The sequence below is a fragment of the Citrobacter sp. S39 genome, assembly GCF_009495675.1.
Lineage (GTDB): Bacteria > Pseudomonadota > Gammaproteobacteria > Enterobacterales > Enterobacteriaceae > Citrobacter > Citrobacter freundii.
This window is the reverse complement of sequence record NZ_CP045555.1, coordinates 4,131,648-4,188,583: the sequence shown is the minus strand read 5'-3', so window position 1 is coordinate 4,188,583 and position 56,936 is coordinate 4,131,648. Positions and strand designations below refer to the sequence as shown.

Below are 56,936 nucleotides of genomic sequence, written 5' to 3'. Positions count from 1 at the left end.
TTCCAGATCGTTGGCGGAGATGGTGCGGCTTTTCCACAATCCTACCTGCCGATTATAAAAGTTCTGCGCGTAATCATAGGCGGCCTGCGCCTGTTTGACAGCCGCTGCTGCCTGGGCAATCTCTTCTGTGCGATACCCGGCCAGCATCAAATCGTATTGCGCCTGGGCGGCGGCAACATTGGCTTTCGCCTGCATTAACGCGTTTTCATATGGGGCGTGATCCAGTTCACCCAGCACCTGACCGGCTGTAATAGCATCGCCTTCGTCAACCGCCAGTGAGGCCAGCCTGCCGCCAACGCGAAAACTCAGGTTGACGCTACGGATATCGACATTGCCGTACAACGTCAGGCCGTTATCTTGCCGACTTTGATACCACCACGTTCCACCGGCAATCACGGCAACGAGGGCCGCGATAACCAGCCCGAGCACGACAGGTTTTTTCATGACTCCAGACTCCTTTGCGTTAAACCTTGCAGAATAAGATCGATGTGACAGGTGATCGTTTGGTCAATCAGCGCGGTTTTATCCTCATCAAATTGTGACCAGCCCGTACGCAACAGAATGGTTTCTTTCCCCAGACGAAAAGCCAGTACCTCGCCGAGTATGGCGTGGGTATGCAGAATCATTTGGGTATCGTTGGCATCGCCGCCGGTATAGGCGGCAATCAGGCGCGTCAGGTGTGTATGCAGCGGATTGATAACCTGGTCGTGCACCAGTTGATAAGCCGCAGTGGGGGAAAGCTGTTCACGCGAGATAAATTTGCTCAGGTTAACGGTGTCGTCCTGGGTTAACAGCATGATCATATTTTTGCAGGCGCGCAGGATCAGTTCACGCATCGCGCCACGATCCGGTTCTGGCTGAGCGAATAAACGCTCGGCCTCTTCAGCGTGCGGACGAAACTGTGAGCCGATAAAATCTGCAATCCACTGGGCGCAGGCGAGATATAAATCCTCTTTTGAGCCAAAATAGTAGGTGATAGCCGCAATGTTTTGCCCGGCCTGTGCAGCGATATCGCGCGTCGTGGCGTGCAGACCATACTCGCCGAATTGTGCCAATGCGGCGGCAATGAGCTGGTTCTTCGCCTGTTCACCTTTGGTTGTCATGGTGGGTGTATTCATGGCACGACTCTGATCTTAATCAATCGATTGATTAAGATTATGACTGATGTGCAGCCTTGTCCAGTCCGGACGGTTATTTTCCAGTAAAGGGATAATTTATGCGGCACATCACAAAAACTGCTACACTCCGCCCCTTCATGACATTGTGGTTTTTGTCATCTCTATTGTATGTATCTCCCTGAAAACGACACCGGTAACGGTCAGGGCGGTTCGGAGTTGTTATGTCTTTTGATTCCCTTGGTTTAAACCCTGAAATTTTACGTGCCGTTGCCGAGCAGGGTTACCGTGAACCTACCCCTATTCAGCAGCAGGCTATTCCTGCCGTGCTGGAAGGCCGCGATCTGATGGCCAGCGCCCAGACCGGTACGGGGAAAACGGCAGGTTTTACCCTGCCGCTGTTGCAGCACCTGATCACCAATCAGCCGCATGGTAAAAGCCGTCGTCCGGTTCGTGCGCTGATCCTCACGCCAACCCGTGAACTGGCGGCCCAGATTGGCGAAAACGTACGTGATTACAGTAAGTATCTGAATATTCGCTCGCTGGTGGTCTTCGGCGGCGTCAGCATTAACCCGCAGATGATGAAGCTGCGTGGCGGTGTGGATGTACTGATTGCCACCCCGGGTCGTTTACTCGATCTGGAGCACCAGAATGCGGTAAAACTGGATCAGGTGGAGATCCTGGTACTGGATGAAGCTGACCGCATGCTGGATATGGGCTTTATTCACGATATTCGTCGCGTTCTGGCAAAACTGCCGGCAAAACGTCAGAACCTGCTGTTCTCGGCAACGTTCTCTGATGACATTAAGTCGCTGGCCGAAAAACTGCTGCATAACCCGCTGGAAATCGAAGTGGCACGTCGTAATACCGCGTCCGAGCAGGTAACTCAGCACGTTCATTTCGTCGATAAAAAACGTAAACGCGAACTGTTGTCACAGATGATTGGTCAGGGCAACTGGCAGCAGGTGCTGGTGTTTACCCGTACCAAACATGGCGCGAACCATCTGGCAGAACAGCTGAATAAAGACGGCATCCGCAGTGCGGCAATCCACGGCAATAAATCTCAGGGGGCGCGTACACGTGCGCTGGCTGATTTTAAATCCGGTGATATTCGCGTGCTGGTAGCGACCGATATTGCCGCGCGTGGTCTGGACATTGAAGAGTTACCGCACGTGGTGAACTACGAGCTGCCAAACGTCCCAGAAGATTATGTGCACCGTATTGGTCGTACCGGGCGTGCCGCTGCTACCGGCGAAGCGTTGTCTCTGGTGTGCGTCGATGAACACAAGTTGTTGCGTGACATCGAGAAGCTGCTGAAAAAAGAGATCCCGCGTATTGCAACGCCAGGCTATGAGCCAGATCCGTCCATTAAAGCTGAGCCGATCCAGAATGGTCGCCAGCAGCGTGGCGGCGGTGGTGGTCGCGGGCAGGGCGGAGCAGGGCGTGGCCAGCAGCCGCGTCGTCAGGATGGCGGTGCGCCAAAAGCGAAGCCGCGTAATGGCGAAGGCAAACCGGCAGGCGATAAGCCTCGTCCGCCGCGCCGTCCGCGCAAACCGTCCTCAGCGCAGTAATTGCGAGCCCGGCCGAAAGGTCGGGCTTTTCTTTTTGCGACACGGGATAGAAAGTGCCACAATAGTGGCTGTTTATACAGTATTTCAGGTTTTCTCATGGCACTTACGGCTGCGTTAAAAGCGCAAATCGCCGCCTGGTATAAGGCGCTTCAGGAACAGATCCCCGACTTTATCCCCCGTGCGCCGCAGCGGCAGATGATTGCTGACGTCGCGAAAACGCTGGCAGGTGAAGAAGGGCGGCATCTGGCGATTGAAGCGCCGACCGGGGTGGGGAAAACCCTGTCGTATCTGATTCCCGGTATTGCCATTGCGCGTGAAGAACAAAAAACGCTGGTAGTCAGTACCGCCAACGTTGCTTTGCAGGATCAGATCTACAGCAAAGATTTACCGCTGCTGCGCAAAATTATCCCTGACCTGCGTTTTACCGCCGCGTTTGGTCGCGGACGCTATGTCTGCCCGCGTAACTTAGCGGCGCTGGCCAGTACTGAACCCAATCAGCAGGATCTGCTGGCTTTTCTCGACGATGACCTGACGCCCAACAACCAGGAAGAACAAAAGCGCTGCGCCAGGTTAAAAGGCGATCTCGACAGCTACAAGTGGGACGGGCTGCGCGATCACACCGATATCGCCATTGACGACGGACTCTGGCAGCGTCTGAGCACCGATAAAGCTAGCTGTCTGAATCGCAACTGTCACTACTATCGTGAATGCCCTTTTTTTGTCGCCCGCCGGGAGATTCAGGAAGCTGAAGTGGTGGTGGCTAATCATGCGCTGGTGATGGCGGCGATGGAAAGCGAAGCCGTTTTGCCGGAGCCGAAAAACCTGTTGCTGGTACTTGATGAAGGCCACCATTTGCCGGATGTCGCGCGCGATGCGCTGGAGATGAGCGCGGAAATCAGCGCCCCCTGGTATCGGCTCCAGTTGGATCTGTTTTGCAAATTAGTGGCGACCTGTCTGGAACAGTTTCGCCCGAAAACCACGCCACCGCTGGCGAATGCCGAGCGTCTGAACGGTCACTGTGAAGAGCTGTATGAACTGATTTCATCACTCAATAACATTCTTAATCTGTATATGCCTGCTACTCAGGAGGCGGAACACCGCTTTGCGATGGGCGAACTGCCTGCAGAAGTGATGGAGATTTGTCAGCGTCTGGCAAAGCTTACGGAAATGCTGCGCGGGCTGGCGGAACTGTTCCTCAACGATCTCAGCGAAAAAACCGGCACTCACGATATTGTGCGTCTGCATCGGGTTATTTTGCAGATGAACCGGGCGCTGGGCATGTTTGAGGCGCAAAGCAAACTGTGGCGGCTGGCATCGCTCGCGCAGTCGTCAGGCGCGCCGGTGAGTAAATGGGCGACGCGCGAGGTGCGTGACGGGCAGATCCACGTCTGGTTCCACTGCGTGGGGATCCGTGTGAGCGATCAGCTCGAACGACTGCTGTGGCGTAGCGTCCCGCATATTATTGTCACTTCCGCAACGCTGCGCTCGCTCAACAGCTTCTCGCGTTTGCAGGAGATGAGTGGTCTGAAGGAAAAAGCAGGGGATCGGTTTGTTGCGCTGGATTCACCGTTTAATCACGTTGAACAGGGCAAAATCGTCATTCCGCAGATGCGCTACGAACCGTTAATTGATAACGAAGAGCAGCATATCGCGGAAATGGCCGCCTATTTTCGCGAACAACTGGAAAGCAAAAAGCATCAGGGGATGCTGGTACTCTTTGCCAGCGGTCGGGCGATGCAGCGTTTTCTTGAGCATGTTACCGATCTGCGCCTGCTGTTGTTGGTGCAGGGCGATCAGCCGCGCTATCGTCTGGTAGAGTTGCACCGCAAACGGGTGACCAACGGCGAGCGCAGCGTGCTGGTTGGGCTGCAATCTTTCGCTGAAGGTCTGGACTTGAAAGGCGACCTGCTGACCCAGGTGCATATTCACAAAATTGCTTTTCCACCGATCGACAGCCCGGTGGTGATCACCGAGGGCGAGTGGTTGAAAAGCCTGAACCGCTACCCCTTTGAGGTGCAGAGCCTGCCCGCGGCGTCGTTCAATTTGATCCAGCAGGTTGGGCGACTCATCCGTAGCCATGGCTGCTGGGGAGAAGTGGTTATTTATGACAAACGTTTATTGACCAAAAACTATGGCAAGCGTTTACTGAACGCGTTACCCATATTTCCGATAGAGCAACCTGCTGTGCCAGACGTTATAGTAAAACCAAAAGAAAAAGCGAAACCCACGCGCCGCCGTCGGCGTTAACGATGCGAGCAACAGGCAAGGAGTTATCGATGGATTACCGCAAAATCATTAAAGAGATTGGGCGAGGAAAAAATCACGCGCGTGACCTGGACAAGGATACTGCTCGCGGACTGTATACCCATATGATGAACGGCGACGTACCTGACCTTGAGATGGGCGGGGTGCTGATTGCGCTACGTATTAAAGGCGAAGGCGAAGCGGAGATGCTGGGCTTTTACGAAGCGATGCAAAACCACACCATTCGCCTGACTCCGCCGGTTGCCAAACCCATGCCGATTGTCATTCCCAGCTACAATGGTGCACGCAAGCAGGCGAATTTGACGCCGCTGCTGGCGATTTTACTGCATAAGCTCGGTTTCCCGGTAGTAGTGCACGGTGTCAGTGAGGATCCAACCCGCGTGCTGACAGAAACCATTTTTGAACTGATGGGGATTACGCCAACGCTGCATGCTGGGCAGGCGCAGGCAAAGCTGGATGGTCATCAGCCGGTGTTTATTCCGGTGAGCGCGTTGTGCCCTCCGCTGGAGAAACAGCTGGCGATGCGCTGGCGCATGGGCGTGCGTAACAGTGCGCACACACTGGCTAAATTAGCCACGCCGTTTGCTGAAGATGCGGCGCTGCGTCTTTCCAGCGTGTCCCACCCGGAATACGTCTCGCGTGTGGCGAAGTTCTTCGGCGATATCGGTGGGCGCGGCCTGTTGATGCATGGTACCGAGGGCGAAGTGTATGCCAACCCGCAGCGCTGCCCGCAGATAAGCCTGATAGATTCATCCGGCGTGCGAGTGTTACAGGACCGACAGAGCGAGATGCCTGACGAGCCAGTACCGCTGCCGGTGGCAAAAGATCCGGAAACCACCGCGCGCTGGATTGAGCGTTGTCTGGCTGGCAGTGAGCCGGTCCCGGCATCGTTGAAAATTCAGATGGCCTGCTGCCTGGTGGCAACCGGTGAATCCGCCTCGCTTGCCGAAGGACTTGCCCGCGTCGAGCAAAGTTTCTGATTCATTTGTTATCCCGACGGGCCTTTTACCTGGTCTGTCGGTTTTCTCTTTTCGGCAACGTGAAATTTCTGCACGTTTATTGACCTCCTGAGCGCCGTGGCGCAGCATAGTTTGTTGAAAAATAAGAAACACAACAAACACGCGACACAACAGGAGATAACAATGAACAGTGGACATCGCTTCCATGTGCCAACGCTGCACGCTTTTATCCAGGCCGTTTTTCATCAGATGGGAAGCAATGATCAGGAGGCGCGGCTGGTGGCCGATCATCTGATAGCCTCTAACCTCGCCGGTCACGACTCCCACGGCATCGGTATGATCCCAAGCTATATTCGTTCATTCTCGCTGGGGCATCTACAAATCAACCGTCATGCCAAAGTGGTAAAAGATGCAGGGGCGGTGATTACGCTTGATGGCGATTGTGCCTTTGGTCAGGTGGCGGCTCACGAAGCCATCACGCTGGGGATTGAAAAAGCTCGCCAGCACGGTATCGCCGCCGTGGCATTACATAATTCGCATCATATCGGACGTATTGGCTACTGGGCGGAGCAATGTGCGGCGGCAGGTTTTGTCTCAGTACATTTTGTGAGCGTGGTCGGGATCCCGATGGTTGCACCGTTTCATGGCCGCGATAGTCGTTTTGGCACTAACCCCTTCTGCGTTGTTTTTCCGCGTAAAAATACCTTCCCGCTATTGCTCGACTATGCAACCAGCGCCATCGCGTTTGGCAAAACCCGTGTGGCATGGCATAAGGGCGAGCCGGTAGCTCCTGGATGTCTGATTGATGTGGCGGGGGTGCCTACAACCGATCCTGCGGTAATGCAGGTTTCTCCGCTGGGATCGTTGCTCACCTTTGCCCAGCACAAAGGTTATGCGCTGGCGGCGATGTGCGAAATTATGGGTGGTGCGCTTTCAGGGGGTAAAACCACACATGAAGAGAGCCTGCAGACCAGCCCGGACGCCATCATCAACTGTATGACCACTATTATTATGAATCCGGAACTGTTCGGCGCGCCGGACTGCGACAACCAGGTCGCAGCATTTGCTGAGTGGGTGAAAGCGTCCCCGCATGCTGAAGATGCCCCGATCCTGTTGCCAGGTGAGTGGGAAGTGAATACTCGCGAGGAACGGCTGGAACACGGTATTCCGCTGGATGCCGGAAGCTGGCAGGCGATTTGCGAGGCGGCACTGCAAATAGGCATGCCGGACACCGTGTTGCAGGAATTCCGTCAACGACTGGAACACTAAGCAAAAAAAAGCCCGTCCAGTGGCGGACGGGCAAACAAAGGGTAACAAACAGGGTCAATGAGGGTTGGAGCATTGGGTCGTACAGGTAATCTTTCGGTTATTTATAGATAACCGCGGTGCCGCTCATTTTGTCTTTACCGACAGCGGAAGTGATGCTGTAACCAGTTGCGCCAGCAGCAGCCGCTTTCTCAGCCAGTTTGGCTTCCAGGCCATCCAGTGTGGTGGCGCCATCAGCAGAAACTACACCAATTTTATTCATGCTTTGTGCCTGAGTGGAGGAAACCGGCTCGGCAGCGAAAACGCCAAATGACAGGGTAGACAGGGCGATGGCAGCAACAGCAAATTTGATATTTTTCATGATTAATCTCTCGCAGGGTTGTTCTGTTAGTAGTCAGTGTTCTTTAAGAAGACGTTGTTCCGTCGATGTGATAAGTATCACGTTTTTTTTGGTGAGAGAAAATCGAATAGAATTGACGACATCAATCAAAAAAATTGAATGACAAATAACTTATTGAATATTAATAAATTCAGGCGAGGGATTTACAGTTCTTGTCATTGCGCTTTACAGAGAAACCAACAACGGCACATTTTGCCACACAGAGTGCGAAAAAGCGTGCTCGTAAAGGAAATCGTATGCGCTGAAACTTTTGGTAAAGATGAGTCAACGTAGCTGGCTGTCTTTCGAACCTCTGCGATTATATCCTGAAAATGCCGCGCTATGTGAATCTTTATCCTGTTGGCAAGTGATGCACAAGCGTACCCCTGGCACGGCCTCACGTCTGGCCTGAGGGATAGGATTGCCACATTCTTCGCATTCATACAGACTTTCCCCGGTCGGTAACTCACCGCGGGCGCGGGCAACAGCATCTTCAATAGTATTGTTGATCTGTTCGTTAACTGCGTCGTCATTTGCCCATCCGGATGCCATGTGTACCTCCTGCTGCTGATGTCTACAGACTAAGTATAGCGAAGGTGATGGCTGAAAAACGACCATGCGCCAGCAGTATCAGATTTCAGACCATTCGCGCAGCAGGTTATGGTAGAGATTGAGTAATGACAGGATTTCGTTGCTCTCCCCATGACGTGCCTTCAGGGACTGAATGTTTTTATCCAGTTCAAAAAGCATGGCGCGATTTTTGTCGTCACGGATCATCGACTGGATCCACATAAAGGATGCCACACGAACGCCATGGGTTACTGGCGTTACGCAGTGTAGGCTGCTGGAAGGGTAAAGCACCAGATCGCCTGCCGGAAGCTTCACCGCATGCTGGCCGTAGGTATCATTGACCAGCAGTTCTCCTCCTTCATAATCATCCGGGTTACTCAGGAATAAGGTTGCGGAAAGGTCTGTGCGCATCCAGCCGTTTTCCGGATGGCTACGCACCGCACCGTCAACGTGAAAACCATAGGTCTCGTTGTCCTGGTAGCGATTAAACAGCGGTGTGGAGAGCGTTTTCGGTAGTGCTGCGGCGAAGAAAAGCGCGCTGTTATTTACCGCAGTCTGTACCGCCTGTTGTAAAACGCCGTAGCGTTCACTTTGCGTATTTACCTGCTGGTTGTTTTTAACCTGCGCCCCCTGAGCGCCGGTGGTTGCGCGGCCATCAACCCAGTCGGCTGCGTCCAGTTGTTCGCGAAACCAGGCGACATCCTGCGCCGACAGAACGCCGGGAATGTGGTACATCATCAGTGTTTCTCCTGAAAGTGGGGCTTTCGCCCCACGCGATGGATCAGAAATGCATATTGGCTGTGAGCAGGAAAGTTCTTGGCTCGCCTGGATGATAACGGTATCCACTCTTGTTTATGGAGGATACATAATCGGTGTCGAACAGGTTATAGACGTTTAGCTGGAAATCGAGATTGCGATTCACGCGATAGCCCAGTTTGGCGTCGGCGACCCAGTAACCTTCAGTGTAGGATGGCGTACCCACGGCGCCGTCCGAACCGCGATGCATACTGCCCACGTAGCGAGCGCCTGCGCCAACGGAAACATCGTCGGTTGCCTGATACTGGCTCCACAGCGTGAACGCATGTTCCGGCGTATAGGGCAGGGAAGAAGAACCATCCTGAGCAACGTTTTTGCCGCTGTGGATGGTGGCGCGTTGCTGGGTGTAACCCCCAATAACCTGCCATGCGGGGGTGATGTTGCCTGCTACTGAGAGCTCGTAGCCTTCAACGCGTTTCTCCCCGTACTGGGACCAGGTACCGTCGTCGTTCTGCTCGACTTCATTCTCAATATCCGTGCGGAAAATTGCGGCGGTTAGCAGCAGGCGCTTATCCAGCACCTCCCATTTGGTGCCAATCTCGCTAGTTTTCGCTTTCTGCGGTTTGAAGTCGGTACGGTTTGCGCTGTTACCGCTTCCGCCCTGAGCAAGGGCAAAGTTGCTGCCGCCCGGCGGTTGCTGAGAAACGGCATAGTTAATGTAGACATTGCCGTTATCGGTCAGGTGATACAGCGCGCCCGCTTTCCAGTTCACCAGATTGCCTGATTTGGCAGTATCCACAGTGGTGACCGGGGAACCTTTGGCGACGCCTGTCGGACATGCCACTGCACCACGGCCAGAAGCGCCGCAAGCGGTGGCGCTGTCATATTCAGTGCGGTAATTGTCGAGGCGAATACCACCGTTCAGCTCAAACTCACGGGTAATTTGTAGCGTATCAAAAGCGTATACGCCAAAGGTATCGGTTTGCCCGTTAGCGTTGGCGCCGTTACGCGATAATCCGCCGATATTCACGTCGCTGTTGGGATGATAAATATTAACCGGCGGCGGGGTAATCGGGGCTACGCCATAGTTGGTTTGTGTTTCGCGCGTCAACTCCACGCCAGTACTGATGTCGTGACCGATGGATCCCGTGTAAAACTTTGAGGTCAGGTTGGTCTGGTTGGTCAGGATTTTGTTACTGACATCTTTGGTATTTGCCAGGCGTGACCAGGTCCAGGTGTCGACGCTGCTGGTGGGTTGCGTAATATTAGACGCACCGCCCATCACCGCCGTCATCAGATAATCCTGTTTAATGCGCGACCAGCGGGTGGTGTTGCGAATCGTGGTGCTGTCGCTCAGGTCATGTTCAAAACGCATCGTCGCGGTATCGGTCGTCGAATCGTCGTAATCCGAGTTGGTGCCGTAGAAGTTATGCGTATCAACTTTTCCTGAATGATTCAGTGCAGACGTCCCTGCGGAAGGCGCGGAGTAACCCGGCAGGCCGATGGTGGGAATGCCTCCATCCGGTGTGTTGTGTTGAGTAACGTGCAGATAGTTCAGATACAGTCGGTTCTCGGTGCCTAAGCCAAAAGCAAGTGAGGGGGCCACGCCGTAACGTTCATTCTTAACATTATCGCGACCGGCATCATGTGTTTTTTCACCCATCAGGTTTAAACGTGCGGCGGTGGTCTCGCCGATAACCTGGTTAATGTCCAGCGTACCACGGCGGAACCAGGCGCTACCGACGCTGGCCGACGCATCGATTCCTGAGTCGGTACGCGGCTGTTTGCTGATCATATTGATAGAGCCAGTCGGTGCGCTACGTCCATAGTCGGTACCGGAAGGACCTTTAATCACTTCGACCTGTTCGGTATTGAAGGTATCGCGCGTGACGCTGCCGATATCACGAACACCGTCGATATAAATACTGTTCGAAGTATCCGCGCCACGCATATAAACCGCATCACCGGTAGTGGAGTTGCCGTTTTCGCCAGCGAAAAACGCGCCAACGCCCGGTACGTTTTTCAGCGCATCGGTCAGATTTGTTGCGCCTTGATCCTTAATCACCTGCTCAGAAATCACCGTCATGGTGCGGGTGGTATCCGCCACCGGGCGGGAGAATTTAGGGTCGGCAGACTGTGTTGGGGCGTACAGCGAAGGTTTAGCCGCTTCAACGACCAACGTATCTTCTGGTTTTTTGTCCTGATCGCCTGCGGCGACAGCCTGGGCTACCGGGGACAGGCCAATGCACAGACCGGCAAAAAAAGTCAGTGAATGAAAACTACTGGACGGCAAGTTGCGATTTTTATCCATTTTAATTAATGACTTATTATTTTTTGAGTAGACGGTTTCACTCACGCGAAGGGACATCTCTGTGGATGTTGTACCCTGCAGGTCTCGCGAAAATGAATGTGTAATTGATAATGATTTTAATAATCATTTCTAATCAGTGCGACGTTTTAGCATTCATTAATTCAAAAATAAATACATTTATTTACATTGGATTCAAAATGCCAACACATTGATTACAAATTGAGCCGAAAATGAAGTGAACAGCGCGCAGAAAACTGCATTCGGGCGAATGCAGTTGGGAGAAGGTGGGGGGCTACTTATAGATAGTTGCGGTACCGTACATCTGGTTTTTACCGCCTGCAGAATTAACAACAAAGCCTTTTGCCCCTTGTTCTTTCGCTTTCTCTGCCAGCTTGTCTTCAAGGTCGCTCAGGTTAGAGGCGCCGGTAGCGGATACTGTGCCGGAAGCTTGTAGCTGACCGGTAGCTGGGCTGGTGTATGGCTGTGCAGCAAAGGAGGCAAATGTCATGCCGGTAAGTACGGTAGCGGCAAGTAATGTGAGGCATTTCTTCATGGTGATATCCTCTGAAAAACAACAGGTGTGCCTGATAAGTTTAGGTCGTCAGCGGATGACATTTACCGCAAAAAACTGGTGATGAACTGTCTGTTTTTCGAACAATCAGCAAAGCGTCAAACAGGCGTAAAAAATCAAATTTCCTTGTTGTGTGTGTTTACCGCGTGGCGTTATGCGGGTATCTTACGCCGCTGTTAAAAGGAGAATGCTATGTCCGCCCAGAAACCGGGATTACACCCACGCAACCGCCACAATGGCCGTTATGATCTTGCGACTTTATGCCAGGTTACCCCAGAGCTGACGCAATTTCTCACCCTCACGCCCGGCGGCGAGCAGAGTGTTGATTTCGCCAATCCGCAGGCAGTAAAGGCGCTCAATAAAGCACTGCTGGCGCATTTTTATGCGGTGAAAAACTGGGATATTCCGGACGGTTTTCTGTGCCCGCCGGTGCCTGGTCGTGCTGACTACATTCACCACCTGGCCGACCTGTTGGGGGAAACCAGCGGAACCATTCCGGCAAATGCGAGCATCCTGGACATAGGCGTAGGGGCAAACTGTATTTATCCGCTGATCGGCGTGCATGAATACGGCTGGCGATTCACGGGCAGTGAGAGCAGTAGCGAAGCGTTTAACAGCGCTCAGGCGATCATAAACGGCAATCCGGGGTTAACCCGTGCTATTCGTCTGCGTCGTCAGAAAGATGCTTCGGCAATCTTCAACGGTATCATTCACAAAAATGAGCAGTATGAAGCCACATTGTGTAACCCGCCATTCCATGATTCTGCGGCCTCAGCCCGCGCAGGAAGCGAGCGTAAACGTCGTAATCTGGGGCAAGATAAAGATGATGCGCTGAACTTTGGCGGACAACAGCAGGAGCTGTGGTGTGAAGGCGGCGAAGTAGCGTTCATCAAAAAAATGATCGTCGAAAGCCAGGCTTTTGGCCGTCAGGTTATGTGGTTTACCACGCTGGTTTCGCGCGGCGAGAACTTACCTCCGCTGTACCACGCATTAACGGATGCGGGCGCGGTGAAAGTGGTCAAGAAAGAGATGGCCCAGGGGCAAAAGCAGAGTCGCTTTATTGCCTGGACCTTTATGGATAACGATCAGCGTCGTCGTTTTATGGCGCGTAAACGCTAAAGCGTTGGCTCGGTTGGCGGCAGCGGTTCGCTTGCCGCAGACGTTGGGCCATTCCCTGGTGCAGGCAACACTTGATACGTCTGTACCGGGGCGCGTATGTTGGCCAGATCGAAGTATTTCTTCACCTGGCTGTCGAGCGCAAAACGTACCGTCCACTGCTTCAGCGGCAAGGTGGTAAACGAGACCCGTAGTGTGAATGCCGTATTAGTTAATCCTACAATCCCGGCAAACGACGGCTCGCCGATAATCAGCCCGCGAATATCATCTTTTTCCATCACCGCAGCAACCGCATCTTTCAACGCCTGATTCGCTTTATCCGCATCCTCATGGCGGTCTACGTCGTAATTGGCGACGACCGATCCAATTCCCCGCACAAAGTTGGCGAAGGTCGTTATCGATGACCAGGGAATAATATGGTACGCCCCGGTGTCCTGACGCACGCCCACAGAACGGATGGACATCCGTTCAACCGTACCGGTGAGTGGGCCAATGGTCACCAGGTCGCCGGTGTTCATGCCATTTTCAAACTGAATAAAAATCCCGGTAATAATATCTTTTACCAGCGTTTGCGAGCCGAAAGAGATAGCCAGCCCCAGCGCCCCGGCCCCGGCCAGTAAGGGGGCGATATTGACGCCGATTTCCGACAACACAATCATGATGGTGATCGTGCTGATAATCACCGCCAGTGCGTTGCGAAACAGTGTCAGTAGGGTGCGGGTACGCGCGCTGGGTAGCGGACGACCGTGGATATCGGAAGCCAGACGATTTTCAATCAGACTGGCAAGGATTGTCCAGCCGATGGCGGAGAAGAATAAAATCAGCGCGATACGGATCAGGATATCCACTGTTTTTTCTCCTGCGCCGTAATGCAGCCAGTTCCAGAAGTCGAACAGTCCCCAGGCATTCAGTAGCAGCATCACCGCAACGCACACTGTCAGGATCCTGGCTACGCTTAACGCCGTCGACAGCCAGCCATTCAGCCGCTTTTGTAGTTCCGGATAGCTGCGCTGAGTGTGTGGCGAAAGGGTAATAGTTTTGGCAATCCAGCGGGAAAACATGCCGGAAACAAAGGCGGCAATTCCAATGATTACCAGACTGCGCAGCGTAGCGCCCATCATGAATTTCAGGCTGTTGCCCGGATCAAACAGCGAAAAGAAAAACAGCACAATGAAATAGGCGCTGGCCAGCCAGTGCCATACCAACGCAAAAGCACGAATAAACAGACTGAAAAAAGCGAGGGATCTTTCCGCCAGATTCAGCAAATGCTGCGTTATCTCTTTCTTGTTTCTGAAAATCAGGTACAGCGCCCATAGCGTGATACACAACATGATGATGACGTTGGCCATCGCGCCGACCTGCACATTGACCTGATTCGAAATAATGGGCACGGCAACGATAAGCCCATAGCCAATCAGGCTGCTCAATGAACTCAAACGGCGATTCCAGTAGCATGCGCCAGCATCCTGAATGTTAAACGGGCGCAGCTCGGCCACCGTTGGGCAAAATATCAGGCGCAAAATGGCCTTGAAGAATTCAATCAGGGCGAAGGCATTGAGAAACAGGCTTTGCTGAAAGGCGATCGTGCGACTGCCAGCGTTCATTTTGTCGCTCAGTATCTGCCCGACAAATAATGTCAGCGCCAGCAGAAGCAAATCAATAATGAATGCGCCAACGATCATCGCCGGAAGCTGAAGCCAGTTGCTGCGTTCGCGGTTTTTGCGTCGTGCCCATTGTCCCATTTTGCGATACAGCGGCAGCGCGCACAGGCGAATCAGCCAGAAAAAACCGAACACTGACACCGCCAGCATTAAAAAATGCGTCAGAGCATTGGTGAACGTTTGCGGATTAAAGGTCTTATGCGGGGCATCGGTAATATTGCGATAAAGCTGGGCAAAGCGGCTGGAGAGCGCCTCACCGTAGTGGCGGGTGACGTCCGTGACGTTTTCCAGTACCGTTTTTTCTTCCGTTAACGTGGGCGGGACAATGGTCGGCACCGGCTCGGCAGGAGGGGCAGTGGCCACTTTGCGTAACTGACCGATCAGCTCCTGACGCGAGGCGTCATTTTCCAACACATCGGCCAGTGCGCCGTAAGCCGCTTTTTTCTGTTCAATATCCGGCTCTTTCGCCGGTGTGGTTTGCGCGTTGGTTGACGTTGGCGTGGTGACGCCAGGTATCGTCACCGCCTGAGTCGGGAAACTCAACAGACAAACAAAAATGAACAGGATCCCGCGCATGACCCCTCCCATGAGAAAATAAATTCAAAAGGATAAGTATAGATGTCAGGGCGGGAGAGAATTGAAATGAGAGGATTCTGGTGAAAAACCTCCCTTCGGGCGAAGGGAGGCAGAGCTATCAGGAAACGTGCTGCAAGAATTCCTGTAAGCGTTGGCTGGGCGGATTTTCAATCAGGGCCTGCGGATTACCGTCTTCGGCAATTCTTCCCTTATCAATGAAAATCAGGCGTGAAGCCACTTTTTCGGCAAAACCGATTTCGTGGGTCACAATCACCATGGTCATCCCTTCTTCCGCCAGATCCTGCATAACTTTCAAAACCTCATGACGCAGTTCCGGGTCCAGCGCAGAGGTTGGCTCATCAAACAGCATCATTTTCGGCTTCACCGCCAGCGCTCGGGCGATAGCCACACGCTGTTGTTGACCACCGGACAGCTCAGAAGGGTAGTGATGCGCACGTTCGGCCAGACCTACTTTCGCCAGCAGTTCTTTCGCCAGTTTCTCGGCCTGTTCTTTATTCGCCCCGCGTACGCGCTGCGGCCCGAACATGACGTTTTCCAGCGCCGTCAGATGCGGGAACAGATAGAACTGCTGAAATACCATCCCGGCTTCCTGGCGGATTAACCGCTCGTCTACCTTCGGATCGTTCACTTTCAGACCGTCGACGATCAGATCGCCAGAGGTTATCTCTTCCAGTTTGTTAATGCAGCGTAGCAGGGTAGATTTACCGGATCCTGACGGCCCGATAATCACCACTACTTCACCCTGTTGAATGTTCAGGTCAATATTGTGCAGCACCTGGGTTGGACCAAAGTGCTTAGAAACGTTTTTAAATTCAATCACAGGATTTTCATCCTTCTTTCCAGACGACGCAGAATGAAGCTCAGCACCAGCGTAATGATCAGATAGAACACCGCAACGGCGCTCCAGATTTCCAGTGCGCGGAAGTTACCGGCAATGATTTCCTGGCCCTGACGGGTCAGTTCAGCGACGCCAATGACAATAAACAGCGAGGTATCTTTAATGCTGATGATCCACTGGTTGCCCAGCGGCGGCAGCATACGACGCAGCGCGAGAGGCAAAATAACGTGGCGAATAGTCTCTGTGCGTGAAAGCCCAAGGGCCAGTCCGGCTTCGCTGAATCCTTTATGGATTGAGAGCACCGCACCGCGGGTGATTTCCGCAATATAGGCACCGGAGTTGATCATGATGGTGACAACGGCGGCGCTAAAGGGGTCAATGCGTAAATCGTTAAATGCCATTGGTAGAGCGAAGTAAATAAACATTACCTGCACAACGATTGGCGTACCGCGAATGACTTCGATAAACACCAGCGCTACGTGGTTGGCGATCCAACCGCCGAAAGTGCGCGCAAACCCTGCTGCAAGTCCGATTATCAGACCGCCAGCCAGACCGAGGACCGAGATCCACAGGGTCATTTTGGCGCCTTCAATCAAAAGCGGGATGGCGGGCCAGATGGCACTCCAGTCAAACTGCATATGTCGTTCCTGTTACCGTGGTGTAAATATTCAAATGCCCGTTTTGCCGGATGTGCTGTGCTTATCCGGCTTACAGGTCTCAAAAATCCAGGCGTAGGCCCGGTAAGCATCACGCCACCGGGCAACGCTACCGGTTATTATTTAGGTTCAGTACCGAACCATTTTTTGTAGATTTCGTTGTAAGTACCGTTCTCTTTCAGCGTTTTCAGCGCGCCGTTCACTTTCTCACGCAGGTCGTCGCTGCCTTTCGGGAAGGCGATGCCGTACTGCTGGGCTTCCAGTGATTCGCCTACAGCTTTGAACTGACCATTGCCAGCTGTTTTGATGAAGTAAAGAATGTTTGGTGTGTCGTGTAGCACGGCGTCTGCGCGGTTGGTGCCCAGTTCCATATACGCGTTATCGATGTTCGGGAACTGACGCAGGTCTTTAGTTTTGATATTCGCTTTTGCGTAATCAACGGAACCGGTGCCGCTCTTCACTGCGACAACTTTACCATCCAGATCTTTCACGCTTTTCACGTCGTTGTTATTCGCTTTCACCATCACTAACAGACCGCTTTTGTAGTAGCCGTCAGAGAAGTCGATCGCTTTTTTACGCTCATCGGTGATGGTGATACCCGCCAGTGCCAGGTCGATATTTTTGGTTTGCAGAGCCGGGATGATGCCGCTGAAATCCATTGGTTTCAGTTCATAATCCAGCTTCAGTTCTTTGGCGACAGCAGCCCACAGATCCACATCAAATCCAACGTATTTGTCACCCTGTTTGAATTCGAACGGTACAAACGCGGTGTCAGTTGCGACAACCAGTTTCTTATCTGCGGCATGGGAGGACACCGCAAAAGCCAGGGTAAGTGCAGCCAGTGAAACTTTTAATACAGACTTCATAGGATTTCCTTTTATATCCACGGGGCGATCCCCTGCGAGAACATATGGCTTAATGAAAGAATCGTGCCAATTTTGCAACTCATTGTTTTAACAAGAGGGTGTTTCGTTTCTCTGCACAATAAGTAGGGCAAAGCGAGTAATCTGCACTGTTTTGGGGCACTCATTTGGTGCGAACCAGGCACGGTGCAAACGGTATGACTATTTAGCGTAAAAATTGTTGATAAAACAATCTTTCGTTAACGATTGTGTGAGGTGATTATTACAAATAATTTACTTTGGAGTGACGAATGATCAATGTTATGCACCATAGATGTGCAAAACCCCCGCCGGAGCGAGGGTTATATAGGTAATTCTTATGTCTGCTGTTACTCAATGTTGGCTTCGATAAACCACAGGAATTTATCGAGGTCGCGAGAAGCTGCGGTAAAGATATCCGCGGTATCTTCGTCTTTTGCTTCGCTAATAGCCTTACGTACGCTGTTTGCAACTACGGCATAACGTTCGGCCAGCTCTTTTAAGTGGTCCTGTACGCTATGGATATCCAGCGGGTAACTTTTTAGAGGCGTTTTGCTATTAATAACCTGAGTTGTGCCCAGTGCCACACCGCCCAACTGTACGGCGCGTTCAGCCATCGTGTCGAGGTGATCGGTCAGGGCTGTACGGAAGCCATCCAGCATTTCATGTACCGCAATGAAGTTTGCGCCGCGCATGTTCCAGTGAGCCTGTTTGGTGATCAATGACAGGTCAATGAACTGGATTACTTGCTGATTCAGCAGTTCTACGGTCGCTTTCTTTTCGCTATCAGACACATCGTTGCGGGTATAAAGGAGGGCGGATGCTTTTGTTTTTACCAGTTTCGCGGTACTCATATTTTCATATCCTCTTGATATTTATGTCCCAACTCTTCAACGGAATTAAGTATAGCGCTAAATTTGGATTTTTTTTCCGGTGTTGCCTATTACTTTAATAGCGAAGAAGGGGTAAATATAAAAATATCTAATAAAATCAATGAATTGAATGTTGTGTCTCTTGCAGGGTGTTATTTTTATGTTAATTTTGAGATTAAATGAAATATGCGGATGAGAAAATTATATTTTTTAGAATTATTATCACGCAGATTTACAATTGGATATTCTGCATGATTATGCAAACCATGCAGAATATTACGTGGTTAATTCACGTCGACTTGTTTTATTTGTGGCTCTTTACGAATAGTGAGCGTAGAGCCCATTGATGCGACGATAATGGCACCCAGAGCGAGTGTCTGGATAAGCGTCAGCGTTTCACCGAGGAAGATCATTCCGGAAACCGCTGCCAGGGCAGGTTCCATACTCATCAATGTACCGAAAGTACGCGTCGGCAGGCGCGTCAATGCAATCATCTCCAGTGAATAGGGAAGTGCAGTAGAGAGGACTGCAATGGCCAGGCCTAACGGCAGAATGGACCAATGCCACAGGGCATCACCAGCCTGGATCGCGCCGATTGGCACAAATACCAGTGCTGCAATTAATGACCCTACTGCGACGGTTGCCGGACCGTGTTCCGCCCCGGCTCGCTGCCCGGTAAGAATATAGATGGCCCAGCAGGCACCAGCCCCCAGCGCTAGCGCAGCACCGGTTAAATCGACGTGAGAAACGTCCTGACCTAATGGCAGCAGGAACCACAGTCCGAGTACAGCCAGTGCAACCCAAATGAAATCCACCGGGCGCCGGGATGAAAACAGCGCTACCGCCAGCGGGCCGGTAAATTCCAGCGCCACGGCAATTCCCAGTGGCACGGTCTGGATTGACAGATAGAAGAGATAGTTCATCCCGCCCAGAGACAGGCCATAAAACAGAAGGGGCAGGCGCTGTTCTTTGGCGAATCGCAAACGCCAGGGTTTAAAGAAGGCGATAAGGATGAGGGTGCCCAACGCAAGGCGCAACGCGGTAACGCCCGGCGCGCCGACGAGCGGGAACAGCGATTTCGCCAGAGATGCTCCGCTTTGAATGGAGGACATAGCAATTAGCAAAACCAAAATAGGCAACCAGACTGGCGCTTTACGTGACGACCCCGGCATCCTTTCTCCTGTCAAATTATGTCAATAGAAGTAAAACAGCGAGTGTAATGGAAATACACACATGCGGTTGAGTATTCGTTGAAAAAAAAATTGCTCAGTTCCGTACAATGGCATGAAACTGATGGATTAATAATCTGCGTGATTAGGAATAATCTGGATGAATGTGCCATATTGTGCGCGCAATAATGGCATTTTACGTTAGAAAAGTGATGTTAATTGAAAGAGATAGCGGATTTCTGAAATGTTCTGTTACATGAAAGACCCCGTTAGACATCGCTAATCGCAAAGAGTTTCCCATCAATTTTTGGTATATTTAAAACTTAAGATTTACTTGAAGCACATTTGAGGTGGTTATGAAAAAAATTGCATGTCTTTCAGCACTGGCCGCTGTTCTGGCTTTCTCCGCAGGTACTGCTGTAGCTGCTACTTCTACCGTTACCGGTGGTTACGCTCAGAGCGATGCTCAGGGCGCAGCGAACAAAATGAACGGTTTCAACCTGAAGTATCGCTACGAGCAGGACAACAACCCGCTGGGTGTTATCGGTTCCTTCACTTACACTGAAAAAGATCGTACCGATGCTTCTGGCGACTACAACAAAACCCAGTACTACGGCATCACTGCTGGTCCGGCTTACCGTCTGAACGACTGGGCAAGCATCTACGGTGTAGTGGGTGTTGGTTACGGTAAATTCCAGAACGCAGCATCCCCGGCTGACAACCACACCACCAGCGACTACGGTTTCTCTTACGGTGCTGGTCTGCAGTTCAACCCGATCGAAAACGTTGCTCTGGACTTCTCCTACGAGCAGAGCCGTATTCGTAGCGTTGACGTTGGCACTTGGATCGCTGGCGTGGGTTACCGCTTCTAATCACTTCGGTGATATGAAAAATCCGCCTCTCGGGGCGGATTTTTTTTGCCTGCAATATGAGCTGTTAACGAGATTTGGTCTCGAAGATGTCGGTACCAAGGTGGTTGTAGTCCACCTTCTGCAGCTTAAAGTTGGTGATGTACACAGGCCCGGCTTTTTTCTCTGAGATAAAGCGGTAGCTGTTGGTTATTTCTTTTGCGCTAATCCCTGTCCACTGCGAGAAAAAGCTGAGGAAATCATTGGCGGATCGACGGGCCTTAATCACCCGATGCGCTTTATCATCGCTCGACAGCACCATGAAAGGTACCTGGAAATTCTGCTGGAACTGATCGTCATGCGCCAGGTACTGCACCTCTTTTCCACGCTCTTTAAACGCGAGGCCATGATCGGAGAAATAGACCATCGAGAAGCTGGTACCGCTATTACGTAGCTGATCGTATAGCTGGCGCAGTAGGTCATCCGTTTGCGTCATGGTGTACAGGTAGCAAGACGTCTCTTTTGACTGGACGAAAGTCTCGTACTTACCCTGCGTACGGTCGCAGGCCTGCGGATGTGAGCCCATTAAATGCAGTACAATAAGCTGCGGCTGAGTGCGCTCGGTTGCCAGCACCTGTGCGGTCATCTTCAACAGCGCTTCGTCACGGGTATTTTTATCCGCTTCGAAGTCACCGTTCTTGAGGAACTGAACTTCATCAGCGCGTTTTGCAATGCTGGCGATGGCCGTGTCGTATTCACCAATTTGTCCCTGATTGGAAAACCACCATGTCTGGAAACCTGCTCGGTTGGCCAGGGTGACAAAGTTATCCTGGAACTGGGGCTTATTGTCGACCACCCGATTCAGCGTCAGGCCGAGTGATTTTTGCGTTGAACCGCTGGCAGCAATGTAATCCGCAAAGATGTAGCCGTTAACGGAGCTGGCAAACGGGGTGTTATCCCAGTGGCCGCCAAACGCGCCTAACGCATCGCGGCGGGCGCTTTCGCCGATCACCACGACGTAGGTGTGATACTTCGGCTTCACGGCGGTTACGGTCCAACTGTCTTTCACGCTCGACAGCTTCGCCATACGCTCTTGTTCGTCGAGCACTTCGTTGTTATTGACGATCACGTCCTTGGCAAACCGGAAAACCGGATAGCCAGTGTCTTTCAGCTTGAACACGCCGCCCCAGGCCAGGTTTTGTACCGGGGTAACAAAGAATGCGACAACGCTGAACAGCAAACAAACGCTGTCGAACTTGTTCCAGCCACGCTTTTGTTCATCTTTTTTACGACGTACGGCGATAACGCCGAGGGCGAAAATAAATACCCCAACCAGATAACTGTACCAGGGGAAGATGGTCAGGATTTCGGTGGACTCTTCCATATTGGTTGAGTGCAGCGCCAGCAAGGTATTGAAGTTCGGTGAGCCGTAAGCCTGGCCGAACGGAAAGTACATTGCCGCAATCAGCGAGCAAAGGCCAATCAGCACTTTCTGCGCGCGCGGCGCGCTGCGCCACAGCAGCATCAATATACAGGTGAAAGCAACGCTATAGAGCAGGCTAAGCGGATAGCCCAGCGCAAGGTTGATTAGCAGAGACTGTAAGAAATAGAGGCCAGTCCACGGACTAATCGCCCGGCTACGAGCAATGATTGAATCTTTGAGGGTTAAATTCATATGCCACTGTTACAAAAACGCCATGTGCTTACCCTGGCGCTAAGGGTCATTGCCTGCCTGAGAGAGCGAGAAGAGGGATAGGGTCCGCATCCGCGAGCCGCAATATACGCAGGGCTGCGAAAAGATAGAGTGTGCGCAAGAGAAGGTCAACTACTACAAAGAAATTGTTTTGCGAGGGACGTGGCAAAACTGACAAAAAGAAGGGTTATTGGGACGAAAACCACCACCGTACCCGGATGACGGCAGGAAAAAGAAGCGGCGTACCGCAACGCCGCATTAATTTTCTGAAGGTTTATCCTTCTCAGGTTTGCTGTTAATCATGTCACACAGCATAGAGATCAGCATCAACCGTACTTTAAAGGGAGAGTGGCTAAACACGCGTATACACCTCTTAAATTCATTCATGTAAACCTCCTGACTTCACGATCCCATCAGTCCTTGAGGGATGTCTTTATTATATACAGATATAGCACAGGCTATATTATATAGCTATTGCTAAAACGTTAATTTTTTGTGCCCGCGCAACTCTGGTTTACAATGAGTGCTCTCTAATCAGATGCCGTTAACGCGTCACAGTAACGAGGAAGCAGAATGAGTCGTCGCGCAGGTACGCCAACAACAAAAAAAGTGACGCAATTGGTGAATGTCGAAGAACACGTTGAAGGGTTTCGTCAGGTTCGGGAGGCGCATCGCCGTGAGCTGATTGATGACTACGTAGAGCTGATTTCCGATCTCATTATTGAGGTAGGTGAAGCGCGCCAGGTGGATATGGCCGCACGGCTTGGGGTTTCCCAGCCGACGGTTGCTAAAATGCTTAAGCGTCTTGCTTCAGTCGGATTGATTGAAATGATCCCCTGGCGAGGCGTGTTTTTAACCGCAGAAGGTGAACGACTGGCTCAGGAAAGTCGGGAGCGTCATCAGATTGTGGAGAATTTCCTGTTGATGTTAGGTATCAGTCCGGAAATTGCCCGTCGCGACGCGGAGGGGATGGAGCATCACGTCAGTAAGGAAACGCTGGAGGCTTTTAGCCGGTTTACGCAACAGCAAGGAACAGGCTCTGAATGAGTTTTCCTTTATTACGCGCCTTACAGCGCGATCGTTTTTTCCAGCTGTTAATCATCGTTGGGGTTGTACTGAGCCTGTTCACGCCATTTACCCCCCGGTCGTGGCCGGGAGCGATTGACTGGCACACAATTATCACGCTTAGTGGCCTGATGTTACTGACCAAAGGCGTGGAGCTAAGTGGTTACTTCGATGTGTTAGGGCGCAAGATGACCCGCCGTTTCAAAACAGAGCGCCAGCTGGCGATATTTATGGTGCTGGCGGCGGCGTTGTTGTCGACGTTTCTGACCAACGATGTTGCGCTGTTTATTGTTGTTCCGCTGACCATCACTCTGAAAAAATTGTGCGCTATTCCGGTGAATCGCCTGATTATCTTTGAGGCGCTGGCGGTTAACGCCGGATCGTTGCTAACGCCAATAGGCAATCCACAAAACATTCTGATGTGGGGACGCTCAGGCTTATCGTTTACCGCGTTTACCTGGCAAATGGCGCCGCTTGCGGGGGCCATGATGCTGACGCTGGTGGTGCTGTGCTGGTTTAGTTTCCCGAATAAAGCATTGCATTATCACACCGGTACGCGCGCACCTGACTGGCAACCGCGTCTGGTGTGGGGCTGTCTGGTGTTGTATATCATCTTCCTTGCAGCACTGGAGTTAAAACAAGAGCTGTGGGGTCTGGCGATTGTGGCGGCAGGGTTCATGGTGCTGGCTCGCCGCGTGATCCTCAGCGTAGACTGGACGCTGCTGTTGGTGTTTATGGCGATGTTCATTGATGTGCACTTGCTGACGCAGCTTCCGGCCCTGCAGGGGACAACCCACCAGATTGGCGCGCTTTCAGCGCCGGGACTTTGGCTGACCGCCATTGGCCTGTCGCAGTTTATCAGTAATGTGCCCAGTACGATTTTGCTGCTGAACTACGTCCCGCCAACGCTGCTTCTGGCCTGGGCGGTCAATGTGGGCGGCTTTGGGCTGTTGCCAGGATCGCTGGCGAATCTCATTGCGTTACGGATGGCAAACGACCGCCGGATCTGGTGGCGTTTTCATTGGTATTCGGTACCGATGCTGATATGGGCGGCGCTGGTGGGATATGGTTTGTTGCTGATGATGTCATAGCGACGCAGAGGCGATAAAAAAGGCGGATGATTCATCCGCCTTTTTCGTTTCAGGTATGTGCTTAGTTCAGGCGAACCGGCATACCAGAACGGTTCTGTACCGCCTGCTCGACGACGGCCTGATCGACGTCAGACTGACCGGTGATGCTGGTAATGCTCTTATTCAGCGTAATTGGTACGATTTCCCCGCCTTCAAACTGCGCTTCAGTCGTAGACAGCGGGTTATGTACCTCGATGTAACGGCTGCCGTCTGGTTCGGTCGTGGCTTTTACCGGCTCATCAATGAACTGTACACGGGTGCCGACCGGCACATTTTCAAACAAGAATTTGATGTCGTCGTTACGCAGACGTACGCAGCCGTGGCTGACACGTAAGCCGACGCCGAAGTTAGCATTGGTACCGTGGATAGCATACAGGCGACCGATATACAGCGCGTACAGACCCATCGGGTTATCCGGACCTGCCGGAACAACGGCTGGCAGCGGCTCGCCTGCAGCGCGGTATTCCGCATGCATTTTCGCCGTTGGCGTCCAGGTTGGGCCTGCTTTTTTACGTTCTACTTTGGTGGTCCAGTTGATTGGCGTGTCTTTGCCCAACTGGCCGATACCGATCGGCAGAACAATGACGGTGTTGGTGCCTTTCGGGTAGTAGTACAGACGCATTTCAGCGCTGTTGATAACAATACCTTCATGCACGGTATCCGGCAGGATCAACTGCTGAGGAATGTTCAGCACGGTGCCGCCTTTCGGCAGGAAGGTATCCACGCCCGGGTTGGCTTCCAGCATGTTAGACAGACCCATCTGATACTCTGCCGCAAAATACTCCAGCGGTTGGGTGTTGCCTTCAGGAATAGTAATGACCTGGTTTTGGCCAATCAAACGGCTACCATCGGTCGGCAGCGGGTACGTGACGGCTGAAGCGGTATTACAAAAACCAACTATTGCGAGTGCCGCCGCGAAAAGCGTTGTTAATTTCATATTCATATTCATGTATGCGAGATTCAGTGCCAGGCAGGCTAGTGGGTTGAGATTTATGTAGTGTTGGGCACGCATTATATGTGCAATCTGAGCAACAAGGAATTCGGATGTGTACTAAATCACATTTTTTTCCTTTTGGTTTCACTTTATCCCTTCCGCATGAAGACGCGATCTTCTTGCAGACTTATGGCATAATAAGCGGTTTGTCACATATTTATTTCTCTTTCAGGATACGCCAGTGTTAGTTTCCAGCAACGTCACCATGCAGTTCGGCAGTAAGCCGCTGTTTGAAAATATTTCCGTCAAATTTGGCGGCGGCAACCGTTACGGCCTGATTGGCGCGAACGGTAGCGGTAAATCCACTTTTATGAAAATTCTCGGCGGCGACCTCGAACCGACGCTGGGCAACGTTTCCCTCGATCCGAATGAACGCATCGGTAAGCTGCGTCAGGATCAATTCGCCTTTGAAGAATTCACCGTGCTTGACACCGTGATCATGGGTCACGCTGAACTGTGGGAAGTGAAGCAGGAGCGCGATCGCATTTACGCCCTGGCTGAGATGAGCGAAGAAGACGGCTATAAAGTTGCTGATCTCGAAGTTCAGTATGGCGAAATGGACGGCTACTCTGCGGAAGCGCGTGCGGGTGAACTGCTGCTGGGCGTAGGTATTCCGGTAGAACAGCATTACGGTCCGATGAGCGAAGTCGCGCCCGGCTGGAAGCTGCGTGTGCTTCTGGCGCAGGCGCTGTTCTCTAACCCGGACATTCTGCTGCTCGACGAACCAACGAACAACCTGGATATCGACACCATTCGCTGGCTGGAGCAGACGCTGAACGAGCGTGACAGCACCATGATCATCATTTCGCACGACCGTCACTTCCTGAACATGGTCTGTACGCACATGGCGGATCTGGACTATGGCGAACTGCGTGTTTATCCGGGTAACTACGACGAATACATGACGGCGGCAACCCAGGCGCGTGAACGTCTGCTGGCCGATAACGCCAAGAAGAAAGCACAGATTGCCGATCTGCAATCCTTCGTCAGCCGCTTTAGCGCCAACGCGTCTAAATCTCGACAGGCGACCTCTCGTGCGCGTCAGATTGATAAAATCAAGCTCGACGAAGTGAAAGCGTCCAGCCGTCAGAACCCGTTCATCCGCTTCGAACAGGATAAGAAACTGTTCCGTAACGCGCTGGAAGTGGAAGCGCTGGCGAAAGGTTTTGATGAAGGTCCGCTGTTTAAAAACTTCAACCTGCTGCTGGAAGTAGGGGAGAAGGTTGCCATCATTGGTGCCAACGGCGTGGGTAAATCCACCATGCTGAAAACGTTGGTTGGCGATTTGCAGCCGGACAACGGTACCGTTAAGTGGTCTGAAAACGCCCAGGTGGGTTACTACGCGCAGGATCATGAATACGAGTTTGAAAACGATCTAACCGTCTTCGAATGGATGAGCCAGTGGAAACAAGAGGGCGATGATGAGCAGGTTGTGCGCAGCTTCCTTGGCCGTCTGCTGTTCAGCCAGGACGATATCAAGAAACCTGCAAAAGTGCTCTCCGGTGGTGAAAAAGGACGCATGCTTTTCGGTAAGCTGATGATGCAGAAACCGAATATCCTGGTCATGGATGAACCGACCAACCACCTGGATATGGAATCTATCGAGTCGCTGAACATGGCGCTGGAAATGTATCAGGGCACGTTGATCTTTGTTTCTCACGACCGTGAGTTCGTCAGTTCCCTGGCGACCCGCGTGATTGAGATTACGCCGGAACGCGTGATCGACTTCACCGGCAACTACGAAGATTACCTACGTAGTAAAGGTATTGACGGTTAATTTACCCGTCGTCTTTCGTGTTACAGGTGTGTTGGCTGCACCTGTTCACCCCGGTCACTTACTTATGTAAGCTCCCGGGGATTTACAGGCTGACCGCCTTCCTGTAACGCGAAATACTTAGGGAAAATTGTGTAAGCTACATATTAAATAATCCCCAGCGCGCGTTTACCGTGGATATTCAAATCCTCCAGCGTGAAGCGTCCTTCCCAGTTAGTTTCATAATCCTCTCGCGGGAAATCACCCGGCGATGCGCCTTTTTCCAGCGCAGCTTTCACTTTGTGGGCGTAGGCCAGATTTTTTTCGCACATCGGGGCGGCAGGGATATACATTACGTTACCCCAGCCCTGCTGATTTTCGACAGGTGCGACGGAGTGAATCACATCGCAATGCCACCACACGGAGTCTCCGGCGTCCAGTTGTGGAATGCTGGTTAACGCTTCAATCAGCAACGGATGCCATTGCGCAGAAATCGGCAGGACTCTGCCGGGCGCTACGCCGCAAAGCTCATCTTCCGGCACATCGTCAAGCAATGGGCGTAACAGCACATACGCCATCGCTTCAGGAATCGGAACCACGTGCAACAATCCCTGTCCTGGCAGCATATCGGACAACGCAGTCCAGCCCTGGAAGGTACGGAACACTGAACATTTGGTGGTGTTATCCACCGTGTACTCTTCTACTTCGGTGCGATGCGCAGCCTGCCACGGATCGTAATCTGCCAGCTTGCCATTGAAAACATGAGCAAATACCTGCTGATACGCAGGCAGCAGCCAGCGTTCCAGCGCGCCGGAATCCGTATGCGCGCCCAGCCCTTTGGAGGTGGTTCCCGGCGGACGGCGGCGTATACGGTCAGGGTAGATAACGCTGACATCTGGGTTAAACCATTGTTTACCTTCGCTTGAAAATGTCCAAAGACGATTGAGGAACGACTGGGCATTGGCCATTTCTTCACTTTGGCGGGCCTGCATCTGCGCCTGGGACCAGTAAATGGGGTAGATTTCAGGTCGCGATGCGCTCAGGGTGCCGAAGAAGTTATCGCCTGGCCCTTTGTAGACGTCATCAAAATGGTTGCGATCCAGGTAATCAAGCATCGACTGATCCCATGCCAGCGCCTGTTCGCGGGGGAAATGCCCTTTAATGACTGCGCATCCGCGACGCTTAATTTCTTCACGCTGCTCTGCACTCACGCGACCCGCTTTGATATCCGCATAGGACAACACAGGCCATACCGGGGAGCCTTGCGCTTTGAGAGCGTTGATTTCCGCCACGCGGGTGGCAATGGCATCGCTCAGCTGATTGAAGATCAACTGAACATCCCCAAGCTGTGCCCGCAGTTGCTGTTTCATCTGACGGATTGCCGCTTTGTGATCGGCGGGCAACGTGTCGCTGGTAAAAGTAAAAGCCATAACCACCTCGCATTAACTTTCATTCGAAACTAAATTTAATTACAAGTGACAATATAAGTTAAAAGTTAGTTAATGCAAGTTTAAAAACCTGCTGGTGTGAGCAAAATAGAAAAAGAGTGAAAACCGGGATGAGGGATACCCCGGTTGGCAGGATCAGGCGTTAAAAGGTGAAGTGTTATCCAGCACTGCCTGAATTACGTTCAGCGCGCCTTGATGGTTATTGTCATCGGTCTGATAGCGGGCAATCGCTTTGATGCTCTCTGCCGCATTGTCCATGGCGAAAGAGTAGTGCGCCATCTTCAGCATTTCCGCGTCATTGCCACTGTCGCCAATGGCGACCACGTTTTGCGGTGACAGGTTCCAGCGTTTTAGCAGACGGCTGATTCCGTTAGCTTTATGTAATCCTGGAATGATCAGGTCGATAAACCCAAAGCCGCTGGTGACGGGCTTCATAATGCCGTCGAGAGCAGAATGAAGGTGATCGATAACCAGCGGGATCTGTTGGTCCGGTAAATTCAGCGAGAACTTGAACAGCACATCGTCGATATCCTGATAATCCTTTACGGGTTTCAGGCGGTGGTAGTGTTTTGCCATCAACGCGACAAAGGACTCTGGGGCATTTTCGCTCACGTAGGCGCTTTGCAGTCCACAGGCCACAAAGTTGAGTTGCTTATCTTTGAGCAGTTCGCCAATGACAATGCGTGATTCGTGACGCGTAAGCTCGCCGTGAAACAGCTGTTTGCCATGTTCAAACACCAGCGCCCCGTTCTCGGCGACAAAAGAGATCTCATCTTTGAGCTGCGGGAAAAAGGAGATCAACTGGTAATACTGGTTGCCGCTTGCCACGACAAATTCAATATCTCGTTTCTTCAGTTCCTGATACTGCGCCATAAAGCGTGCACGATCGTATTGCTTGGCGTCGTCGAGAAAAGTTCCGTCCATGTCTGTGACGATAACTTTGATGGTCATATATGCTCCTGGCTCATAACTGCGACCAGAAACATTTTAATAACAATGTGAGCTAAAGCACAAATTTAATTTCGAATGAAAGTAAAACGCCAGGTGGCAACTTCGCCTTACCCGGCTAAAGGGGGAGTATGTAAGCCCGGTAAGCGCAGCGCCACCGGGCGGGAGGGTTACAGCATATGTTCAGTGCGCGCGATGATATCGTCCTGAGCATCCGGTGAGAGAGCGGTGAAGAAGGCGGAATAACCTGCTACACGCACCACCAGGTCACGGTACTGATCCGGGTGTTTTTTGGCTTCCAGCAGCGTTTCACGAGAAACGATGTTGTACTGAATATGCCAACCTTTGTGCTCTTCAAAGAAGGTACGCAGCAGAATCATCAGCTTTTGTTTGTCAGACTCATTTTCCAGCGTGGCCGGGTTCAGCTTCTGATTTAATAGCACGCCACCGAGAATCGAACCGGTCGGCAGTTTACCCACCGAGCCAATTACCGCAGTTGGGCCGAGATGGTCCGTACCGGAAGCCGGGCTTGCGCCTTCTGCCAGTGGAGTGTGTGCTTTACGGCCATCCGGTGTTGCCATCGTTGCTGCGCCAAACGGCACGTTTGCAGAAATAGACGAGGTCCCGGCGTAGTAATTGCCGCCAACCGGGCCACGCCCGTAACGCGGATTATGATACTGTTTCAGTTCATCGATATAAGTCTGATAAGCGCGGGCCAGCAGCGTATCAACGCTATCGTCATCGTTGCCATATTTCGGTGCGCCGTTGATTAGTCGTTGGCGTAACTGCTCATGGGTCAGACCGTCAAAATCATCGGCCAGCGCGGCGGCCAGTTGTTGTTGACCGATAGCGCCCTGTTCAAAGACCAGTTTCTTCACTGCTGCCAGGCTGTTGCCGAGGTTGGCGATACCCACCTGCAAACCTGATACCCAGTCATACTTCGCGCCGCCTTGCTTAATGCTTTTCGCGCGTTCGATACAGTCGTCTACCAGCGCGGAGCACAGAATATCGTGTACGTTCTCTTCCAGCATGGTGTCAACGACATACTCGATTTCAATGGATTTACGCGTGTAGTAGCGAATCTGTGTATCCCAGGCATCCATCACTTCATCGAAATTGTTGAAGTTGCCAGCTGAGAGCGCTTTTTCCTGCGGCAGGAAGACTTTGCCGCTGGTGGCATCGCGTCCGCCTTCCAGCGCCGCCAGCATCACGCGGGCAAAGTTAATAAAGCTCATGCCGGTGCAGCGGTAGCCCCATTTGCCGCCAACGGCGGTTTCGATGCAACCAATAGCTGCATAGTCATAGGCGTCTTGCGGTTCAATGCCCAGCTTAATGAATTCCGGAATGACGATTTCATCGTTGTTAAAGGCTGGCATCCCGAAGCCGCAGCGGATCACCTGCACGCAGGCATCAAGGAAGTCATTACTCATCCCCGCGTGATAACGCACACTGAGGTTCGGCTGAGTAGAACGCAAGCGGCCACAGGACTCCAGAATGGCGTAGGAGAGCGGGTTGACGGCATCCATCGCCTGACCGCTAACCAGGTTCTGGCCACCTATGGTTACGTTCTGATACAGCGGGCTGCCCGCTGAGGCTTTCGAATGGGAGCCAGAACGGATTTTGTTCACTTCCAGCAGTTTCAGCCAGCAGCTGTGCAACAGCTCAATGGCGTGCTCACGATCGAGGCTCTGATTCAGTTCTACGTCACGACGGTAGAACGGGTAGAGGTACTGATCCATACGGCCAAACGATACTGAGTGACCGTTAGATTCAATTTGCAGAATCAACTGGATGAAATAGCACAACTGCAACGCCTGCCAGAATGTTTTTGGTGGCTCATGGGCAATCACATCACAGTTTTCCGCCATGGTCAGCAGTTCATCACGACGGCTGGTGCGCGTTTCTGTGGATGCCATTTTACGCGCCAGCGCGGCAAAGCGCTCAATGTGTAAAGTGACGGCTTCCAGCACGATATCAATCGCTTTTAGGAACTGATCGCCGTGGAGATCGTCCAGACACGTCAGATTGATGCGGGAGCGACGTTCATCGACTTTGTGGCGCAGGCCGTCGAGACCTTTTTCCAGTAGTAGCGGGAAGTTCACCGCCAGGTGTGCGTCGCCGGAGGTCATATTACCTTCGGCTTTGATAATGCCGGTTTCCAGCAACCCTTTCTGCTCGTCAGTGAACATCCCGTAGCAGCGATCCTGCACGGTCTGACCACGCCACCACGGACACACCTCGTGTAATACGCGTTTATTCTCTTCGCTTACCGCAAAGCCTGCGCCCGGTCTGTCGGCGAGGTCGTCGATCTCTTTTTCAATCCAGGAGACGGTGTATTCCGGGAAGATCGGCGCGGCGCGCACTTCGCTTGCCTGGTTACCGATAATCAGTTCGTCATGCTTGATCCAGATGGTGCGTTCCGCCAGATGATGGGCCAGCGCCAGCGCGCGGCGTACCGGGATCGGCTTATCCAGATGTTGCTGATACATCTCGGTATAGTGCTGGGCGCGCTCGGTACAAACCGGCGGTTTCACGATATGGATCAGGGCTGTTTTATGCGCTTTGATACGATCGCTGAGTGTGTCCAGTTTCAGAGTGGTCATGGCGATTATCCTCGTAGGGTCGCGGTTAAACCTTTAAGGCTGGCATACTGCTGGGCAAATTCGAGCAGTGCAGGCGCATCAAGCGGTTTATCCGGTGCGTTGTAGGGTTGACTGAGTAAGTGGTACTTGTTGATACCTAGGGTGTGGTAGGGCAAAAAATGAATCTCCCCGACGTGAAGCTCGTCGGCAGCAAAATCGGTAATAGCCTGGATGGCGGCTTCGTCAGCGTTGAACCCCTGAATCAGCGGTACGCGGATAATCATTTTTTTACCAGCTGCGGCCAGTTTTTTTAGATTTTCCAGCACACGAGAGGCGCTGCCATCGGTCCACTGTTTAAACGGCGCATCCGCCACGTGTTTTAGATCGGCCAGAAACAGATCGACGTCAGATAATGATGGTTCAATATACTTCCACGGGACATGCAGGCAGGTTTCCACTGCGGTATGAATGCCGGCGTCGTGGCTGGCTTTGAGCAAAGAAGCCGCCAGCTCTGGCTGCATAAACGGTTCGCCACCGGACAGGGTTAGGCCCCCTCCGCTGCGATCGTAAAACGGTTTATCACGCAATACGGTCGCCATGATTTCGTCCACGCTTTTTACCTCTCCACAGACGGTTAGTGCCTGCGTTGGACAGCAGTGGGTCAGCGCCGTCAGATCGTCATCGGTCAGTTTTTCGCGATGAATCAGCAACCCGCTTAGTGCCCGCTCAATTACTGCGGGTGCTGCCTGAGCACAAAGATCGCAACCATCAAGGCACAGGCGTGCGTCATAGAGCAGATCCTGCGTACGGGCGCGACTTTCCGGATTCTGGCACCACCGACAGCCCAGGGAGCATCCCTTAAGGAACACCACAGTACGGATCCCGGGACCATCATGCGTGGAATAGCGCTGGATATTGAAAATCATAAGCGACCTCTTTTATTTCGTATAAAGATTAAATTACTTTCGAATGAAAGTTATATTGACGTGCGTCAACTAACCGTGAGGTTTCGCCGTGCTACCTTTTATTCATGCTAATTATTCGTTTGAGGAAAGGTTATGGAACTCTATTTAGATACGTCTGACGTTGATGCGGTAAAAGCTCTGGCGCGCATTTTCCCGCTGGCAGGGGTGACCACTAACCCGAGTATTGTGGCGGCGGGGAATCAGACGCTGGAAGTACTACTGCCGCAACTGCAGGAAGCGATGGGAGGACAAGGCCGTCTGTTTGCTCAGGTGATGGCGACCACCGCCGAAGGGATGGTTAGCGATGCGCGTAAGCTGCGGGCAATCATTGCTGATATCGTGGTCAAAGTGCCGGTAACAGCAGAAGGTCTGGCGGCTATAAAATTGCTGAAAGAAGAAGGGATCCCGACGTTGGGTACTGCGGTATACGGTGCAGCTCAAGGGTTATTGGCTGCACTGGCAGGTGCGGAATATGTTGCGCCATACGTTAACCGCGTGGATGCGCAAGGAGGGGATGGCATTCAGACGGTGACCGACCTGCAGACGTTACTGAAAATGCATGCCCCGCACGCCAAAGTACTGGCAGCCAGTTTTAAAACGCCGCGTCAGGCGCTGGATTGCCTGCTGGCAGGCTGCGAGTCCATCACGCTACCGCTGGACGTTGCTCAGCAGATGATTAGCTCCCCGGCAGTTGATGCTGCCGTCGTGAAGTTTGAGCACGACTGGCAGAGCGCATTCGGTCGCACGTCTATTTAAACGAGAGTGCCGGGATGTAGTCCCGGCATTATTGCGTACATGTTTCCGTCAAAATGAATGTGTTGCAGTTGTACGCTTTTATCTGCGAATCCCTCTCGTAAAACCGACAAAGTCGGCATGCGACCCGTCATCATGGCAGGTACAGTCGTGTCATCATGTTAATCAGGTGACGGACCGCCATGAAAAAATTACCCACATCCACGCCGCACGATGCGCTATTTAAAACGTTTTTAAAATACCCGGAAACGGCGCGCGATTTCATTGAAATCCATCTTCCCTCCACGCTACGAGCGCTGTGCGATTTTTCGACATTAAAGCTGCAACCGACCAGTTTTATCGAGGATAACTTACGTGCATATTATTCCGATGTACTTTGGTCGATGAAAACCAGTGAAGGGCACGGCTATATTTATGTCGTAATCGAACATCAAAGCCGCCCGGATGTTCATATGGCATTTCGCCTGATGCGTTATGCGATAGCGGCAATGCAAAGTCACCTCGACGCCGGGCATAATACGTTACCTTTAGTTGTGCCGATGCTGTTTTATCACGGAATCGATACACCTTATCCCTTCTCTCTATGCTGGCTGGATGAGTTTGATAATCCAACACTTGCACGTCAGCTCTACCTGTCAGCTTTTCCGCTGGTAGATATTACCGTTGTTCCAGATGAAGAAATTATGCAGCACCGACGCATTGCTCTTCTGGAACTGATTCAAAAGCATATTCGTCAGCGCGATTTGATGGGGTTGGTGGACAAGCTGGCCGCGCTGTTGGTTACCGGAAGCGCTAATGACAGCCAGCTAAAAGCGCTGTTTAATTACCTGCTAATCCAGCACGGTCACAAACCGCGCTTTGGACGATTTATGCGCAAGCTGGCGCAGCGGGTACCCGAACACAAGGAGAGTACAATGAATATTGTGGAAAAAATACGTAGGGCAGGACAGCGAAAGGGGATGCGGGAAGGCATGCAAAAAGGCTTGGTTGAAGGCCGCCGTGAGGAAGCGTTACGCATTGCTCACTCAATGCTGGACGATGGTCTCCCACGGGCGGTCATCGTGAGGATTACTGGGCTTTCTGAAGATGACGTTAAATCACTGACGTATTGAACGTATATTAATTCAGCCCCGGATAACAAACGCCGCCGGGGCTTTCGTTTATTGCCCGCAGACCTCGCACCCCGGATTACGCATCAGCTTCATTTCGCGAAACTGGCAGGTCATGGCATCGTACATGACGATTTTTCCGGATGCCGGTTTACCGTAGTTTGCCAGCAGCTTAATGGCTTCCATTGCCTGTAACGAGCCGATCACGCCGATCAGCGGGGCCATCACTCCGGCTTCTACGCAGGTCAGGGCGTTTTCACCGAATAGACGGCTCAGGCAACGGTAGCAGGGCTCGCCTTCCTGATACGTAAAGACGGTAATTTGCCCTTCCATGCGAATTGCTGCACCGGAAACCAGCGGAACTCTGGCGGCATAGCATCCGGCATTCAGCTGATTGCGGATGCTGACGTTATCCGTACAGTCCAGCACCAAATCATGTTCGGCAATAAGCGCGTGAATCTCGCTATCGTCCAGCAGCGCATTCACCGGCGTAATGACGATATAAGGGTTAATCCGCGTTAGCGCGTCACGGGCGGATATCACTTTTGGTTGCCCTACGGTTGCATCGCTGTGCAGCGTCTGGCGTTGGAGGTTTGACACGGATACCGTGTCAAAGTCGAGCAGGGTTAAATGCCCGACGCCAGCACCAGCAAGGTACTGGGTTGCAGCACATCCCAGTCCCCCCAGACCAACGACCAGTACCCGCGCATCTTTGAGCGCTTCCTGACCTTCGAAATCGAAGCCGCGCAGAATGATTTGCCGGTTATAGCGCATCATCTCCTGGTCGCTGAGTTCTGCCATTACAGGCCTCCAAACAGTGCGTTAAATGGCTCAACTTCAACCCATTCTCCGGCCTCAACGTTACCGCGATCGCGCTCCAGCACAATAAAGCAGTTGCCCTGGCTAAAGGAGCTAAAAATATGCGAGCCCTGGTGCCCGGTGGTAGTGACTTCCAGTTCGCCTTCCGCGGTACGCTGCAATACACCACGCTGAAAATCCAGACGCCCTGGCGTTTTCTTCAGGCGTGAAGCGGTGCGTACGCGCTGGCGCGGAGGCAACCCACAGGCGGTGTTGCCGCTGAGTTTCGCCAGCAGCGGTTGTACCAGTTGATAAAAGGTGAGGGCAGCAGACACCGGGTTACCCGGCAGGCCGCAAAACCAGCTGTTGCTCAGTTTGCCAAAGGCGAACGGTTTACCGGGTTTGATGGCCAGCTTCCAGAAGGCAATTTCTCCCAGCTCTTCCAGAATGGTTTTGGTGTAATCCGCTTCGCCTACAGAAACGCCACCAGAGCTGATGACGACGTCGGCCTGGCTGTCGGCTTCGGTAAATGCGGCCCGCAGCGCGTTGGGATCGTCGCGAATAATTCCTAAGTTGATCACCTCGCAGCCCAACTGCTGCAGCATCAGGTGAACGGTCAGACGGTTTGTGTCATAAATCTGCCCGTCACCCAGCGGCTGACCCGGCAATTGCAGTTCATCACCGGTGGAGAACAACGCCACGCGGACTTTACGCACAACGGGGACCTCGGCAATACCGAGCGAAGCAAGCACGGGAAGCTCGGCGGTTGTCAGACGAGTTCCTGTGGGGAATACCACCGCGCCGTTTGCAATATCTTCACCGCGCAAACGAATATTTTGTCCGCTGCGGACGTCGGCGGTAAAACGCACACCGTCGTCAGTTTGTTCCGTTTGCTCCTGCATTACCACGGCTTCACAACCGGCAGGCACCGGGGCTCCGGTCATAATACGGATGCAGGTTCCCGCAGGCCACTCGCCGTGGAATGGCTGTCCAGCAAAGGCTTTGCCAGCCACCGCAAGAGGCTGGTCTGATTGTAAATCGGCTAATCGCACCGCATAGCCATCCATTGCCGAGTTATCGAATCCCGGCACATCAATCGGGGAGACGACGTCGGTGGCCAGAATGCGGCCAAAGCATTGAACCAGCGGCAGCGTTTCGACGGCGGTGAGTGGGGTGATACGCGAAAGCATCTGAGAAAGAGCCGTTTCAAGCGGCATCAGTCCGGCGGTAAATTCCATGAGAAGACTCCTGCGGGGCAAAATCGAATCCGCTCATTATGTCAGAAAATGGACGCGGACAGTATGCTACCTCAGGCTTAGGATCAGATCTGATACAGGTTTTCTGCCAGAGATTAGCGCTACAGGAAAGATGCAGTATAGACTCATAATTTCTGCTTTTTCTCCAGGAGGCTAAATGTCTGCGACTATCCCGGATTCAATTCGACGACAGGTGAATGCCGCCAGTGCACTGATTGCGCGGATTATCGAGAGCGATCTGGTTGCTGTTCATTTGTATGGCTCTGCTGTTGAAGGTGGCTTAAAACCCCAAAGCGATATCGATTTACTGGTTACCAATAGGCAGCCACTTAATACCCGGCAAAGAGATGAAGGCGCCTCCTGGCTTATACCGCAATTACCCGTTGAGTATGCTGACACGCTGCAAGCCGCGCGTGCGGAATACCTGGGGTTAACTAAAAAGAACTGGGCTGCGTCTATGCCGTCTGTTGAACGCTTTGTGTTTTATGCAAAAAAACAGATTGCCGTACGGCTTGAATAATATATTCAACGATGTTGGAAGCTCCCCTTTCTGATTAACTCATCTAAATAACCTGATGGGATGGGGTGTGAGGTACGGGCCTTAACCTTTACATGACGTCTGCATCTTTCTATATTCAAAAATCGAATCAATAAGTCACAGAAATTCTGATATTTATAACCCCGGTACCTGCCACCTAATGGACGAATAAAATGGGTAAAGCAGTCATTGCAATTCACGGCGGCGCAGGGGCTATCACCCGTTCGCAGCTGAGCCAGGAGCAAGAGTTGCGTTATATACAGGCGCTGTCGGATATCGTTGAAACCGGCCAACGGATGCTTGAAGACGGTCGTAGCGCACTGGATGTCGTTACCGAGGCCGTGCGCCTGCTGGAAGAGTGTCCATTGTTTAATGCCGGAATTGGCGCGGTGTATACCCGTGATGAAACCCATGAACTTGATGCCTGCGTGATGGATGGTAACACGCTTAAGGCGGGAGCCGTCGCCGGGGTCAGCCATCTGCGAAACCCGATTCTCGCGGCACGCCTGGTAATGGAACACAGTCCACACGTCATGATGATAGGTGAAGGGGCTGAAAACTTTGCCATTGCGCAGGGTATGGAGCGCGTATCAGCGGATATTTTCTCGACGCCAGAACGCTACGCTCAACTTCTGGCGGCGCGAACAGCGGGTGAAACGGTGCTGGACCATAGCGCGAGCCCGCTGGATGAAAACAACAAAATGGGTACCGTGGGTGCGGTCGCGTTAGATATGTTTGGCAATCTGGCGGCAGCAACATCCACCGGTGGGATGACCAATAAATTACCGGGGCGGGTGGGTGACAGTCCGTTGGTTGGCGCAGGCTGTTATGCCAATAATGCAAGTGTGGCAGTCTCCTGCACCGGAACCGGAGAAGTCTTTATTCGTGCTTTGGCGGCCTATGACATTGCGGCGTTGATGGACTACGGCGGTCTGAGTTTATCCGAAGCGTGTGAACGCGTAGTGATGGAAAAATTACCGGCGCTTGGCGGCAGCGGCGGTTTAATTGCTATCGATCATGAGGGCAATGTCGCTTTGCCGTTTAACAGCGAAGGCATGTACCGCGCCTGGGGATACGCAGGTGATACGCCAACCACCGGTATTTATCGGGAAAAAGGAGATAGCGTTGCCACACAGTGATGAGCTTGATGCCAGCGCTGTGCTGGCAGTCAGCAATCTGAATATTGCCTTTGAACAGGAGCAGCAGCGTGTCAGCGCAGTGCGCAATCTGTCATTTCGCCTGAAGCGTGGCGAAACGCTGGCGATAGTCGGTGAGTCTGGTTCTGGTAAGTCGGTGACCGCCTTGTCGCTGATGCGTCTGATTGAACAGTCCGGCGGCGAGGTGAGCTGCGATGAAATGCTCCTCCGACGCCGTAATCGACAGGTTATTGAGCTGGGTGAACAGAGCGCATCACAAATGCGTCACGTGCGCGGTGCGGATATCGCGATGATCTTCCAGGAGCCTATGACATCGCTTAATCCGGTGTTTACCGTGGGCGAGCAAATTGCCGAGTCTATCCGCTTGCACCAGGGTGCCAGTCATGAAGAAGCGATGGTAGAAGCGAAGCGAATGCTCGACCAGGTGCGTATCCCCGAGGCGAAGGCGATTTTATCGCGTTATCCACACCAGCTTTCCGGCGGTATGCGCCAGCGGGTGATGATCGCCATGGCACTGTCGTGTCGCCCTGCGGTTTTAATTGCTGATGAGCCGACAACCGCGCTGGATGTCACCATTCAGGCGCAGATCCTGCAACTGATAAAAGTGTTGCAGCAGGATATGTCGATGGGAGTGATCTTTATTACCCACGATATGGGTGTTGTGGCGGATATTGCCGACCGCGTGCTGGTGATGTATCAGGGCGAAGCGGTAGAAACCGGCAGCGTTGAGCAGATTTTTCACGCTCCCCAGCATCCTTATACTAAAGCGCTGCTGGCAGCCGTGCCGCAGCTTGGGGCAATGAACGGGCATGAACTTCCGCGCCGTTTTCCGCTTATTTCATTACACGATCCCAGTCATGTAGAGCCGCAGACCGAACAGAATACCGTGGTTGAAGGCGAGCCAATTTTGCAGGTACGTAACCTGGTGACGCGTTTTCCTCTGCGTAGCGGCATTCTAAATCGCGTAACTCGCGAGGTGCATGCAGTGGAAAACGTCAGCTTTGACCTGTGGCCGGGAGAAACGCTCTCGCTGGTGGGGGAGTCGGGCTGCGGGAAATCCACCACCGGGCGGGCGCTGTTGCGCCTGGTTGAGTCTCAGCGTGGGGAAATCATTTTCAACGGACAGCGTATTGATACCCTTGCTGCCAGCAAGTTGCAGCCGCTGCGTAGGGATATTCAGTTTATCTTCCAGGATCCGTATGCCTCGCTCGATCCACGTCAGACGGTGGGATATTCCATTCTGGAGCCGCTACGGGTGCATGGGTTATTGCAGGGTGATGCGGGGTCAAAACGGGTTGCATGGCTGCTGGAACGCGTAGGATTGTTGCCTGAGCATGCCTGGCGCTATCCGCACGAGTTTTCCGGCGGTCAGCGTCAGCGTATCTGTATTGCACGGGCATTGGCACTCAATCCCAAAGTGATTATTGCCGATGAATCTGTCTCGGCGCTGGATGTTTCAATTCGCGGGCAAATCATCAACCTGATGCTAGACCTGCAGCGAGAATTGGGTATCGCATATCTGTTTATTTCTCACGATATGGCGGTGGTGGAACGGATCAGTCACCGTGTGGCGGTAATGTATCTCGGGCAAATCGTTGAGATTGGCCCCCGACGCGCGGTGTTTGAAAATCCGCAACATCCGTATACGCGCAAACTGATGGCGGCAGTACCGGTTGCCGATCCATCGCATCACCGACCACAGCGTGTGCTGTTGTCGGATGATATCCCCAGCAATATCCGCAAGCGCGGCGAAGAGATTTCCCCCGTGTCGTTACAGTTAGTTGGCCCGGGGCATTATGTTGCGCGTGGGCAACCAGAAAATGCGCTTTCGCGTTTATAACAGGCAGGCAGGGTTTAAGGAGAATAACATGACAAAAATTGTTGCTCGGAAATGGCTGGTTGCTGTGGGAGTGGCCTCTGCGCTGGCCGCATCGCCTGGCTGGGCCGCCAAAGACGTGGTGGTGGCGGTAGGATCCAATTTCACCACGCTTGACCCCTATGACGCGAATGACACGTTGTCGCAGGCGGTAGCGAAGTCGTTTTATCAGGGACTGTTTGGCCTTGATAAAGAGATGAAGCTGAAAAATGTGCTGGCAGAGAGCTATACGGTTTCTGATGACGGCCTGACTTACACTCTTAAGCTGCGTCAGGGTGTGAAATTTCAGGATGGCACCGACTTCAACGCCGATGCGGTTAAAGCCAACCTCGACCGCGCCAGCAATCCGGAAAACCGTCTGAAACGCTACAACCTGTATAAGAATATCGATAAAACCGAGGTTGTAGATCCGTCAACGGTGAAGATTACGCTGAAACAGCCGTTCTCTGCCTTTATCAATATTCTGGCGCATCCGGCAACGGCAATGATTTCTCCCGCCGCGCTGGAGAAATACGGTAAGGAGATCGGTTTCCACCCTGTGGGGACCGGGCCGTACCAGCTTGATACCTGGAATCAGACAGATTTTGTGAAGGTTAAGAAGTTCGCGGGTTACTGGCAGCAAGGGCTGCCAAAGCTGGATACGATTACCTGGCGTCCGGTGACTGACAACAACACGCGTGCGGCCATGCTGCAGACCGGGGAAGCGCAGTTTGCCTTCCCGATCCCTTACGAGCAGGCTGCGTTACTGGCGAAGAATAAAAACCTGGAACTGGTGGCCAGTCCGTCTATTATGCAGCGTTACATCAGCATGAACGTCACACAAAAACCGTTCGATAATCCGAAGGTGCGCGAGGCGTTGAATTATGCCATCAACCGTCAGGCGCTGGTGAAAGTGGCGTTTGCAGGTTATGCCACGCCAGCAACGGGCGTTCTTCCTCCGTCGATAGCCTATGCGCAAAGCTATACGCCATGGCCATACGACCCGGCGAAAGCGCGCGAACTGCTGAAAGAAGCAGGTTATCCGAACGGTTTTACCACCACGCTATGGTCTTCACATAATCACAGTACCGCGCAGAAAGTGCTGCAATTTACCCAGCAGCAGCTGGCGCAGGTGGGAGTTAAGGCTCAGGTAACAGCGATGGATGCCGGCCAGCGCGCGGCGGAAGTCGAGGGTAAAGCGCAGAAAGAGAGCGGGGTGCGGATGTTCTACACCGGCTGGTCTGCCTCTACGGGGGAAGCGGACTGGGCGCTGTCACCGCTGTTTGCATCACAAAACTGGCCGCCAACGCTGTTTAATACGGCGTTCTATAGCAATAAGCAGGTGGACAGTGATTTAGCGGCGGCCTTGCAAACTAACGATCCAGCGCAGAAAGCGAAGCTGTACAAGGATGCGCAGGATATTATCTGGAAAGAGTCGCCGTGGATCCCACTGGTAGTGGAAAAACTGATTTCGGCGCACAGCACCAGATTGACCGGGTTCTGGATTATGCCGGACACCGGATTTAGCTTTGATGATGCGGATTTAAAATAAGCTATTCATTCGGCCCCGCTAACCAGGGGCCGGCGAAGGGAGCGTGATGCTTAACTATGTTTTCAAGCGCCTGCTGGGGTTGATCCCAACGCTATTGATTGTTGCGGTGCTGGTGTTTTTATTTGTTCACCTGCTACCCGGCGATCCGGCCCGGCTGATTGCCGGACCGGAAGCTGACGCCGAGGTGATTGAACTGGTACGCAAGCAGTTGGGTCTGAACCAACCGCTGCATATTCAGTTCTGGCATTACATGACCAACGTGTTGCAAGGCGATTTTGGCACGTCGATGGTTTCTCGTCGCCCGGTTTCCGAAGAGATAGCCAGCCGTTTTATGCCGTCGTTATGGCTGACAATTGCGAGTATGGCATGGGCTGTGTTATTTGGTATGACGGCGGGGATCATTGCAGCCGTATGGCGCAATCGCTGGCCGGACAGGTTGAGTATGACGCTGGCGGTCACCGGGATCTCGTTCCCGGCGTTTGCGCTTGGCATGCTGCTCATGCAGATATTCTCCGTTGAACTTGGCTGGTTGCCAACCGTTGGCGCTGACACCTGGCTGCACTATATCCTCCCGTCTATTACTCTGGGCGCGGCGGTGGCTGCGGTGCTGGCCCGGTTTACCCGAGCCTCGTTCGTCGATGTGCTCAGCGAAGACTATATGCGTACCGCGCGGGCTAAAGGGGTGAGTGAGACCTGGGTGGTGTTAAAACATGGTCTGCGTAACGCGATGATCCCGGTGGTCACCATGATGGGGCTACAATTTGGCTTTTTGCTTGGTGGATCAATCGTGGTTGAGAAGGTGTTCAACTGGCCTGGGCTTGGGCGACTGCTGGTGGACTCCGTCGAAATGCGCGACTACCCGGTGATTCAGGCCGAGGTACTGTTGTTTTCTCTGGAGTTTATTCTTATCAACTTAGTGGTGGATGTGCTTTACGCCGCCATTAATCCGGCTATCAGGTACAAGTAAGGATGCGATTTTTTAACTGGCGCCGACAGGCGATTTTGAATGCAATGCCCCTTGTTAAGCCAGAGCAGATACGCACACCGTGGCATGAGTTCTGGCGTCGTTTTCGTCGACAGCACATGGCGATGTTCGCTGGGCTGTTTGTATTGCTCCTGATCATGGTGGCGATTTTTGCTCGCTGGTTGACGCCATTTGATGCCGAAAATTACTTCGATTATGACCGTTTGAATGATGGGCCGTCGATGCTGCACTGGTTTGGTGTCGATTCTCTGGGACGAGATATCTTTAGCCGCGTGCTGGTTGGCGCCCAAATCTCGCTGGCGGCAGGAGTCTTTGCCGTATTTATTGGCGCGGCGATTGGCACAGTGCTGGGGCTGCTGGCGGGATACTACGAAGGTTGGTGGGATCGACTGATTATGCGTATCTGCGATGTGCTGTTCGCCTTTCCCGGCATTTTGCTGGCGATAGCCGTGGTCGCCGTGCTGGGCAGCGGCATTGCGAACGTGATTATCGCCGTGGCCATTTTCTCCATTCCTGCTTTCGCGCGCCTGGTGCGCGGAAATACACTGGTGCTGAAGCAACAGACGTTTATTGAGTCTGCGCGCAGTATTGGTGCCAGCGATACGACCATCATTTTTAACCATATCCTGCCGGGTACGGTTTCATCGATCGTGGTCTTTTTTACCATGCGAATTGGCACGTCGATCATCTCTGCCGCGAGCCTGTCATTTCTGGGATTAGGCGCACAGCCGCCGACGCCGGAGTGGGGGGCAATGCTTAATGAAGCGCGTGCTGACATGGTGATCGCGCCGCACGTGGCGATTTTTCCGGCGGTAGCGATATTTCTGACGGTGCTGGCGTTTAACTTACTGGGAGATGGTCTGCGCGACGCGCTGGACCCGAAGATAAAAGGATAAATCACAGGCCGGATAAGACGTAATGCCTTATCCGGCCTACGGTTGAGTTACGCTTAATTAAACGCGTGAACCCCACAGATCGTATTCATCTGCGTTTTCGACCTTCACGCGGATGATATCACCAGGTTTCACCTTGGTTTCACCATTCAGGTATACCGCGCCGTCGATTTCCGGAGCATCAGCCATGCTACGACCAATTGCGCCTTCTTCGTCAACTTCATCAACGATAACCAGAATCTCGCGGCCCACTTTCTCTTGCAAACGTTCAGCAGAGATCTGCTGTTGCAATTGCATAAAGCGATTCCAGCGTTCTTCTTTCACCTCTTCCGGGATTTGATCCGGCAGGTCATTAGCGCCAGCGCCTTCTACCGGGCTGTATTTAAAGCAGCCCACGCGATCCAGACGTGCTTCCTTCAGGAAGTCGAGCAACATTTGGAAGTCTTCTTCCGTTTCTCCCGGGAAACCAACAATGAAGGTGGAGCGCAGCGTCAGTTCAGGGCAGATTTCACGCCACTGTTTGATGCGCGCCAGCTGTCTGTCTACGGAGCCTGGGCGTTTCATCAGTTTAAGAATACGCGGGCTGGCATGCTGTAACGGGATGTCCAGATACGGCAGGATTTTCCCTTCTGCCATCAGCGGGATCACGTCATCAACGTGCGGGTAGGGGTAGACGTAATGCAGGCGCGTCCAGATCCCCAGTTTTGATAACTGTTCGCACAGATCAACCATGCTGGTTTTGACCGGCTCGCCGTTATGGAAACCGGTACGATGCTTCACATCGACACCGTAAGCGGAGGTATCCTGAGAGATTACCAGAATCTCTTTCACGCCCGCATCGACCAGACGTTTGGCTTCGCTGAGGACGTCGCCAATCGGACGGCTCACCAGATCGCCGCGCATGGATGGAATAATGCAGAACGTACAGCGGTGATTACAGCCTTCAGAAATCTTCAGATAGGCGTAATGGCGCGGAGTCAGCTTGACACCCTGCTCAGGAACCAGGCTCAGGAACGGATTATGCTTTGGTTTGGGTACGTAATGGTGAACGTGCTCCAGAACCTGCTCGTAGCTATGCGGCCCGGTGATTTCCAGCACCTTCGGGTGGACTTCACGGATCTGATCGACTTTCGCGCCCAGACAACCGGTGACGATCACCTTGCCGTTTTCGTTCAGCGCTTCGCCGATTGCTTCCAGGGATTCCTGAACCGCACTGTCGATAAAGCCGCAGGTATTAACGATAACCATATCCGCGTCGTCGTAGCTTGGCACGACATCATAGCCTTCGGTACGAAGTTCGGTCAGGATGCGCTCAGAATCGACGAGGTTTTTCGGGCAGCCGAGGGAGACAAAGCCGATTTTCGGCTGGTGGGTTACATTGCTCATAGCGTAAAAAGTGTTCAGTTATTGGAATATTCAGGGCAGGGATTCTACAGAGTTCTGAACAAAAATTGTATCGCAATCTCATACCATCAGCGGCCTGCTGGGCGCGGAATTAAAGATTATTTGTAAATTATGTTAATTTTAGGTGATGGATTGATCCTGGACACGACTTTGTTCAAAAAATAACCATACTATTAAGTTGCACCATAGTTGGAAAGAGGAGGAACAAAGTATGGTTGTTGACAGACTGAGAACCGATCTTCTCAACAAATTGATAAACGCCCGTATCGAACTTGCCGCTTATCTGCAGTTGAGAAAAGCGAAAGGCTACATGTCAGTCAGCGAGAGCGATCGTCTGCGTGATAATTTTTTTGCACTGAATCGCGAATTGCACGAACAATCACAGCTTCACGGTATGCATCTTGATCAGGAAGAGTGGAATGCCCTTCATCGTGCTGAAGGGGCGTTAGCCGCCGCCGCTGTTTGTCTTATGAGTGGACACCATGATTGTCCAACGTTTATCGCCGTTAACGCAGAGAAACTGGAAAACTGCCTGACAACGCTGACGCTGAGTATCCAGAGTTTGCAATCTTACCCAACGCTGGAACACGTCTGAATCAGGGGGAGGGCACTCCCCCTTTTCGTTAAGATTATGTAAATATGACGGGGTGATTCCCCTTGCTGGCTACGCTTTATGCAGAGCCATTAAGGAGGTGTTATGCGTCGACTCTTTCTCTGTGCTATCCCACTTGCGCTATTTTCCTCTTATGCCGTCGCGGTAAAAGTGGAAGTGCTGCAAACCAAACTCGATCATCCATGGTCACTGGCTTTTTTACCCGATAACCGCGGTATGCTCATTACGCTCAAAGGTGGACAGCTTCGACTCTGGCAGCCTGATAAAGGGCTTTCCGACCCGCTGACCGGCGTACCAAAAGTCTGGGCGAATGGTCAGGGCGGATTGCTTGATGTGGTGTTAGCTCCGGACTTTGAACGATCCCGCCGGGTGTGGCTAAGCTTCGCTGAAGCCGGCCGCGAAGGCAAAGCGAGCACCGCGGTAGGCTACGGGCGATTGAGTGACGATCTCAAACACCTGCAAGGATTTCAGACCGTTTTTCGCCAACAGCCAAAGCTCTCTACCGGAAACCATTTTGGTGGACGTCTGGTGTTTGATGGCAACGGCTATCTGTTTATTGGCCTGGGGGAGAATAATCAACGCGCTACCGCCCAGGATCTGGATAAGCTGCAGGGCAAGGTCGTACGGCTGACCGATGAGGGCAAAATTCCACCGGATAATCCGTTTGTGAACATGGCGGGAGCGCGAGCAGAGATTTGGTCGTATGGCATCCGCAACCCGCAGGGTATGGCGATGAATCCGTGGAGTGATGTGTTGTGGCTCAATGAGCATGGCCCACGCGGAGGCGATGAAATTAATATCCCCGAGAAAGGGAAAAACTACGGTTGGCCTATCGCGACCTGGGGTGTTAACTACAGTGGTTTGAAAATTCCCGAAGCAAAAGGTCAAATTGTTGCTGGCACGGAACAACCCATCTTTTACTGGGAAAAGTCGCCAGCGGTCAGCGGAATGGCTTTTTATAATAGCGATACCTTTCCACAGTGGCGGCAGAAGTTGTTCATCGGCGCGTTGAAAGATAAAGAAGTGATCGTACTGAGCGTTAAAGGGAATACGGTCACTGAGGATGGTCGTCTGTTGCAGGAAAGGGGGCAACGGATCCGTGATGTGCGCGTCGGACCAGACGGTTATATGTACGTGTTAACCGACGAGTCCGACGGGGAATTACTAAAAGTGAGTCCCTGATTTGTTTAGCTAACCGGGATCATCACGATTTTTTGAAACGCCGGGCGCTCGGTCAGTTGTTGATACCAGCGTTCCAGATGCGGGCGCGAGGTCCAGCTCAGGCCAACGTTGAACAGGTTATAGATAAACGGTGCCACAGCGATATCCGCCGTGCCAAATTCAGCCCCGGAGAACCATGACTGGTCTGCCAACGCGTTATCCAGAATGGCAAACAGGTTATCGCAAACTTGCTTACTGGCCTCAATGGCCGCTAGATCGCGCTGATCGGCAGGTGTTCTGACCAGGCCAAATAAGATAACCCGATGCGCAGGGCTTAGCGTCTGATTTGCCCAGTCCATCCATTTTTCGCCGACGGCGCGCGCGGCCGGTGCGTCAATCCACAAACGTTTTTGTCCGTACTGAGCGGCCAGATAGCGGACAATGGTATTGGATTCCCACAGCACAACGTCCGTTTCATCATCGCGTAGCAACGGGACCAGTCCGTTCGGGTTTAGTGCCAGATAGTCGGCATCGCGGTTACCGCCATGCTGTCCGCCCGCCAGAATTTGGTTATACGGCAGTTCCAGTTCCTCGAGCGTCCACAATACTTTTTTTACGTTGGTCGAGTTATTGCGACCCCACAGTGTAATCATAGTAACCCCGCAAATTAATTGAGCAGCTTTATGGCTGCAGATGCCATCTGACTAGCTCACATGGTGGGGTAAACCTAATATTTACGCAACAAAGTCTAAAAAAATCGTGCCAGGAGCAGCGCAGCGCGGCGTTATTGCATAAACTTTAAAAACTTTACCAACTTACGGTTTCTTTAAGCTCGTTAGTGCGTTATTACTCACCGCACTTATTTTACACGTCATCCATCAGACTTTTTCTGCATGGGTTGGTCGAGGTCGCTTGGCCGGTTTTGTGTAAACACGGTGTGGTATGACGTGGTTTTTTGGAATGGATACTCGGGTGGCATTTATGACGCAATACTTCTCTTCACTTCGCAGCTTTGCTGCAGGTTCTGCACTCTTAATCCTTTTGGCGCCGACCGTACAGGCGGCGGAGCAACCGACGGCCCCGCCGAGCGTGGACGCGCGCGCGTGGATTCTGATGGATTACGCCAGTGGCAAGGTGCTGGCGGAAGGTAATGCTGATGAGAAACTGGATCCTGCTAGTCTGACCAAAATCATGACCAGCTATGTGGTTGGGCAGGCGCTGAAGGCCGGAAAAATTAACCTCAACGACATGGTCACCGTGGGCAAAGACGCCTGGGCGACCGGTAACCCAGCCCTGCGCGGTTCGTCGGTCATGTTCCTCAAGCCCGGCGATCAGGTTGCGGTGTCAGATCTGAATAAAGGCGTTATCATTCAGTCAGGTAACGATGCCTGTATTGCACTCGCTGATTACGTTGCCGGCAGCCAGGAATCCTTTATTGGTCTGATGAACGGCTATGCGAAAAAACTGGGGCTGACCAACACTACTTTCCAGACGGTGCACGGTCTGGATGCGGCAGGACAGTTCAGTACCGCACGTGATATGGCGCTGCTCGGGAAGGCGTTAATTCACGATGTGCCGGAAGAGTATGCTATTCACAAAGAGAAAGAATTTACCTTCAATAAAATTCGTCAACCGAACCGCAACCGTCTGTTGTGGAGCACCAACCTGAACGTGGATGGTATGAAAACCGGGACCACTGCCGGGGCGGGATACAACCTGGTGGCTTCCGCGACCCAGGGCGATATGCGCCTGATCTCCGTGGTGCTGGGGGCGAAAACCGATCGCATTCGTTTTAATGAGTCAGAAAAGCTGCTGACCTGGGGCTTCCGCTTCTTTGAAACCGTTACGCCGATCAAGCCGGATGCGACTTTCGTTACTCAGCGCGTATGGTTTGGCGATAAGAGTGAAGTGAATTTGGGTGCCGGAGAAGGTGGTTCTGTGACCATCCCGCGTGGCCAGCTCAAAAACCTGAAGGCCAGCTTTACCCTGACTGAACCACAGCTAACTGCACCGCTGAAGAAAGGTCAGGTTGTGGGCACTATCGACTTTCAGTTGAACGGAAAATCCATTGAGCAACGTCCGTTGATGGTGATGGAAGATGTGCAAGAGGGTGGTTTCTTTAGCCGCATGTGGGACTTTGTGATGATGAAATTCCACCAGTGGTTTGGTGGTTGGTTCTCTTAATCTTACCTATTGCCGGATGGCGCAATCGCCGTCCGGCAGTATCTCTTAATACTTCAGCGTGATACGTTGCGCTTTAGCGTACTCAACATACTCATCGTCAGGGCGGTTATCACTGATAATGGTATCAAAGCGTTTTAATTCCCCCATCCTCGCAGGTCGCACCTTGCCAAACTTGCTGTGATCGACCACCAAAACGTGATGCTGCGCCATCGACATTGCCCAGTGCTTCACCGGCAGTTCTTCCAGATTAAAACAGGTCGCGCCTTTCTCGATATGAACGCCTGCCGCGGAATAAAAGGCGATATCCGGACAGAGATTGTTCAGCGTTTCCTGGAAGTCGAGCGGTTTAAAAATCGCGTTACTGGCATGGAATTCGCCACCACACAGAATGACGCGGCATTGCGGTTTTTCCTGCAGCACCAGAAACGTATTCAACGAGTAGCAGATTGCGGTGAAGGGCAGTTCATTGTCGATCGCTTCAATGATCCACGGCGTGGTAGTACCGCAATCGAAAAAGATGGTCTGATGCGCCTGCACGAGACTCGCCGCCAACTGGGCGGCGCGACGTTTTTCATCAACCAGACGGGATTTTTGATCGCTGATTAAATAATGGTTAGCGCTGCGGGGTTCCAGAACAATATAGCCCCCGAGCAGCACGACGGGAGCATCATGATTATTCAGGTCGCGACGAATGGTCATCTCAGATACGCCCAGCAACGTTGCGGCTTCTTTGAGGTGTAATTTATCGCTGCGTTTCAGCGCCTGCAGTAATTGACCAATACGCTCGTCGCGTCGAGTTTCCATAGTTCCCCTGGAGAATAGAATAAGTGCTCAGTTTCGCGCTTAATACTACTCTTTTTACCGTGGGTTAGTCACGTACCCAACCTTTACGGATGGGGAGGGCGAAGCAGGCGCGATAGCAAGTTTGCAAGCTGAGGTACAGGGGCGCGCCAAAGCGCTGCCAGATCATCTGGGCGCTCAGACAGCCGATCAACCCAGCCAGTAATCCGCCCAGCATATCCAGCGGCCAGTGTACGCCAAGGTAAACCCGCGACCAGGCAATCGCCACGGCAACGACCATCAGCAGAGCGCCCGTCCACAGGCGATGCCAGAACAGGAAGGCCAGTGCAAAGGTAAAGATAACCGTACCGTGGTCACTCGGGAAAGAGTCATCTGCCGCATGATGCAGGAAGTTGTAACCAATGTGGTTTACAAACGGGCGATCGTGAGGGAACAGATGTCCCATCAGCCAGGAAATCGTCAGACCAACTATCAACGCAATGGCCATTTTGATGACCAACTGGCGCTGGAGCGTAACCTGACCGCGAGGTCCCCAAAGCCAGAGCACAACGGCTAGCAGCGGCACAATGCTGATCAGATCTTTGGCAATGAAAATGGAGAGCGAAATTGCCCATTGCGCAGAGTCGGGTGTTGCATTGATCAGGTAAAAAAGTGAGTTGTTCAGATTTTCCAGCATAACGTCCAGACTCAGTGTAATCGTTAAAAAGGCCCATGGGAGCGAGAGCATAAAATTGCTTTTACGGGATAAAAAGCGGTCTTGTCTTATTTGTCTGCTAAATGACTATTTTTAAGACAATTAATGAGACTTATTGAGCATGATAGCGGTCTCAACTTAAATTAACCTTAAAGCAAAATCTTCTTGAGCAAATGAATGTAAAAATGTGCGCATTTTGCTTTCAAATCACATAATTCACTATCACCAGTACGGCGCATTTATTACACTTTGCGCGATTTTTCTATAGCTAAGAGACTGCATGCAGAACCGTTTATCTTCAGGCGCCCGTTTGGGGCGTCAGGCATTACTTTTCCCTCTCTGTCTGGTGCTTTACGAATTCTCTACTTATATCGGCAACGATATGATCCAGCCTGGAATGTTGGCGGTAGTGGAGCAATACAATGCCGGATTAGATTGGGTACCCACATCCATGACCGCCTATCTGGCTGGCGGCATGTTTTTACAGTGGTTATTAGGACCGCTATCGGATCGTGTTGGGCGTCGTCCGGTGATGTTAACCGGCGTGCTCTGGTTCATCGTGGCCTGCCTTGCGACCCTGCTTGCACAGAATATTGAGCAATTTACTTTCCTGCGTTTTTTGCAGGGGATAAGCCTGTGCTTTATTGGTGCGGTGGGTTACGCCGCCATTCAGGAGTCCTTTGAAGAAGCGGTCTGCATAAAAATTACCGCGCTGATGGCAAACGTGGCGCTGATTGCGCCGTTGCTGGGTCCGTTGGTAGGCGCAGCCTGGGTACATGTTCTGCCGTGGGAAGGGATGTTTATCCTGTTTGCTGCTCTGGCGGCCATCTCCTTTTTTGGTCTGCAACGCGCGATGCCGGAAACGGCAACCCGGCTGGGTGAAAAGCTGTCGATTAAAGAGCTGGGCAAGGATTATAAGTTGGTGCTAAGGAACGTGCGTTTCGTTGCAGGCGCACTGGCGTTGGGTTTTGTCAGCCTGCCGTTACTGGCGTGGATTGCGCAATCTCCGATTATTATCATCAGCGGAGAACATCTCAGTAGTTACGAATATGGCCTGTTGCAGGTGCCGATTTTTGGTGCGCTGATTGCCGGTAACCTGGTGCTGGCGCGTCTGACTTCGCGAAAAACCGTGCGTTCGCTGATTATCATGGGCGGCTGGCCAATTGCCGTTGGCCTGATTATTGCCGCTGCGGCCACGGTGGTGTCATCTCATGCATATCTATGGATGACGGCGGGTTTGAGTATCTATGCGTTTGGCATTGGCGTGGCGAATGCGGGGCTGGTGCGCCTGACGCTGTTTGCCAGTGAAATGAGTAAAGGTACAGTTTCTGCCGCAATGGGTATGTTGCAGATGCTGATTTTTACCGTTGGTATCGAGCTGAGTAAACACGCTTATCTGCTGGGAGGCAACGGCTTGTTCAGCTTGTTCAATCTGGCCAGCGGCGTGCTGTGGCTGATTCTGATGGTTATCTTCCTGAAAGATAAACGGGTAGGGGATTCCCGGGAAGGCTAAAGCCCGGTTGCCCGGGCCTGGCAGAAACTTAGTGGTGATCGTCAATCTGATGTTCGATGATCATGCCTTCACCGACGCTGGCAACATGTCGCGCATAAGGATGTGCGCGATAAACAGGAGCCGGGGCTGGTGCCGGGGCAACATACACCGTTTGTGGCGCGGTAGTCACGTTGACCGCCTGCGGCACGCTGACGGAAGAGGGCACGATCACCACTTTATAACCGCTTGGTACATCAACGGTAACGCTTTGTGCAAATACTGACCCTGCAAAACCCAGCAACAATGTCGCCATCAGTACACTTTTCTTCATAATCCGCTCACCTGAAATATTCACTGGAAGTAATAATCCAGTGGGTTAATTTGAGGCGGATTATGAATAGATCATGCCATCATTTTGTTGCCGTCTGTGCTGAGGCGTTAATGCGTAAACGGTGCTTCATTCTTTAACACGCGGTCGATAATATCCAGGACGCCCTCTTCGTTGTTCGATCCCGCGCGATATTTCGCCGCCTTGATAACTGGCTCATGGGCGTTGGCCATTGCAAAACTAAATCCCGCCTGGCGCAGCATCTCAATATCATTTCCGCCATCGCCAAACACAACAACCTCATCGTCGTTAATATTCCAGCGTTGTTGCAGCAGCCGCAGACCATTTGCCTTATGCACGCCGGGAATAATTAAATCGATGCTGCCGTAGCCGGTATGCACCGGCACCATAATGTCGCCAATCGCCTCGTGGAGATCGGCCTGCACCTGTGGGATTCTGTCGTCGGAAATATTCAGCCCGAACTTGAAGAAAACGTCGTTAAGATTATCAAAATTATCTACAAATTCGAGACGATGATAATACATGGCGGAAACAGCTTTATGTTCATCGCTGTACTGCTTCAGCGTGTAGGCGCTGCTTTTACCACAGGCAATAATATCAATGTCCGTACGGGTGAGCAGATGTTCAACGATGGCCTGGAAATCATCCTTTGCCAGTTCGCCGTTAAAAACATCTTCACCTTCACTGACTACCCAACCGCCGTTTTCGGCAACAAATGAGATCTTACTGGCCAGTTCGGGGAAAAAGGAAATCAACTGATAATATTGATTGCCGCTGGCGACCACAAAGCGGATCCCTTGTTCTTTCATCTGGCGGTATTGCGCCATAAAGCGCTCACGGTTATAGGTTTTTTGGTCACTTAAAAATGTGCCATCCATGTCGACCGCAATTAATTTGATACTCATTAGCTGTTCTCCATCACCGTGGTATTTTTGAGATCCGGTTTCGCCACCGCTTTCGCGACGATGGCGGCAACGAGCACCAACGCCAGCACCACCAGCATAGCGCTGCGCAGGCCGTAGTGTTCACCCAGGTAGCCCAGCAGCGGCGGTCCAACCAGGAACGCCAGATAGCCGGTTGTTGCGACAACGCTGACGCGGGTTGGTGCATCGGGGCCGGTGTCGCTGGCGGCTGAAATGGTCAGCGGGAAGCCGAGTGATGCACCGAGTCCCCACAAAATAACGGAAACACCCGCCACCCAAGAGCTGTCGACAAAAATAATCAGGCTAATCCCGAGAGCGCCCATCAGCGCACTGGCGCGCACCACCGTGACGCGGCTGTAGCGGTCGATGAACCAGCCGCCAGTAAAGCGGCCAACGGTCATGCCCAGCGTAAATCCGGCATAAATCAGAGAGCCTGATGTTGGGCTAAACCCATGACCGTCCACCATCAGCAGCGGAAGCCAGTCGTTGGCGGAACCTTCAGCAAATGCCATTGCGAGCACCACGACGCCAATCAGCAATAACTGGATATCGCGATAAAAAGGCAGTCCTTTTTCACCGGAGGGAGAACCATCAGCGGCATTTTTACCCGTACCCTCAGGAATTGCTTTGATGGCGATAAAGATAGGAGTGATAGCTACCAGCGCCGCCAGCAGAATATGCGCGTTTGCCGGGACGCTGAAGGCGGTAAGCATCATCCCGACTCCTGCGCCCGCCAGCGTTCCCAGGCTGTAAAAACCATGCATCATCGGCAGCACGGTTTTATTCATTTCGCGTTCAACCGCCGCACCTTCGACATTGATGGCCACTTCTGCTGCGCCAAAGCTGGCGCCAAACACGGCCAGACCAAATGCGAAAAGCCAGGCGGAATGCAGCCAGAGCGCCACGCTGAGGATAGCCATCCCAATGACCGCACATGACATGGTAGTGCGGATCACTTTGCGCGTGCCAAATCGTTTCACCAGCCAGGCCGAACAAAGAATGCCACTCATCGAACCAATAGAGAGTCCAAACAGCACCGCGCCCATTTCGGCGGTAGAGATGGAGAGAATATCTCTGATGGCAGGGGTACGCGTTGCCCAGGAGGCCATTAATAATCCTGGTAAAAAGAAGAACGTGAACAGCGCCCAGGTGCGACGTCTTAAGGCTTTGCGTGATGAGATGCCAGTCATGAATTCGAGCCAAAGAAAAGAGGAAAGAAGACAACATTAGCAAGGTTGTGTACATTTGTACACAAATGCAAGAAGAGGAAATGCAGTGCGACGTGCAAACGATCCGCAGCGGCGGGAAAAAATAGTTCAGGCCACCCTTAAGGCGATAGTAATCCATGGTATTCATGGGGTTACACACCGTAAAATCGCTATGATTGCCGAGGTGCCACTGGGCTCAATGACCTATTATTTTGCAGGAATAGATGATCTGCTGTTGGAGGCATTCAGCTGTTTTACGCATACTATGTCTCAGCAGTACCAGGATTTTTTTGCCGACGTTGCTGATGCGCAGGCGGCCTGCCATGCGATTACCGATATGATTTACGGCTCCCAGGTCACAACGCCTGATAATATGGAGCTTATGTATCAGCTGTATGCTTTCGCCAGCCGTAAACCAGCGTTGAAAACGGTGATGCAGAACTGGATGCTACGCAGCCAACAAACGTTAGAGCAGTGGTTTGATCCGGTTACGGCGCGGGCGCTGGATGCGTTTATTGAAGGAATGACGCTGCATTTTGTCACGGATAAAAAACCGCTGCAGCGAGAAGATATTCTGATGATGGTGGAGCGTATTGCCGAATTGCCGCAGAGATAAAATCCTCAAAATGGTTTGTCGAGGCGGGTAACGGCCTGACGTAAAAAATCAATGACTTTTACCGCCTCTGGCGTCAACGGTCGGGCGGCTTTTTTTACCGTCCCGACATCCATGTAAGTAATAAAATCATCAATCGTTCTGTGCATGACGCGCAGACCATCCAGTGACCACGGGCGATACACCAGGTCGGATAAAATGGTTATCCCTCTGCCTTTTGCAACCAGACTTCTTATTGCTTCAAAAGAGTTGCTGCGAAAACTGATATTGGGCGTATAGCCACGCTGCTGCCAGTAATCGATGATTACGTCAGGGTATTTATCGGTTTCCAGCAGTAAAAATGGTAGTTTCTCGACGTCTATTAAACGGATCGATGCCTGGCTCTGTAGCGGATGCCCAATAGACGTCCACAGGCGGCGCTGTGAACGAATAAATGTTTCGATCTCCAGGTCGTTATCATGGTTGATATTTGAGGTCAGAAGCAGGCAAAAATCGACCTTTTGTTCCCGTAGCGCCTGTACCAGTTCCGGTGCAGTGGCTTCATAAAACACGATCTCCAGCAAAGGGAAACGTCGTTCAATATCGTTGAGTATATCCGGGATAAGATAGGCAGAGAGCGTTTCGGCAATACCTATGCGCACCGTGCCGGTGAGAATTTCGCTCCTGTCATGCAGGGCGTCAATAGCCGAGCGGCTACTGTTGATGATGTTGCAGGCATGTGCCTGAAAGCGCTCGCCCTCAGCGGTGAGCTTCACACCTTTGGGATAACGTACAAATAGCTGCACGTCTAATGCTTCTTCCAGGTTCCGCATGGCAATGGTCATTGATGACTGAGAAATATGACAGCGTGCAGCAGCTTTGGAAATTTGTAATGTTTCTGCAAGCGCGATGTAAAACTCAAGTTGCCTTAGCGTAAATTTCATAGTTTTAATCTATGCAGATGGATAAAAACGTTATATTAGCATTCATTCTCACGCCGCCGTAGCCTTGTGGTCATACCGTACAACTGACAATAAGGCGCAAATATGCCCTATCTTTTACTCAGTCTGGCTGCCTGTTTTTGGGGTGGAAATTATGTGATTGGTCATCTCTTGGTCGCTGAAGTTAATCCCATCGTTTTATCAGCGGCACGCTGGGTATTTACCGCGTTATTATTGATGACGCTCTATTTTCGTCAGGTCACAGAGCAATGGCCGGTGATGAAAAAATCCTTTGGTACTATCGTCTTCCTTGCGCTTTGTGGTCAGGTTCTTTTCCCCTTAACGTTGTATATCGGCTTGCAATATACAACCTCGCTTAATGCCGCGATTTATATGTCCACCACCCCGGCGCTCGTACTGTTAATCAATAAGTTCTTTTTTAAAGAGCGGATTTCTGCGCGAAATATAGCTGGTGTGATCCTGAGTACTGTTGGTGTTATATGGCTGGTGTCGCAGGGTGATGTGATAAATGCGCGGGTATTTGCACATCTGAATCAGGGCGATTTCTGGACCATGGGGTCAGCGTTAAGTTGGGCCGTTTATTGTGCCTTTTTACGCATTAAACCGCGTGAGGTAAAGGGAAACGCCTTTGTCGCAGTGAGCGCGCTGTTAGGTGCGATTGTACTTATTCCGGTACTG

At 52.2% G+C, this 56,936-nt stretch carries 53 protein-coding genes (2 of these 53 cut by a window edge); 23 read left to right on the top strand and 30 right to left on the bottom strand.

The features are described from left to right. Window positions 1-444: the beginning of a secretion protein HlyD gene (gene hlyD / locus GFB57_RS20060; protein ID WP_003035213.1), read on the bottom strand. 552 nt of this gene lie to the left of the window's left edge; 444 of the gene's 996 nt are visible here — the first part of the coding sequence; the start codon lies at window positions 442-444; its stop codon lies beyond the left edge, outside the window. Then, entirely contained in the window at window positions 441-1,118 is a 678-nt protein-coding gene (gene cecR, locus GFB57_RS20055) for a transcriptional regulator CecR (protein ID WP_003035216.1), read from the bottom strand. Before cecR ends, hlyD begins: the two co-directional genes overlap by 4 nt. Window positions 1,119-1,339: 221 nt before the next feature. On the opposite strand from cecR, the gene rhlE reads away from it, so the two are divergent. The 4 genes from rhlE to GFB57_RS20035 all read left to right on the top strand — a co-directional run bounded on the left by rhlE (window position 1,340) and on the right by GFB57_RS20035 (window position 7,179). After that, the gene (rhlE, locus tag GFB57_RS20050; protein WP_003035219.1) at window positions 1,340-2,686 is read left to right on the top strand and encodes an ATP-dependent RNA helicase RhlE; all 1,347 of its coding nucleotides are present in this window, start codon (window positions 1,340-1,342) and stop codon (window positions 2,684-2,686) included. Between the two features lie 96 nt (window positions 2,687-2,782). Then, window positions 2,783-4,933, top strand: a complete 2,151-nt coding sequence (dinG, locus tag GFB57_RS20045) for an ATP-dependent DNA helicase DinG (protein ID WP_003035224.1) — start codon at window positions 2,783-2,785, stop codon at window positions 4,931-4,933. A 29-nt stretch (window positions 4,934-4,962) separates the two neighbouring features. Further along, complete coding sequence (gene ybiB, locus GFB57_RS20040) at window positions 4,963-5,931, top strand: DNA-binding protein YbiB (protein ID WP_003035227.1); 969 nt, start codon at window positions 4,963-4,965, stop codon at window positions 5,929-5,931. A 162-nt stretch (window positions 5,932-6,093) separates the two neighbouring features. Then, a complete protein-coding gene (locus GFB57_RS20035) occupies window positions 6,094-7,179 on the top strand; it encodes a malate/lactate/ureidoglycolate dehydrogenase (protein ID WP_003035229.1) in 1,086 nt (361 codons plus the stop codon). Between the two features lie 97 nt (window positions 7,180-7,276). Here the strand turns inward: GFB57_RS20035 and ybiJ are convergent, their stop codons facing one another. From ybiJ to mcbA, 5 genes are all read right to left on the bottom strand, one after another. Further along, window positions 7,277-7,537, bottom strand: a complete 261-nt coding sequence (gene ybiJ / locus GFB57_RS20030; RefSeq protein ID WP_003035231.1) for a DUF1471 family protein YbiJ — start codon at window positions 7,535-7,537, stop codon at window positions 7,277-7,279. Between the two features lie 303 nt (window positions 7,538-7,840). Continuing rightward, a complete protein-coding gene (locus GFB57_RS20025) occupies window positions 7,841-8,107 on the bottom strand; it encodes a DksA/TraR family C4-type zinc finger protein (protein WP_003035233.1) in 267 nt (88 codons plus the stop codon). 78 nt (window positions 8,108-8,185) lie between these two features. After that, window positions 8,186-8,863, bottom strand: a complete 678-nt coding sequence (gene ybiX, locus GFB57_RS20020) for a PKHD-type hydroxylase YbiX (protein WP_003035235.1) — start codon at window positions 8,861-8,863, stop codon at window positions 8,186-8,188. 43 nt (window positions 8,864-8,906) lie between these two features. Continuing rightward, a complete protein-coding gene (locus tag GFB57_RS20015) occupies window positions 8,907-11,192 on the bottom strand; it encodes a catecholate siderophore receptor Fiu (RefSeq protein ID WP_003035237.1) in 2,286 nt (761 codons plus the stop codon). 292 nt (window positions 11,193-11,484) lie between these two features. Further along, a complete protein-coding gene (gene mcbA, locus GFB57_RS20010; RefSeq protein ID WP_003035239.1) occupies window positions 11,485-11,745 on the bottom strand; it encodes a DUF1471 family periplasmic protein McbA in 261 nt (86 codons plus the stop codon). Between the two features lie 210 nt (window positions 11,746-11,955). Between mcbA and rlmF the strand changes: the two genes are divergently transcribed. Then, window positions 11,956-12,882 (top strand): 23S rRNA (adenine(1618)-N(6))-methyltransferase RlmF, encoded by a 927-nt coding sequence (gene rlmF, locus GFB57_RS20005; RefSeq protein ID WP_003035241.1) that lies wholly within the window; start codon window positions 11,956-11,958, stop codon window positions 12,880-12,882. On the opposite strand, the gene ybiO is transcribed toward rlmF, so the two are convergent. From ybiO to rhtA, 6 genes are all read right to left on the bottom strand, one after another. After that, complete coding sequence (gene ybiO / locus GFB57_RS20000; protein ID WP_003035243.1) at window positions 12,879-15,116, bottom strand: mechanosensitive channel protein; 2,238 nt, start codon at window positions 15,114-15,116, stop codon at window positions 12,879-12,881. The two genes, rlmF and ybiO, sit on opposite strands and share 4 nt — an antisense overlap. Window positions 15,117-15,234: 118 nt before the next feature. Further along, on the bottom strand, window positions 15,235-15,957 hold the full coding sequence (gene glnQ / locus GFB57_RS19995) for a glutamine ABC transporter ATP-binding protein GlnQ (RefSeq protein WP_003035246.1): 723 nt from the start codon (window positions 15,955-15,957) through the stop codon (window positions 15,235-15,237). Then, window positions 15,954-16,613 carry a glutamine ABC transporter permease GlnP gene (gene glnP / locus GFB57_RS19990; protein ID WP_003035248.1) on the bottom strand — a complete coding sequence of 220 codons (660 nt, stop codon included), beginning with the start codon at window positions 16,611-16,613 and terminating at the stop codon, window positions 15,954-15,956. The genes glnQ and glnP overlap by 4 nt, the downstream gene beginning before the upstream one ends. A 137-nt stretch (window positions 16,614-16,750) precedes the next feature. Continuing rightward, complete coding sequence (gene glnH / locus GFB57_RS19985) at window positions 16,751-17,497, bottom strand: glutamine ABC transporter substrate-binding protein GlnH (RefSeq protein ID WP_003035251.1); 747 nt, start codon at window positions 17,495-17,497, stop codon at window positions 16,751-16,753. Between the two features lie 365 nt (window positions 17,498-17,862). After that, complete coding sequence (gene dps, locus GFB57_RS19980) at window positions 17,863-18,366, bottom strand: DNA starvation/stationary phase protection protein Dps (protein WP_003035253.1); 504 nt, start codon at window positions 18,364-18,366, stop codon at window positions 17,863-17,865. A 302-nt stretch (window positions 18,367-18,668) separates the two neighbouring features. Then, window positions 18,669-19,556, bottom strand: coding sequence for a threonine/homoserine exporter RhtA (rhtA, locus tag GFB57_RS19975; RefSeq protein ID WP_003035255.1), 888 nt, complete (start codon window positions 19,554-19,556; stop codon window positions 18,669-18,671). Window positions 19,557-19,909: 353 nt separating this feature from the next. On the opposite strand from rhtA, the gene ompX reads away from it, so the two are divergent. After that, on the top strand, window positions 19,910-20,425 hold the full coding sequence (ompX, locus tag GFB57_RS19970; RefSeq protein ID WP_003035257.1) for an outer membrane protein OmpX: 516 nt from the start codon (window positions 19,910-19,912) through the stop codon (window positions 20,423-20,425). Window positions 20,426-20,489: 64 nt separating this feature from the next. On the opposite strand, the gene GFB57_RS19965 is transcribed toward ompX, so the two are convergent. After that, window positions 20,490-22,076 carry a phosphoethanolamine transferase gene (locus GFB57_RS19965; RefSeq protein WP_003035259.1) on the bottom strand — a complete coding sequence of 529 codons (1,587 nt, stop codon included), beginning with the start codon at window positions 22,074-22,076 and terminating at the stop codon, window positions 20,490-20,492. Window positions 22,077-22,352: 276 nt separating this feature from the next. Further along, complete coding sequence (mntS, locus tag GFB57_RS19960; protein ID WP_003836996.1) at window positions 22,353-22,481, bottom strand: manganase accumulation protein MntS; 129 nt, start codon at window positions 22,479-22,481, stop codon at window positions 22,353-22,355. 186 nt (window positions 22,482-22,667) lie between these two features. On the opposite strand from mntS, the gene mntR reads away from it, so the two are divergent. Continuing rightward, window positions 22,668-23,141: a manganese-binding transcriptional regulator MntR gene (gene mntR / locus GFB57_RS19955; protein WP_003035264.1), complete on the top strand. Its 474-nt coding sequence runs from the start codon at window positions 22,668-22,670 to the stop codon at window positions 23,139-23,141. Then, window positions 23,138-24,250: an anion transporter gene (locus tag GFB57_RS19950; RefSeq protein WP_003035265.1), complete on the top strand. Its 1,113-nt coding sequence runs from the start codon at window positions 23,138-23,140 to the stop codon at window positions 24,248-24,250. The genes mntR and GFB57_RS19950 overlap by 4 nt, the downstream gene beginning before the upstream one ends. 61 nt (window positions 24,251-24,311) lie before the next feature. Here GFB57_RS19950 and ldtB read toward each other — a convergent pair whose 3' ends face one another. Further along, window positions 24,312-25,232 carry a L,D-transpeptidase gene (gene ldtB, locus GFB57_RS19945; RefSeq protein ID WP_003035268.1) on the bottom strand — a complete coding sequence of 307 codons (921 nt, stop codon included), beginning with the start codon at window positions 25,230-25,232 and terminating at the stop codon, window positions 24,312-24,314. Between the two features lie 232 nt (window positions 25,233-25,464). Between ldtB and GFB57_RS19940 the strand changes: the two genes are divergently transcribed. Next, on the top strand, window positions 25,465-27,060 hold the full coding sequence (locus GFB57_RS19940) for an ABC-F family ATPase (RefSeq protein ID WP_003035269.1): 1,596 nt from the start codon (window positions 25,465-25,467) through the stop codon (window positions 27,058-27,060). Window positions 27,061-27,203: 143 nt separating this feature from the next. On the opposite strand, the gene GFB57_RS19935 is transcribed toward GFB57_RS19940, so the two are convergent. The 4 genes from GFB57_RS19935 to GFB57_RS19920 form a co-directional block, all read right to left on the bottom strand. Then, window positions 27,204-28,466: a DUF1479 domain-containing protein gene (locus tag GFB57_RS19935; RefSeq protein ID WP_003035273.1), complete on the bottom strand. Its 1,263-nt coding sequence runs from the start codon at window positions 28,464-28,466 to the stop codon at window positions 27,204-27,206. A 153-nt stretch (window positions 28,467-28,619) separates the two neighbouring features. Beyond that, window positions 28,620-29,435, bottom strand: a complete 816-nt coding sequence (locus GFB57_RS19930; protein ID WP_003035275.1) for a Cof-type HAD-IIB family hydrolase — start codon at window positions 29,433-29,435, stop codon at window positions 28,620-28,622. 167 nt (window positions 29,436-29,602) lie between these two features. Continuing rightward, window positions 29,603-32,035 (bottom strand): glycyl radical protein, encoded by a 2,433-nt coding sequence (locus GFB57_RS19925; protein WP_003035277.1) that lies wholly within the window; start codon window positions 32,033-32,035, stop codon window positions 29,603-29,605. A 5-nt stretch (window positions 32,036-32,040) separates the two neighbouring features. Next, window positions 32,041-32,940, bottom strand: coding sequence for a glycyl-radical enzyme activating protein (locus GFB57_RS19920; RefSeq protein WP_003035278.1), 900 nt, complete (start codon window positions 32,938-32,940; stop codon window positions 32,041-32,043). 132 nt (window positions 32,941-33,072) lie between these two features. Here GFB57_RS19920 and fsa point away from each other — a divergent pair, with 132 nt between their 5' ends. Then, window positions 33,073-33,735, top strand: a complete 663-nt coding sequence (gene fsa, locus GFB57_RS19915; protein WP_003035280.1) for a fructose-6-phosphate aldolase — start codon at window positions 33,073-33,075, stop codon at window positions 33,733-33,735. 179 nt (window positions 33,736-33,914) lie between these two features. Then, on the top strand, window positions 33,915-34,844 hold the full coding sequence (locus GFB57_RS19910; protein WP_003035281.1) for an Rpn family recombination-promoting nuclease/putative transposase: 930 nt from the start codon (window positions 33,915-33,917) through the stop codon (window positions 34,842-34,844). Between the two features lie 48 nt (window positions 34,845-34,892). Here the strand turns inward: GFB57_RS19910 and moeB are convergent, their stop codons facing one another. Continuing rightward, window positions 34,893-35,642 carry a molybdopterin-synthase adenylyltransferase MoeB gene (moeB, locus tag GFB57_RS19905; protein WP_003035283.1) on the bottom strand — a complete coding sequence of 250 codons (750 nt, stop codon included), beginning with the start codon at window positions 35,640-35,642 and terminating at the stop codon, window positions 34,893-34,895. Further along, a complete protein-coding gene (moeA, locus tag GFB57_RS19900; protein ID WP_003035286.1) occupies window positions 35,642-36,877 on the bottom strand; it encodes a molybdopterin molybdotransferase MoeA in 1,236 nt (411 codons plus the stop codon). Before moeA ends, moeB begins: the two co-directional genes overlap by 1 nt. A gap of 175 nt (window positions 36,878-37,052) precedes the next feature. On the opposite strand from moeA, the gene GFB57_RS19895 reads away from it, so the two are divergent. The 6 genes from GFB57_RS19895 to gsiD all read left to right on the top strand — a co-directional run bounded on the left by GFB57_RS19895 (window position 37,053) and on the right by gsiD (window position 43,878). Next, window positions 37,053-37,415 carry an aminoglycoside adenylyltransferase domain-containing protein gene (locus tag GFB57_RS19895; RefSeq protein WP_003035288.1) on the top strand — a complete coding sequence of 121 codons (363 nt, stop codon included), beginning with the start codon at window positions 37,053-37,055 and terminating at the stop codon, window positions 37,413-37,415. A gap of 191 nt (window positions 37,416-37,606) precedes the next feature. Continuing rightward, window positions 37,607-38,572 carry a beta-aspartyl-peptidase gene (gene iaaA / locus GFB57_RS19890; RefSeq protein WP_003035291.1) on the top strand — a complete coding sequence of 322 codons (966 nt, stop codon included), beginning with the start codon at window positions 37,607-37,609 and terminating at the stop codon, window positions 38,570-38,572. Beyond that, a complete protein-coding gene (gene gsiA / locus GFB57_RS19885; RefSeq protein ID WP_003035294.1) occupies window positions 38,559-40,430 on the top strand; it encodes a glutathione ABC transporter ATP-binding protein GsiA in 1,872 nt (623 codons plus the stop codon). Before iaaA ends, gsiA begins: the two co-directional genes overlap by 14 nt. Window positions 40,431-40,458: 28 nt before the next feature. Then, entirely contained in the window at window positions 40,459-41,997 is a 1,539-nt protein-coding gene (gene gsiB, locus GFB57_RS19880) for a glutathione ABC transporter substrate-binding protein GsiB (RefSeq protein ID WP_003035297.1), read from the top strand. Between the two features lie 46 nt (window positions 41,998-42,043). Next, the gene (gsiC, locus tag GFB57_RS19875; RefSeq protein WP_003035300.1) at window positions 42,044-42,964 is read left to right on the top strand and encodes a glutathione ABC transporter permease GsiC; all 921 of its coding nucleotides are present in this window, start codon (window positions 42,044-42,046) and stop codon (window positions 42,962-42,964) included. 2 nt (window positions 42,965-42,966) lie between these two features. After that, window positions 42,967-43,878 (top strand): glutathione ABC transporter permease GsiD, encoded by a 912-nt coding sequence (gene gsiD / locus GFB57_RS19870; RefSeq protein ID WP_003035302.1) that lies wholly within the window; start codon window positions 42,967-42,969, stop codon window positions 43,876-43,878. Window positions 43,879-43,935: 57 nt separating this feature from the next. Here the strand turns inward: gsiD and rimO are convergent, their stop codons facing one another. Next, window positions 43,936-45,261, bottom strand: coding sequence for a 30S ribosomal protein S12 methylthiotransferase RimO (gene rimO, locus GFB57_RS19865; protein WP_003035305.1), 1,326 nt, complete (start codon window positions 45,259-45,261; stop codon window positions 43,936-43,938). Window positions 45,262-45,490: 229 nt separating this feature from the next. Between rimO and bssR the strand changes: the two genes are divergently transcribed. After that, the gene (bssR, locus tag GFB57_RS19860) at window positions 45,491-45,874 is read left to right on the top strand and encodes a biofilm formation regulator BssR (protein WP_003035308.1); all 384 of its coding nucleotides are present in this window, start codon (window positions 45,491-45,493) and stop codon (window positions 45,872-45,874) included. 102 nt (window positions 45,875-45,976) lie between these two features. Next, window positions 45,977-47,074: a PQQ-dependent sugar dehydrogenase gene (locus GFB57_RS19855; RefSeq protein ID WP_003035311.1), complete on the top strand. Its 1,098-nt coding sequence runs from the start codon at window positions 45,977-45,979 to the stop codon at window positions 47,072-47,074. Window positions 47,075-47,079: 5 nt separating this feature from the next. On the opposite strand, the gene GFB57_RS19850 is transcribed toward GFB57_RS19855, so the two are convergent. Beyond that, on the bottom strand, window positions 47,080-47,706 hold the full coding sequence (locus tag GFB57_RS19850; protein ID WP_003035313.1) for a glutathione S-transferase family protein: 627 nt from the start codon (window positions 47,704-47,706) through the stop codon (window positions 47,080-47,082). A gap of 328 nt (window positions 47,707-48,034) precedes the next feature. Between GFB57_RS19850 and dacC the strand changes: the two genes are divergently transcribed. Next, window positions 48,035-49,237, top strand: a complete 1,203-nt coding sequence (gene dacC / locus GFB57_RS19845) for a serine-type D-Ala-D-Ala carboxypeptidase (RefSeq protein WP_003035316.1) — start codon at window positions 48,035-48,037, stop codon at window positions 49,235-49,237. Window positions 49,238-49,282: 45 nt separating this feature from the next. On the opposite strand, the gene deoR is transcribed toward dacC, so the two are convergent. Further along, window positions 49,283-50,041, bottom strand: a complete 759-nt coding sequence (deoR, locus tag GFB57_RS19840) for a DNA-binding transcriptional repressor DeoR (protein WP_003035319.1) — start codon at window positions 50,039-50,041, stop codon at window positions 49,283-49,285. Window positions 50,042-50,105: 64 nt separating this feature from the next. Continuing rightward, window positions 50,106-50,714 carry an undecaprenyl-diphosphate phosphatase gene (gene ybjG, locus GFB57_RS19835; protein WP_003035322.1) on the bottom strand — a complete coding sequence of 203 codons (609 nt, stop codon included), beginning with the start codon at window positions 50,712-50,714 and terminating at the stop codon, window positions 50,106-50,108. Window positions 50,715-51,012: 298 nt separating this feature from the next. On the opposite strand from ybjG, the gene GFB57_RS19830 reads away from it, so the two are divergent. Continuing rightward, entirely contained in the window at window positions 51,013-52,245 is a 1,233-nt protein-coding gene (locus GFB57_RS19830) for an MFS transporter (RefSeq protein ID WP_003035325.1), read from the top strand. Window positions 52,246-52,273: 28 nt separating this feature from the next. Here the strand turns inward: GFB57_RS19830 and GFB57_RS19825 are convergent, their stop codons facing one another. From GFB57_RS19825 to GFB57_RS19815, 3 genes are all read right to left on the bottom strand, one after another. Further along, complete coding sequence (locus GFB57_RS19825) at window positions 52,274-52,555, bottom strand: hypothetical protein (RefSeq protein ID WP_003035330.1); 282 nt, start codon at window positions 52,553-52,555, stop codon at window positions 52,274-52,276. A gap of 107 nt (window positions 52,556-52,662) precedes the next feature. Beyond that, window positions 52,663-53,478 (bottom strand): Cof-type HAD-IIB family hydrolase, encoded by an 816-nt coding sequence (locus GFB57_RS19820; RefSeq protein WP_290366897.1) that lies wholly within the window; start codon window positions 53,476-53,478, stop codon window positions 52,663-52,665. Further along, window positions 53,478-54,686: an MFS transporter gene (locus GFB57_RS19815; RefSeq protein ID WP_003035338.1), complete on the bottom strand. Its 1,209-nt coding sequence runs from the start codon at window positions 54,684-54,686 to the stop codon at window positions 53,478-53,480. Before GFB57_RS19815 ends, GFB57_RS19820 begins: the two co-directional genes overlap by 1 nt. An 85-nt stretch (window positions 54,687-54,771) precedes the next feature. Here GFB57_RS19815 and GFB57_RS19810 point away from each other — a divergent pair, with 85 nt between their 5' ends. Next, window positions 54,772-55,320 carry a TetR/AcrR family transcriptional regulator gene (locus GFB57_RS19810; protein ID WP_003035341.1) on the top strand — a complete coding sequence of 183 codons (549 nt, stop codon included), beginning with the start codon at window positions 54,772-54,774 and terminating at the stop codon, window positions 55,318-55,320. Between the two features lie 5 nt (window positions 55,321-55,325). Here GFB57_RS19810 and GFB57_RS19805 read toward each other — a convergent pair whose 3' ends face one another. Then, window positions 55,326-56,240: a LysR family transcriptional regulator gene (locus GFB57_RS19805; protein ID WP_003035343.1), complete on the bottom strand. Its 915-nt coding sequence runs from the start codon at window positions 56,238-56,240 to the stop codon at window positions 55,326-55,328. Window positions 56,241-56,342: 102 nt separating this feature from the next. Here GFB57_RS19805 and GFB57_RS19800 point away from each other — a divergent pair, with 102 nt between their 5' ends. Continuing rightward, on the top strand, window positions 56,343-56,936 hold the 5' portion of the coding sequence (locus GFB57_RS19800) for a DMT family transporter (protein ID WP_003035345.1). It continues 336 nt past the right edge of the window; only the first 594 of its 930 coding nucleotides appear in the window; its start codon is at window positions 56,343-56,345; the stop codon falls past the right edge of the window.

What these genes read in the sequence shown, in the direction of transcription:
- GFB57_RS19895 (WP_003035288.1), top strand. Translation starts at nt 37,053, where the DNA reads ATGTCTGCGACTATCCCGGATTCAATTCGACGACAGGTGAATGCCGCC.
- GFB57_RS19820 (WP_290366897.1), bottom strand. Translation starts at nt 53,478, where the DNA reads ATGAGTATCAAATTAATTGCGGTCGACATGGATGGCACATTTTTAAGT.
- rlmF (WP_003035241.1), top strand. Translation starts at nt 11,956, where the DNA reads ATGTCCGCCCAGAAACCGGGATTACACCCACGCAACCGCCACAATGGC.
- GFB57_RS19920 (WP_003035278.1), bottom strand. Translation starts at nt 32,940, where the DNA reads ATGATTTTCAATATCCAGCGCTATTCCACGCATGATGGTCCCGGGATC.
- ybiO (WP_003035243.1), bottom strand. Translation starts at nt 15,116, where the DNA reads ATGCGCGGGATCCTGTTCATTTTTGTTTGTCTGTTGAGTTTCCCGACT.
- GFB57_RS19965 (WP_003035259.1), bottom strand. Translation starts at nt 22,076, where the DNA reads ATGAATTTAACCCTCAAAGATTCAATCATTGCTCGTAGCCGGGCGATT.
- ompX (WP_003035257.1), top strand. Translation starts at nt 19,910, where the DNA reads ATGAAAAAAATTGCATGTCTTTCAGCACTGGCCGCTGTTCTGGCTTTC.
- ybjG (WP_003035322.1), bottom strand. Translation starts at nt 50,714, where the DNA reads ATGCTGGAAAATCTGAACAACTCACTTTTTTACCTGATCAATGCAACA.
- GFB57_RS19935 (WP_003035273.1), bottom strand. Translation starts at nt 28,466, where the DNA reads ATGGCTTTTACTTTTACCAGCGACACGTTGCCCGCCGATCACAAAGCG.
- GFB57_RS19925 (WP_003035277.1), bottom strand. Translation starts at nt 32,035, where the DNA reads ATGACCACTCTGAAACTGGACACACTCAGCGATCGTATCAAAGCGCAT.
- GFB57_RS20025 (WP_003035233.1), bottom strand. Translation starts at nt 8,107, where the DNA reads ATGGCATCCGGATGGGCAAATGACGACGCAGTTAACGAACAGATCAAC.
- moeB (WP_003035283.1), bottom strand. Translation starts at nt 35,642, where the DNA reads ATGGCAGAACTCAGCGACCAGGAGATGATGCGCTATAACCGGCAAATC.
- fsa (WP_003035280.1), top strand. Translation starts at nt 33,073, where the DNA reads ATGGAACTCTATTTAGATACGTCTGACGTTGATGCGGTAAAAGCTCTG.
- ybiJ (WP_003035231.1), bottom strand. Translation starts at nt 7,537, where the DNA reads ATGAAAAATATCAAATTTGCTGTTGCTGCCATCGCCCTGTCTACCCTG.
- GFB57_RS19850 (WP_003035313.1), bottom strand. Translation starts at nt 47,706, where the DNA reads ATGATTACACTGTGGGGTCGCAATAACTCGACCAACGTAAAAAAAGTA.
- rhtA (WP_003035255.1), bottom strand. Translation starts at nt 19,556, where the DNA reads ATGCCGGGGTCGTCACGTAAAGCGCCAGTCTGGTTGCCTATTTTGGTT.
- iaaA (WP_003035291.1), top strand. Translation starts at nt 37,607, where the DNA reads ATGGGTAAAGCAGTCATTGCAATTCACGGCGGCGCAGGGGCTATCACC.
- ybiX (WP_003035235.1), bottom strand. Translation starts at nt 8,863, where the DNA reads ATGATGTACCACATTCCCGGCGTTCTGTCGGCGCAGGATGTCGCCTGG.
- rhlE (WP_003035219.1), top strand. Translation starts at nt 1,340, where the DNA reads ATGTCTTTTGATTCCCTTGGTTTAAACCCTGAAATTTTACGTGCCGTT.
- GFB57_RS19950 (WP_003035265.1), top strand. Translation starts at nt 23,138, where the DNA reads ATGAGTTTTCCTTTATTACGCGCCTTACAGCGCGATCGTTTTTTCCAG.
- bssR (WP_003035308.1), top strand. Translation starts at nt 45,491, where the DNA reads ATGGTTGTTGACAGACTGAGAACCGATCTTCTCAACAAATTGATAAAC.
- GFB57_RS19855 (WP_003035311.1), top strand. Translation starts at nt 45,977, where the DNA reads ATGCGTCGACTCTTTCTCTGTGCTATCCCACTTGCGCTATTTTCCTCT.
- mntR (WP_003035264.1), top strand. Translation starts at nt 22,668, where the DNA reads ATGAGTCGTCGCGCAGGTACGCCAACAACAAAAAAAGTGACGCAATTG.
- GFB57_RS20015 (WP_003035237.1), bottom strand. Translation starts at nt 11,192, where the DNA reads ATGGATAAAAATCGCAACTTGCCGTCCAGTAGTTTTCATTCACTGACT.
- GFB57_RS20035 (WP_003035229.1), top strand. Translation starts at nt 6,094, where the DNA reads ATGAACAGTGGACATCGCTTCCATGTGCCAACGCTGCACGCTTTTATC.
- mntS (WP_003836996.1), bottom strand. Translation starts at nt 22,481, where the DNA reads ATGAATGAATTTAAGAGGTGTATACGCGTGTTTAGCCACTCTCCCTTT.
- GFB57_RS19825 (WP_003035330.1), bottom strand. Translation starts at nt 52,555, where the DNA reads ATGAAGAAAAGTGTACTGATGGCGACATTGTTGCTGGGTTTTGCAGGG.
- rimO (WP_003035305.1), bottom strand. Translation starts at nt 45,261, where the DNA reads ATGAGCAATGTAACCCACCAGCCGAAAATCGGCTTTGTCTCCCTCGGC.
- mcbA (WP_003035239.1), bottom strand. Translation starts at nt 11,745, where the DNA reads ATGAAGAAATGCCTCACATTACTTGCCGCTACCGTACTTACCGGCATG.
- GFB57_RS19930 (WP_003035275.1), bottom strand. Translation starts at nt 29,435, where the DNA reads ATGACCATCAAAGTTATCGTCACAGACATGGACGGAACTTTTCTCGAC.
- dps (WP_003035253.1), bottom strand. Translation starts at nt 18,366, where the DNA reads ATGAGTACCGCGAAACTGGTAAAAACAAAAGCATCCGCCCTCCTTTAT.
- GFB57_RS19830 (WP_003035325.1), top strand. Translation starts at nt 51,013, where the DNA reads ATGCAGAACCGTTTATCTTCAGGCGCCCGTTTGGGGCGTCAGGCATTA.
- gsiB (WP_003035297.1), top strand. Translation starts at nt 40,459, where the DNA reads ATGACAAAAATTGTTGCTCGGAAATGGCTGGTTGCTGTGGGAGTGGCC.
- GFB57_RS19815 (WP_003035338.1), bottom strand. Translation starts at nt 54,686, where the DNA reads ATGACTGGCATCTCATCACGCAAAGCCTTAAGACGTCGCACCTGGGCG.
- ybiB (WP_003035227.1), top strand. Translation starts at nt 4,963, where the DNA reads ATGGATTACCGCAAAATCATTAAAGAGATTGGGCGAGGAAAAAATCAC.
- cecR (WP_003035216.1), bottom strand. Translation starts at nt 1,118, where the DNA reads ATGAATACACCCACCATGACAACCAAAGGTGAACAGGCGAAGAACCAG.
- GFB57_RS19910 (WP_003035281.1), top strand. Translation starts at nt 33,915, where the DNA reads ATGAAAAAATTACCCACATCCACGCCGCACGATGCGCTATTTAAAACG.
- moeA (WP_003035286.1), bottom strand. Translation starts at nt 36,877, where the DNA reads ATGGAATTTACCGCCGGACTGATGCCGCTTGAAACGGCTCTTTCTCAG.
- gsiD (WP_003035302.1), top strand. Translation starts at nt 42,967, where the DNA reads ATGCGATTTTTTAACTGGCGCCGACAGGCGATTTTGAATGCAATGCCC.
- glnH (WP_003035251.1), bottom strand. Translation starts at nt 17,497, where the DNA reads ATGAAGTCTGTATTAAAAGTTTCACTGGCTGCACTTACCCTGGCTTTT.
- GFB57_RS19805 (WP_003035343.1), bottom strand. Translation starts at nt 56,240, where the DNA reads ATGAAATTTACGCTAAGGCAACTTGAGTTTTACATCGCGCTTGCAGAA.
- gsiC (WP_003035300.1), top strand. Translation starts at nt 42,044, where the DNA reads ATGCTTAACTATGTTTTCAAGCGCCTGCTGGGGTTGATCCCAACGCTA.
- glnP (WP_003035248.1), bottom strand. Translation starts at nt 16,613, where the DNA reads ATGCAGTTTGACTGGAGTGCCATCTGGCCCGCCATCCCGCTTTTGATT.
- dinG (WP_003035224.1), top strand. Translation starts at nt 2,783, where the DNA reads ATGGCACTTACGGCTGCGTTAAAAGCGCAAATCGCCGCCTGGTATAAG.
- dacC (WP_003035316.1), top strand. Translation starts at nt 48,035, where the DNA reads ATGACGCAATACTTCTCTTCACTTCGCAGCTTTGCTGCAGGTTCTGCA.
- deoR (WP_003035319.1), bottom strand. Translation starts at nt 50,041, where the DNA reads ATGGAAACTCGACGCGACGAGCGTATTGGTCAATTACTGCAGGCGCTG.
- ldtB (WP_003035268.1), bottom strand. Translation starts at nt 25,232, where the DNA reads ATGAATATGAAATTAACAACGCTTTTCGCGGCGGCACTCGCAATAGTT.